Here is a 57,671-nt window from a genome sequence, read left to right on the forward strand (position 1 = left end):
GGCTATCGGCTATCGGCTATCGGCTATCGGCTATCGGCTATCGGCTATCGGCTTGTCGATCGCAATCAGATATGCTATGTTGTCACTGAGCATGAAGGTATCTGCGGGCAGACTATGACATCCGTCACACACCATTTGCCGGTTATCACCAACGACCCTGCGCTGACCAACCACCTCGCAGCGCAGCTTGGGTCAGAGTGGGAACTTGTCGTCGTGATGGAAGTCGCTGAGGCTATGCCCCATCTGATCGATCTGCGCGCGCAGATGCCGGCAAATCTGTCCGCTCTGGCTGAGCAGGCGCCGCTGATTGGTCTCGTCACCGATGTCGCAAGCGCCGTTGCAGCTTTGCAAGCAGGTATTCATGAAACCGTAACCATCGCTGAAGCGCAGCCACTGTGTCTCAACCGCGCGTTTCAATCTGCCCGAATCCGCTGGCAGATCGAGCAGATGCGTCGCCAACAACTGGCCGAAGCGCGCGCGCAAGCACAGTCGCTGGCAGTGCGCTTGCAAAATGAACAGATTCGCGATCCCTTGACCGGCCTGTATACTCGTCGCTACCTCAACGAGACACTCGACCGCGAGCTGCGCCGTGCCGATCGTGAGCAGATTGCGTTGAGCGTGGCCTTGATTGATATTGACCAGCTTGAACAGATCAACTGGCATTTCGGTCGCGCTCTCGGCGATGTAGTTTTGCAACATCTGGCCGGCTTGATCGGTCGGCAGGTGCGCGGCGGCGACATTTTTTGCCGTTATGGTGGTGACGAGCTATTGCTGGTGTTACCACGTGTGACTGGCGAGACAATCTTGTTGCGCGCTGAGCAGTGGCGCGAGATCGTGGCCCAAACGGTGATTCGTCCCGGTACACTCGATTTGCAGGTGACGATCTCGATTGGTGTGGCAACGTTCCCCCAGGATGCGCGCAATGCAGTCGATTTAATGAATCGTGTCGGCGAGGCACTGCGCGCGGCAAAGATGGCTGGTGGCAATTGTGTGCGGTCTCGGCGTGAGCTGGAGAGGTTGTAGTCAATTGCCAGGAGCGCAGTCCTGCGCTAGTTGTGTATTCCCGATCACGACATTCATTCCTCGCGGTAATGGTATGATCGCTGTTCGAGAGCAGTGGATCGCTCGGATTTCCGCCGCTCGTGAAACGGTGATTGTGTTGTTGGGTGCCTGGTACGATACCGGTTCATAAGTTCGGTATGTGACAGGGACGTTACTCGGGGTTCCTGGCGAGAGTGTGCAGTAAGGAGTGACAATGATGCGACTGGCAGGCAAACGCATTGCGGTTCTATTGGCGGAAGGGGTCGAAGATCTCGAGTTTTACGTGCCAATGATGCGCTTGCAGGAGGAAGGCGCCGAGGTAGTGGCAGCCGGACTCGATCTGCGTCCGGTGCGCGGCAAGAATGGTTTGGAGATTACGCCGACGACAACAATTGCCGAACTGCGCGCCGATGACCTGTTTGGGTTAGTGTTGCCCGGCGGATGGGCGCCGGATAAGTTGCGTCGTTACGCGGTTGTCACCGATCTGGTGCGGGCAATGGATGCCGCCGGCAAGGTCATCAGTATCATCTGTCATGGCGGTTCAATTGCAATTTCTGCCGGGATTGTGCGCGGACGACGGGCGACTGGTTCTTCCGGCATTAAAGACGATTTGATCAATGCTGGCGCGACCTGGGTGGATGAAGCTGCTTTCCGTGACGGTCATCTGGTTTGGGGGCGAGTGGTAGCCGATATTCCCGCTTTCTGTCGCGAGCTGGTTGGCGCATTGGTGGAACGGGCATGACGCTGCGTATTGCTTACTGCTCGCCGGTCAATCCGGCGCCGTCAGGTATTTCCGATTACAGCGAAGAGCTACTGCCCTACCTTGCTCAATACGCAGAGATTACGCTGTTTGTTGAAGATGGGTTGCGGCCAACCAATTCGCAGCTTGCCACTCATTTCGCGATTAAGCCGATCAGCAAACTGGAACGTCTGGCCCGGCGCGGCGCATTTGATGCAATTGTGTACCATATGGGCAACAGCCCGGCTCACGCCGGTATCTGGCGAGTTGCTCAGCGCGTGCCGGGCGTGATAGTGTTGCACGATTTTGTGCTACACCATTTTATGCTTTGGTATGCCGCCAATGTGCAACGCGACGCGCGGCGTTACGTGGCAATGATGCGCGACCGCTATGGATCTGATGGCGAACACGTCGCGCAACTGATGATTCGTTCACGTTTCAGCGCTGCGGCGTTTATGTTTCCGTGCAACGAAGATGTGCTGGCGGCAGCGAAAGCTGTGATTGGTCATAGTCGGTATCTGCTCGAGCGAGTAGCGACGATCCGTCCCGAACTTCCCCGCGCCTACGTACCGATGGGAGTGCCGCTACCGCCCCTGATCGATCGGGCCGAAGCGCGCCAGCGTCTTGGCATCCCCCTCGACCGCCCCGTGCTGGCCAGTTTTGGTCATATCAATGCCTGGAAACGGATTGAACCGACCTTGCGGGCATTGTCGATGCTGCGCCGTGAGGGGATTGATGCCCATTGTGTGCTGGTTGGTTCAGTCTCACCCAATTATGACCTCAAGAGCGTCATTCAGCGATTGGGGCTACAAGATGCAGTGACCGTCACCGGTTACGTCGAGCGGGCACAGTTTGAGGATTACGTTGCGGCGAGTGATGTTTGCTTCAATCTACGTTACCCGACTGCGGGCGAGACGAGCGCGAGCCTGTTGCGCCTCCTTGGCGCCGGCAAACCGACTCTGGTGAGCGCAGTTGATGCCTTTTGCGAGTTGCCACCCGATGTAGTGGCTCAGGTTGACGTTGATGACAGCGAGACTGACCTGATCGTTGCGTATTGTCGGCGGTTGCTAACCGATCCGGCTTTGGCAACTGCCCTGGGGAGGCGGGCGCGGGCCTATGTGGCAACCAACCATACGCTGGCTGGCGCAGCTCAGGCAATGATCAATGCGCTTGCTACCGTGTATGGCTGGCCTGCGCCGCAACGTATTCGACCCGAACCGCTCTGGGATCCTGCGCCAGTTCTACCACCGACGGAGAGACCAACAATTCCCGCGCCGCCTGCGCGGGAACCATCGCTTCTTGTACGCGCGGCTGCTCGCGCGGCTGCCGAGCTTGGTCTGTCTGAAGATGATACAGGGGCGCTGCGTTCGGTTGCGACCCGGATTGTAGAACTCGAAAAATCTGATCTGGCCGATCTCCGGCGTCGAAACCATGGCTGAGATGCCGGCAGCCGGTCAATCGGGGAGATGAACAGAGCAAGGGACGATCGGTTACCGCAGACGGCGTACCTTGTGCTACAATCAGCCGTGCCGTTCGATAGACATCTCTCTGTTGATATATTTCAGGAGGTTTACTGTGAGTGACAAGAAGATCGGCATTCTCGTCGGTCGCGAGTGGTCCTGGCCGCCCGCTTTTATCGAAGAGGTGAATCGACGCAATGCCGGCGTGCGGGCAGAGTTTATCAAGCTGGGGGGAACGCGCATGGCCGAGTTGTGCGACTACGACGTGATTGTCGATCGCATCAGCCATGAGATTCCGTATTACCGCACGTTTCTAAAGACAGCGGCGCTCAGCGGCACTCGTATCGTCAACAACCCATTCTGGTGGAGCGCTGATGATAAGTTTTTTGGCGCGTCATTGGCTACAGCATTAGGCATTCCCCACCCGCGCACCGTGGCTCTGCCATCTCACTCTTACATCGAGGGTGTGGTCGAAGAATCGCTGCGCAATTTGCAATATCCGATTCCGTGGAAAGATCACGTTGACTACGTGGGCGGTTTTCCGGTCATTCTCAAGCCGGCGTGGGGCGGCGGCTTCAAGAAGGTGTACAAAGTGCATTCGTATGAGGAGTTGTGGCGGGCTTACAACGAGACCGGTATCGAGTGCATGATGCTGCAAGAGTATATCGCCTGGGAGAAGTATGTGCGCTGCATCGTAATCGGTCGCCGTCACATTATGACGATTAAGTTCGATGCCAATGCGCCGTGGCCGCACCGCTACTTCCGCGACGATAATTATCTCACCCCCGATGAGGGTCGGCAGGTCGTTGACGCGGCGTTGAAGCTGAATCAAGCGCTCGGTTATGACATGAACACAGTCGAGTTCGCCATCCGCGGCGGCGTCGCTTATGCCATCGACTTTACCAACCCCGCGCCCGATTTTGATGTCAATTCGCTTACCCCGTTCTATTTCGACTGGGTAGTGCGCACGATGGCCGATTTCACGATCGAGCTGGCATTGCAAGGCCGGGCCAAACCGGAAGAGTTTGCCTGGCACCGTTTGCTCAACGGGCCGATGACTCCGACCGCGCCAGTTGCGACACCCAATAATGATCCGCCGGCAGCGGAAACCGCTGCGCCCAAGCGCCGCGCGACGCGCAAGAAGAAGGCGGCTGAAGAGGCCTAGTCTCCTGATATGAGGGCGCGAAGCGTATGGTAAACTACCGATAGCTTCGCGCCTTTTCATCAACGTCATACCTTGCTCAAGAGGACGTTTATGACCCTTGCCCAGGCCATCGCTGACTACCATGCTTTGCTCAATCCGGCCATGGCTGTTGCTTCGTGGCAACGGCTTACTGAAGAGATGCGCGCTCGACGGCTCTACTTTGGTGAGCGACCACTGGCAACGGTATTGCGGCCACGTCTGATCACTTCATCACAATACGACTTGCTCCGGCACGGAACGCAACAGGTAGCCGAAGCGGCGCGCGCAATCGTGGCTGCCGCGCTCGATCTCGATGAGACCGGGCGGGCGGTGCGCGAAGTGCTGATGCTCACCCCCCTGGAAGAGCGCTTGATCGCGATGCATCCAGGCTATTTCGAACCAAGTGCCCATTCCCGGATGGATACCTTCCTTACCGTTGATGGTACTTCGTTGCAATTTGTTGAATACAATGCCGAAAGTCCGGCGGCAATTGCCTACGAAGATTTGCTGGCGCAGGCATTTTTGGCCATGCCGGTGATGGAAGAATTTACCAGAAAATATCCGGTGATGCCGTTGCCGGCCCGTCAGTATATGCTGCGCACATTGATGGATTGCTGGCGCGCTGCCGGCAGTCCTGGCGGCGAGCCGCGAGTGGCGATTGTGGATTGGCGCGGCGTGCCAACTGCAACTGAGTTTGTGATGTTCCAGCGCTATTTTGTGGAGCATGGCTTGCCAACCGTCATTTGCGCGCCGCAAGATCTCGCGTTTCGCGATGGTCGGTTGTGGGCGAAAACAGAGGATGGCACTGAGACACTGGTGACAATTGTCTTCAAGCGGGTGTTGACCAGTGAGTTTCTCTCGCATTATGGCGATGATGCGCTCCAGCATCCCCTGGCACTGGCCTATGCTGCCGGCGCTTGTGTCATCGTGAATTCGTTCCGCGCCAAGCTTCTGCATAAAAAGTCACTCTTTGCACTGTTGTCCGATGAGCGTTTTCACGATCCGCTTGGCGTCGCGCAGCGCGCCGCAGTTGCCGCTCATGTGCCCTGGACGCGGGTAGTGCGTCCGGGGCAGACAACCTACCAGGGTGAGACTATCGATCTGCTGGCATTTGCTCGCGCTAATCGAGAGCGGTTGCTGCTTAAGCCAAACGATGAATACGGTGGCAAAGGCATTACCATCGGCTGGGAAGTGAGTGATTCTGAGTGGGATGCCGCGCTCAAAGCGGCGCTCGAGTCGCCGTTTGTCGTGCAAGAGCGGGTGACGATTGCTTACGAGCCTTATCCGGCGCTGGTTGATGGGCAGGTTGTGATCGGTGAACGCCTGGTTGATAGCGATCCGTTCTTGTTCGGCACCGAAGTGAACGGATGTTTGTGCCGTCTCTCGACGGTGACGCTGCTCAATGTGACTGCCGGCGGCGGCAGCACGGTACCGGTCTTTGTGATCGATGGATGAGACTATGACGCAGGTGCGCGACGCGCTCGGTCGGATCATTGAGCTGGCTGCGCCTCCTCAACGCATCGTCTCGCTCGTGCCGAGCATGACCGAATGGCTATTCAGTGTCGGCGCCGGCGAGCGGGTGATTGGTGTCACCAGATTTTGTATTGAACCGGCTGCGGCAATCGCTCATCTGCCACGCCTCGGCGGGACGAAAAACCCCGATCGAGCGGCAATTATTGCCCTGCGTCCCGATCTGGTCATCGCTGAGCAGGAAGAAAATCGTGAACGCGACGTGCAGGCCCTGATCGAAGCCGGAATCAACGTCTATGTGACCGCTATTCGTAGCGTAGCCGATGTGGTGACCCAGTTAACGGCGCTGGCTGCGATTCTTGATGTCAGCGCGGCAGCTACACCAATGATGGCCGAGCTGCGCGCTGCGCTGATCGACCCACCTGCGCCAAATTGGCGCGTGCTCGCTCTGATCTGGCGCGATCCCTGGATGGCTATCGGTCAGGCTACCTACGCCGGTGATCTGTTGCGGTTGAGCGGTGGAATCAATGTAGCTGAAAGGTTGCCGGGACGCTATCCGCGCGCGACGCTTGCTGAGTTTCTTGCCCTCGAACCGGAATTGATCTTACTGCCAAGCGAGCCGTACCCGTTTAGCGAACGTGATTTGCCGGTATTTGCCGCAGTTGACCAACGTTGTCGAATTGAATTTTGTGACGGAATGGCGTTGACGTGGCCCGGCCCTCGTTCGTCAGCAGCATTGACCATGTTCCGCCAGTTATTGCAGCAACCGCTATGAGTCAGTTGGTCTGGTTACGCGAATTCGCGCTGGGTATGATGCTGGGTGAGCGGGCGCAACAAGCGCTCAATACCGGCACGATGCCGGCGCATGCGGTAGACGGGTCGAAGCTAGCGGCCCATCTCAGGCGCGCCGTTAACGAGTTTAAAGCGCTGGCCATGGATGCCGGTGGCACTCAGGTGGCCTATCATCGACTGCGAGACCATCCTGCCTATCTGTCCTTTCGCACCGAATTGACCCCGCAATTGCAGCGATTCGACCCGGCGACGTTGCCAGACCGGGCGGCGCGGCTGGCGTTCTGGATCAATCTCTACAACGTGCTGGTGATCGATGCCGTTATTGCATTCGGTGTCCGGCGCAGTGTTGCTGATGAACTGGCCGGGATCAGCTTCTTTCAAGCGGCGGCTTATCGCATCGGCGGTCAGCGCTGCTCGCTAAATGACATTGAACACGGCATCCTGCGCGCCAATCGTGGACACCCTTTCATTCCCGGCCCGCAGTTTGCCGCTAACGACCCGCGTCTATCCTGGATTATCGACCCGCCCGATCCGCGCATTCATTTTGCCCTTAACTGCGCCAGTCGCTCGTGCCCGCCGATAAGTGTCTACAACGCCGATCAGATCGATGCTCAGCTCGAACTGGCATTGCGTAGCTTTGTGGCGGCTGATGTCACAGTCGATCCCGCGCGCGGCGAGATCCATTTATCGCGGATCTTTGACTGGTACCGCGAAGATTTTGGCGGCCCAAACGGGATTGTGCAACTGTTGCGGCGGGCGTTGCCTGATGACGAGCGCCGGGCCTGGTTGCTTCAGGCCCATCGTGGTCGGCTCGTCTATCGCCAGTACGACTGGTCGTTGAATCTTGCGGCGGACGGTCGCTGAACGCGCTGCGAAACGCCTCATCTCCTGATTGCGGTAAGGGACAGGTTATGACTGATGACTGGCGCAATCGTTCACTGAAAGACCTTTATCGGCTTACCGGCCAGATCTTCTCTCAGATACCGGCCCTGGCTCGTCTGTGGGGGAGCGCATACCGGGCACTCAATTTTGATAGCGTGCCATTTACGCCGCTGCGCAAGCCGCTCAATGAGTGCCGGCTGGCCTTAGTCACAACGGGTGGCGTCCATCGTCGCGACCAACCACCGTTTGACATGGTCGATCCGCGTGGTGATCCAACCTATCGCCGGATACCGGTTGATACCCCGCTTGCTGAACTCACCATCACCCATGACTACTATGACCATACCGATGCCGAAGCCGATCTTAACATCCTCTTTCCGCTTGAACTGGCGCAATCACTGGTACGGCGCGGCCTGATCGGTAGTCTGGCAACCAGCTATAGCTTCATGGGCCATATCGAACCGCCTCACCTGGAGACTTTACTGCGGCAGACTGCGCCGGAAGTGGCGATGTTTCTCAAGCAAGAGCAAGTTGACGCCGTGCTGTTAACTCCGGCTTGAGGGTTGTGCAATCAGTCCGTGGGACTGATCGCGCGCATCATTGAAAGTGCCGGTATCAGCACTGTGTGCATCATCAGCCTGAAGCCAATTGCCGAGCAGGTGCGCCCGCCACGCACATTGTATCTGGCCTGGCCGTTCGGCCATCCACTGGGTGAGCCGGGCCATCGCGCTCAGCAACTTACCGTGCTGCACGCCGCGTTACACAGCCTTTACTTTGCCGAGCCGGGAGAAATCCTCGAACCAGGATGGCGCTGGCGACGTGAAACGTATACAGTTCCGCCGGGATGGGAATAATGCGCTCTGTCAAGCGGTGATCTGGCTCCTATGGCAGCATGAATGCCCGGGTGACATCAATCGGGACAGGTATACCATTACCCCTTCCCGAACAAGCGATAATTCAATACCGGGAAGATGGCATCATGGCTCTCGATCTGCTCAAGAGCGAAGAGGTCGGTCGCGCTGAGCGATTCTTGACGCGCCAGCGCCAGCAACTGTTCGAACCGATCAAGGTGGCGTTGCCAGCCGGAATCTTGTGGCTCTTCGGCCCAATCGTATTGTTCTGCCAGTAACAGTTCACGGGCCGCTTGCGTCAATACCCGCTCGCGCAACCCTTCAGCAGTCAGATAATGAGCAGCCAGATCAACAAACTGATGTTCGGCATCGTGTAGCGCATGCCAGTATCGTTGTGCGCCGACGGATTGCCAGCGGAGTGCGCGCTCTACCGACTGTGCTTCAGGAGATTCGGATTGGATCGTAACTGTCTCGCCTGGGCGCAGGTTCGTGATGATAGTACCCGGATGAGTCAACCGAAGTCGAGTATCGGTCGCGCAGCGAGTCAAGACTGCCTGTAACCAGGTTGGCCCTTCAAACCAATGCGTTCCCCAGCAGCGGGCATTAATCGGCACGACCAGCGTGGCGTCGGCAGGCAACTGATTTAGCTGACACAGGAGTTGTTCAACAAAATGATTGGCGTGCTCTTGCGCTCGCCGCAGCGCTTCATACGGATCGTATGGCTGAGGCGCAAAGGTGCCATTGGCAGTATAACCGCTGGGGTCGGCAGGGTTGCGGTAGAGCGGATCGCCCGGGTAACCGATTTCACTCGACTCAATCTGGCGAGCCAGTTCAGTTTCCACACCGATAGCAGCCAGACGACGCGGAATGATCCAGCCGGGAAGGTGGCCGGTTGCCACACTGACCGGATCAACCAGCACATACCGCAGCTCCAGGTCAAGCGCGATCTGCTCTAAGCCGGGACGCCATGCGTATCCGGGCAGCCAGAGACCCTCTGGACGTTTCAGGTGGCGCGAGATATACAGCAGACCGTGCTCTAGTTGCGCGCGCGCAATATTCTCGTGGCTGAGCAATGGCAAGATCGCATAGCTGGCCGGCGTGCAGAGCGGAACAATCACATCTGTTGAGACCAGCTCTTGCAATCGCCCTACCAGGTTGCGCTGGTAACGAGTGATAAAGGTGCGCAGAGTCTGGCGATCCCAGTCAAGATAAAACCGGGCCAGATACGCTCCGTGCCGGTCACCCTCCGCTTCAAAGCGGTTCAATTCAGCCTGGTGACGAGCGATTCTGGTTTCGAGCCACTGCGTAAAATGTTTGTTCGCGATTGGATCACGCCACTGTTCTAACGCGATTGGCGAACACGCCAGCGTAATCACAATCGGTAACTGATGCCGTTGTAATTCACCAAGCAGATCGAGAAGGGGAATGAGCATCTGGGCTGTGGCAATGTGGAGTTGCTCTTCACCGATAGGATGTCTTCCAGGATGGCGCACATAAAGCGTATGCGCTTCGATTATGAATGCGACCGGCATGACTCCCTCGCTGATAGTTTCCCGTTAGCCGCGCAACCACTACTTATTATAGTTATACACCTACGGATATGGCGCCGGCGTTTCGGTCGATGCAGGCGCAATAGTTGGCGAGACGGTCGGCGCCTCGGTCGGTGTTGGCGAGACGGTCGGCGTAGGCGAGACGGTCGGCGTCTCGGTCGGTGTTGGCGAGACGGTCGGCGTCTCGGTTGGCGTCTCGGTCGGTGTTGGCGAGACGGTCGGCGTTGCGCTTGCAGTTGGTATGGGCGGTGGTGGCGGTGGCGGCGGTGGTGGTGGCGCCGTTGTCGGTGATGGCATCACGGTTGGCGATGGCGTGATGGTGGGGGCGGGAGTGTCTGTAGGCGCAATGGTCGGCACCGGAGTCAAGGTGGCCGTGGCCGTTGGCACGGGCGCAGCCAGGGTGGGCGATGGCGGTAGCGTCGCAGTTGGCGCAGGTGGAGAAGGTGGATTGTCGTTGAAGCTACGAGCGATAAATACGATGAGTGCGACAACCACGATGAGTAAGAGACTGCCAATAATCAAAAATGGTAATAGCTCAGTGCGATCGCTGGCGGGAGGGAGCGCCTTCGTTTGAGCTGGCGTATTGCGACGAGGTGGCGGAGGTGGCTGGTCAGGTGGTAGTGTCGGTGGCGTCGGATTGGAACGTTGAGCGCCTGATGACCTGACAGATGGCTCCGCTGACCGGTTGGGTGTCGCTTTGGGATTTGAGACCGGGGCAGGCGCTGATGGTTCGGCGCGCTTAACCGGTGAACCGGCGGCAGCCGGTAGCGTTAGTTCGGGCTGGTACGAAGCTGGTGGGGCAACGAGCGCTGCCACATCGGCAGGAGCAGCCGGAGCGATTCCGTAACGATCAGCAACGTCACGCAAAGCAGCGACAAACGCAGCGCCGGTTTGAAAGCGGCGCTCCGGACGTTTGGCCAGGGCGCGACTCATCACAAGATCGAGATCAGTTGGCAGATCGGGCGCTACCGATGAGAGCGGTGGTGGTGGCAGTTGGGCGTGAGCGAGTATCAGTTGCGGGGTTGGGCCACTAAAGGGGACACGACCGGTAATTATCTCGTAGGCGACTACTGCCAGTGAATAGAGATCGCTGCGCCCGTCAACGCGACGCGCTTCCGCTTGCTCGGGTGAGATATACTCCGGCGTACCCATGAACACCCCGGTGCGGGTCAGGCGCTGATCGTCGGCTTCCAGCGTTTGGGCAATGCCAAAATCGGTCAACACCACCCGACCGTTGCGATCAACCATGATATTGTGCGGTTTGACATCGCGATGAACGGCGCCGGCTTGATGAGCGTAATCGAGCGCAGCCGCAATTGGTTCGAGCAAGGCGATGGCGTATTCCAACCCGAGTGTGCCGCGCCGTTCGAGGATGGTATGCAATGGCAAGCCATCGATATACTCCATCGCAATGTAGTGCAGACCCTGATCCTCGCCAATATCGTACACGGTAACGATATTGGGATGTCGCAGGTTGGCCGCAGTTCGCGCCTCGCGCTCGAACCGTTTGATAAACTCTGCATCCAGGCTTAACTGAGCAGCAAGAACTTTGAGGGCAACGATTCGTTGAAGCTGAGGATCTCGCGCGCGATATACCCGCGCCATGCCACCGCGGCCAAGTTCTTCGATAACCTCGTAACGGCCAATGCGCCGCCCACTTACACTGCTCACCAGGGTCTCCAATGGCAAGACCACGGCACGACAGCAAGAAACGCCTGCCACAGGCGAAAATGCCATGGTATAATCAGCAAAGTCACTGCGATTGTACCATATCGCATCCGCCTGTTCAAAGCATGTCAAGCTGGAGGCTGGTGAACGATGCAATCCGCTCCCGCCCCGCAGTTAATTGTCAAACGGAGTAACGGTGATTACCGTGAAATCGTCTGGGATCGCCCCATCATAACAGTTGGGCGCGATGGCGCAAATGATATCATTATCGACCATCCCCTGGCATCGCGCCGTCATGCGCGTTTTGAGCAGACCGACGAAGGTTTCTTTGTTCGCGATCTTGAAAGCACCAACGGCACCTTTCTCAATCAGGAACGGTTGGTTGGCGCGCGTAGCCTGCATCATTCCGATCAAATTATGATTGCCGATACCGTTATTATTTTTAACGACCCGGCAGCAACGATGAAGGGAACCCTCGATCCGGCATTGCTACGAGCCGCGCGGGCTGAGATCCGGGTAGACGAACCAACCAAGTCGGTCTACATCCGTGGAGAGTTGCTCACCCCGCCGCTAACCGTGAAAGAATTTCAGTTGCTGGCCCTGCTTTATCGACGGCAAGGCGAAGTCGTGAGCAAAGAAGAGATCGCTAATCACGTGTGGGATTACGCCATCTTTGATTACAATGCGATCGATGCGCTGGTTTATCGGTTGCGCCAGCGGATCGAGCCGGATCCATCACGTCCGCGGTATCTGGTTACCCAGCGTGGGTTTGGGTACAAGCTAATTGTGGCGCCTGAGTCTGAATAGATTTGGGTTATTGTATGGTTCACGTCCATGACAAACATTACCTTGACTGCACCAAAACGATTGCGCGGCGTGATTCACGTGCCGGGCGATAAGTCGATTTCCCATCGGGCAGTATTGTTGAATGCCGTAGCGACTGGCACTGCCCACATCACCAATTTTCTCCCCGGAGCTGATTGCCTTTCCTCAGTCGCGTGCGTGCGGGCGTTGGGCGCGCGCGTAGACCAGACTGGCGAGCGCGAATTGCTTGTCCACGGTGTGGGACTGAATGGTTTTCAGGAACCGGTTGATGTCCTCGATTGTGGTAATTCGGGCACAACGCTACGTTTATTGGCCGGGCTGCTGGCTGGTCAACCCTTCTTTAGTGTATTAACCGGCGATGCCTCGCTGCGTTCGCGACCCCAACGCCGCATTGTGACCCCGTTGCGCGCGATGGGCGCTCAAATTGACGGTCGCGCTGATGGTGATCGCGCGCCGCTGGCAATTCGGGGTAGCTCTCTGCGCGGTGGTCACTACCAGTTACCGATTGCCTCGGCGCAGGTCAAGTCGGCGCTGTTGCTGGCTGCATTGAATGCCAGTGAGCCGCTGGTTCTCACCGGACGGATCGACTCGCGCGATCATACCGAACGGATGCTGGCAGCGATGGGGCTGGATATTACGGTCACGACTGATCAGATTGTGCTGCGTCCGCCGACTGCGGCTACCGCTCCCACTGCTCTTTCCCTGCGCGTGCCCGGCGATCCGTCGTCAGCAGCGTTCTGGTGGGTAGCGGCGGCTATTCATCCTGATGCCGAACTGATGACCCCCGGTGTTTGTCTCAATCCGACTCGCACTGGCGCACTCGATGCCCTGCGCGCCATGGGTGCCACTATCGAGGTAATGAATGAGCGGCTAGAAGGCAGCGAACCGGTTGGCGATGTCCTGGTGCGTTCCTCAATGTTGCGCGGCACTACAATCGCCGGTGAAATGATCCCGCGCTTAATCGACGAAATTCCGGTGCTGGCGGTGGCTGCTGCCTGCGCAGAAGGCGAAACCGTGATCCGTGACGCGCAAGAGTTGCGGGCTAAAGAGACCGATCGAATCGCGACCGTCGCCGCCGGTTTGAGCGCAATGGGTGTGGCTGTTGAACCAACCGTTGACGGGATGATTATTGCAGGTCGTTCTGGCATTCTGCACGGCGCTACACTTGATAGTTATCACGATCATCGACTGGCTATGGCATGGGCGATCGCTGCGTTAGTTGCCCGCGGCGAAACCACCATCCTGGAGCCGGCAGCGGTTGCAGTGAGCTACCCTGGTTTCTGGCAGGCGCTCGCTGCTGTGCAGGAGGACGCATGAACGGCGCATTTACCTTCACGGTCGAGATCTTTACGCCCACCCTGCTCTACACTGGTAGTTATACGTTATCCTTGTATCGCCGGGTGAGCGATGCGCTCAATAATCGCCTGAGCCGTTTTATCAATTTGCACGATGTCAGCATTGCGCCACTCTGGCGACCGCAACAGGCGCAGCGCGTGCCGCAGGCGCTGGTCTCGTGGGGTGACGCGCTGCTGGTCGCTGTCCTGGTCGAGCCGGAACCGCCGCCGGATTATCACGTTCCAATGCTGCCAAGGGCTACACAGCCCGTCATGTTTTTTACCAGTGAATTTGCGCTGCGAGCCGAAATATATCGGCGACCAGATATTGAACTGGAAGAGATGCTGTCTGAGCTGACCGATGATTTTATCCCCTTGCGGAACGTAACGATCTTCCCGATCAACGGCGGCGCGCCGCAACATCGCTCCTTCGTCTGCCTGGCGCAACGCGCAATTCAGGCACTGTATAACGTTCGCATTCCGGCGGTGCCCGAATCGGTGTCAACAACATCAAGGCCGGTAGACGCCGGCGCTGAGTCGACAGAGAACACGGCTGATACGTAGCCGATAGGGAGAACCTGTATATGAAGATTCTGGTTACCGGTGGCGCCGGTTATATTGGCAGTATTACCAGCGCAGAGCTGGCGCGCGCTGGGCACGAAGTGATTGTGGTTGATAATCTGTACCAGGGGCATCGGGCAGCCGTGCCGCCTGAAGCAACGTTCATTGAAGCGGATTTGGCCCATCGCAATGCGTTGCATGAGATCTTCGCCGCTTATCCCGGTATCGATGGCATCATGCATTTCGCTTCGTATACGCTGGTCGGCGAGAGTATGGAGAAGCCGTTTCTCTATCTGCGCGACAATCTCGCCAATGCGGCAAATTTGCTCGAAGCGGCGATTGCCGCCGGGGTTCGCCGTTTCATCCTTTCCTCAACGGCTAACCTGTTTGATCAACCCGAACGCATCCCGATTGCCGAGCACGAACGGATCGTTCCCGGTTCACCATATGGCGAATCGAAATTCTTTATCGAGCGAATGCTGCACTGGATGGCGCGTATCTACGGTATGCGTTACGCCTGTCTGCGTTACTTCAACGCCTGCGGTGACACCCCGGAACGTGGGGAAGATCACGATCCCGAAACCCATCTGATCCCGATCGTGTTGCAGGTGGCGCTTGGTCAGCGTCCCCACGTGACCATCTTCGGCGATGACTATCCGACCCGTGATGGTACCTGCGTCCGTGACTATATTCATGTGCTCGATCTGGCGAGTGCCCACATTCTGGCGATGGAAGCGCTCGACCGATTGGGTGAGCGCCGCTACAATTTAGGGAATGGTCAAGGCTTTACCGTGCGTGAGGTGATCGAGACGGCACGCAAGGTGACCGGGCATCCAATCCCGGCAGTGGTTGGTCCGCGCCGACCCGGTGATCCGGCAGTGTTAGTGGCATCCTCTGAAACGATCCGCGCTGAATTGGGCTGGCAGCCGCAATTCCCTGATCTCGAGTCGATCATCTCATCAGCCTGGGAGTGGCATCGCGCGCATCCACAAGGTTATGACGACTAGTACCTCTTCGCAAGCGAGTCTGCCGCGCATCTTCGGTCAGTACGAGATTGATAAGGAAATTGGTCGCGGCGCGTCGAGTCGGGTTTTTCTGGCTCACCATCGCCTGATCAGTGACCAAAAGGTTGCCCTGAAAGTGCTCTTGAGCCAGGAAGCAAAGCGCGTGAGGCGCTTTGAACAAGAGGCGCGTATCGCCGCGCGCCTTCGCCATCCTCATATTTCGCGCCTGATCAATTATGGGGTGCAAAACCCGTTTCATTACGTGGTCTTTGAGTACATTTCCGGCAATTCACTCCGCGATTTGCTCAATGCGCGCCGACGTGGCGAAAGCCAGAAGGGAGCGAAAGAGCCTGCGCTGCCGTTGCCTCCTGACAAGGTATTGCGCTATTTTCAACAAATTGCCAGCGCGCTTGATTATGCGCATCGCCTCGATATAGTCCATCGCGATTTGGCCCCGGGCAACATTTTGATCGATTTTCAAGCTGAAAAGGCATATCTCATTGATTTTGGTATTGCCCATGATCCCGATCAACAGCTCACCTCGACCTCAGAGGTTATGGGGACTCCCGGCTATGTTGCGCCAGAGTGTATGCTGGCTGCGCAAGATGCTACGCATCTGTCTGACATCTTCAGTCTGGGTGTGGTGCTCTTCACCATGCTGACTGGCGAAGAGCCATGGCATAAAACGCCTGAATTGGGCAAGGCCTATCCAGAACAAATGCGGATCCGCGCGCTGGCCGAGCTGGGCGTAAAACTCCCTGACAGAGTGGATCAAATCATCCGTACAATGCTGGCGCGCGATCCAAGTCATCGATACTCCAGTGCTGGTGAAGCCGCTGCCGATCTTGAAGCTGCATTGAGTCCGTATTTCGTCCAGACCAAAGTCGTCTCGCATCAATCCGGGTCTGCGGCGTCTGATTCCAGGAAAGAGTCATCACCTGGGATTATCGAGCCAAACGACGTGGAGCGCGCCCTGGTTGGCTCGTTATTTCACGAGCCGCTCAAGCGGACACGCATCCGGGCGCGGGAATTGAGTAGTGACGAAATCCGTCGGCTGCTCGATCGGTGGTCTCAAGAGAAACCGTTCCGGCTGCCGCATTTCGGACGCGTGATCGACTTGCGCGATATACAGCACCATAACGTCTTCTTTTTCCGTCTCCAGTTATTAATCGAACAGCGCCGCGATGCCGGCACTGAGGAAGAACCAGATACACTACAGAAGCAAATTCCGTTACAGCGTGAATTGTCACGCTGGCAAATTGAGTTGCCCCCGCCGAAAGAGTTTAGTGTTCAGCAGGGCGGACGTGTGATTGTGCCCGGTTCTGAACAGATCATTACCTGCCAGTCGTGCAATGGGGAAGGCGCTGTCAGATGTCCGGTGTGCAGAGGCACACGGCGCGTGGTGCCGGCAGATCCGAATGTGGCAACCGCGCCAGGCAGCGCAACTTCAGGTGATGGTCACGAGGCGTCTGTTGCTCCCAAGCGGGCTATTCCTTGCCCAGAGTGCCAGGGACGTGGTTTGTTGACCTGTAAACGCTGCGCAGGCTTTGGCCGGTTGATGCAACGCAAATTGATTGAATGGTCGCGCTGGCCGGTGAGCGATAAGGCGCATAACGATTTGCCTGATGTAGATGAGAATTGGCTGTATCGCGCCTGCAAGGTGGAAATAGTATATCGGCGGCGCGTGCAGCAGGAAGGAATCAATCGCCTGATCCTGCCTCCAGAGTGGCTCCAAATCGCAGAAGTTAAGACCATGATTGAAAAGGCGCAGCGCGAGATAGATCAGGATAGCCGCATCGTCATGGCGGAATTGCAGATCGGAGTTATTCCGCTGACGTTGATCGAGTTTCATCTGGGTCGATCAGAAGAGAGCTATCAACTGGGCATCTACGGCTTTGAAAATCTGATTCCTCCGGACTGGCGATTTTTACACTGGGAGCGAATTCTCTTTTCTACCGGCATTGGTCTGCTCTCGCTTTTGTTGCTGATCAGTCTGGCGTTTTTAACAATGTGAAGCAATGGGAATAGCAGCAGTCATTCCATTCATTGGTAGCGACGTTGCCGAGCAGCGTCGCTACATTTCTGATCCTTTTCGTGGTACCATGCTTATAACGCTGGAGCAATTCTATGCAAACTGCGCAACTGGCAGCATCCCTGTTGACCGAAGCCCGCAAAACGCTGGTTGGACAAGAAGAACCTTTGACCTTGCTTCTAACTGCGCTGCTGAGCGGTGGTCACGTGCTCCTTGAAGGCCCTCCCGGCACGGCCAAGACGTTGATGGCCAAGACGCTGGCCCACCTGATCCAGGCCGATTTTCGCCGCATTCAGTTCACACCCGATCTGATGCCGGCTGATATTGTGGGAACACAGGTCTTTGATCTGAGTAGCGGTCAGTTTCGCCTGCGTCAAGGCCCGATCTTTACCCAGATATTGCTGGGAGATGAGATCAACCGCGCTCCGGCCAAGACCCAGAGCGCGTTACTTGAGGCAATGGAAGAGCATCAGGTGACGATTGAAGGGCAGCGCTTGCCTCTGCCTGAGCCGTTTTTTGTTATTGCGACGCAGAACCCCATCGAATACGAAGGTACCTATCCCTTGCCGGAAGCCCAGCTTGACCGGTTTTTGTTCAAGGTACTGATCGATTACGCTCCTCGCGAGGTGGAGACTGAGGTATTGCGTCGTTATCATCTCGGTTTTGATGCTCACCACCTTGCCGCTGCCGGTTTGCGTCCGACCGTAACCACTGAGGCGCTGGCTGCCTGTCGCGCTGAAATTGCTCAGGTGCAGGTCGAGCAGGGCATTCTCGACTATATCGTTTCGATCGTGCAGGCGACCCGCGTCAGCCCCGAATTGCTGGTCGGCGCTTCCCTGCGGGCCGGTGTGGCGTTGCTGCTGGCGGCTAAAGCAATGGCAGCAATCAATGATCGAAACTATGTGACGCCTGATGAGGTGAAGACGCTGGCCCGGCCAGTGTTGCGCCACCGTATTGTCTTGCGACCAGAAGCTGAGATTGAGGGTCTCAATGCCGATATGGTGATTGGAAGACTGCTCAATCGGGTGGAAGTGCCACGCTAGTCGGTTAACGTAAGGTTAAGAAGGGTTGGGTGAGGTGGGGGTGCGCTGCGGTAGTCGTGGCGCATAGTGGTCTTTTGCGCGCATCGATGGCGCTATTGTTGATTGTTGCGCCCTAGATTCGAGAGATTATGCTCGTTCGCAGTTCGCTTCGCTGGATCTTGCGCCATCCATGGCAGATGTTGCTCTGTGTGCTGGGGGTAGCATTAGGCGTCGCCGTTGTGGTTGCCATCGATCTGGCCAATGCCAGCGCGCGACGCGCGTTTCAACTTGCCGGCGATACCGTTGCCGGTCAGGCGACTCACTTCGTTGTTGGTGGTCCGACCGGGTTACCCGAAACAGTGTATGCCGATCTCCGTCGCCGCTTCCCTGCTCTGGCCGCTGCGCCGGTTGTCGAAGGGTACGTGACAGTTCCCGCTCTCGGCCCTGGTGTGTATCAGCTCTTCGGGATTGATCCATTCGCTGAGAGGCCGTTTCGTCCTTATCTCGCCGGTGACGGAACGGTTGACCTGGCTACGTTGCTGATTGAGCCGGGAGCTGCTTTGCTATCGAGCGACAATGCGGAACGAGCCGGATTGCAGCTCGGTGATCAGTTGCCGATCCAGATTGGCGCTCGCACTGCTCTGCTCCAGATCGCTGGCATACTTAATCCGGCTGATGATCTGAGCCGGCGGGCGCTGGCCGGTATGATCGTGGTGGATATTGCCAGCGCGCAGGAGTTGTTGCAGAGCGCGGGCCGGCTTAATCGGATCGATCTCATTGTGCCAGAAGGCTTCGATCTGACTGTGCTGACCACGCTGTTGCCGGCAGGAGCAACGGTGCAGCCGGTGGCAGCGCGCGCCGGCGCACTCCAACAGATGACTGCCGCCTTCGAGCTGAATCTTACCGCGCTCAGTCTGCTGGCGTTGATTGTTGGTATGTTCCTGATTTACAACACGATGACCTTCAGCGTGGTACAGCGGCGAACGTTGCTGGGCACGTTACGCTGCGTCGGTGTGAGCCGAGAGCAACTTGCCGCACTGGTACTGACAGAGGCGCTGATCATCAGTCTACTCGGTGTTGCCGGTGGCCTGGCGTTGGGAGTTGTGTTGGGGCGCGGGCTGGTGGGGCTGGTTACCCAAACGATTAATGATCTCTATTTTGTGGTGACAGTGCGCGATCTCAGTATCGAGCCAACGGTGCTGCTCAAAGGCGCGGCACTCGGCGTGATCGCGACCTTGCTGGCAGCGTTGGCGCCGGCGTTAGAGGCCATGTATACCCCGCCGCGCGCGGTGTTGCGCCGTTCGAGCATCGAAGATCGGGTACGCTGGGCAACGCCGCGGTTAGCCGGTGGCGGAATTGCTTTGCTCGCGCTAGGAGGAGCGCTGCTTGCCCTACCCGCTCAGGCCGGCGCTCCCGGTTTGTATATCGCCTTTGGTGGTCTCTTTGCCATCGTGATTGGCGCGGCATTCCTTACTCCACTGGCATTAGTTTCGCTTATGCGTCTTTTGCAGCCGGGGTTGGGGCGCGCATTGGGCATTCTGGGGCGGATGGCTGCCCGTGATGTGGTCGCCAGCCTGTCACGCACTGCAGTGGCAGTGGCAGCGTTGATGGTGGCGGTCTCGGTCACGATTGGCGTCGGTATCATGATTGGCAGCTTCCGGCAGACGGTCATCAACTGGCTGGAACAGAGCCTGATTGCCGACATCTATCTTTCACCACCGAGTAACGTTGCTAACCGGATTGATACTACTCTTGATTCGACATTGGCAGTTGCGCTGGCGGCATTGCCTGAAGTTGAGTCGATTACCACCTTTCGTAGTGTTCAGATCGATTTGCCAGTTGGCCCGACCACGCTGGTTGCGATTGGTGGCGCGACCGAACGTGGTCGGCGGGCTTTGCGTTTCCAGCAAGGTGGTGATGCTGCAACCTGGACGGCATGGGAACGGGGGGCCGTGTTGATTTCTGAGCCGCTTGCCTTCCGCAGTGGTTTAGGTGTGGGCGATACGTTGACCGTGCGTACCGATCGCGGTCTGCGCGAATTGCCGATTGCCGGCGTCTACTACGATTACACCTCTGACCGGGGCGTAGTGCGGATTAACGACACAACCTACCGTGAACTGTGGGACGATCCCGCAATCTCATCGCTGGCGATTTACGCGCGCGCTGGCTACGATGTTGATGCAGTTATTGAGCGAGTGCGTGCCGTTAGTTCAGCCTACGGCGCAGTGTTAGTCAATTCAAGTCGGGCCTTGCGTGAAGGAACCCTGATCGTCTTTGATCGCACATTTGCCATCACCTCGGTGTTGCAACTCCTGGCAACGATTGTTGCTTTCATCGGGATCTTGAGCGCGTTGATGGCGTTGCAGCTCGAACGCGCGCGGGAACTGGGAGTGTTGCGCGCGACCGGCCTTACTCCCGGTCAACTATGGGGCGCCGTGCTCAGTCAGACTGGCCTGATGGGGCTATCTGCCGGTCTGCTGGCGGCGCCGCTAGGGTTTGCATTGGCACTGGTGCTGACCTACGTGATCAACAAGCGTTCATTTGGCTGGACGCTAGAGTTGGCGGTTGATCCTGCTGTATTTGGGCAGGCACTGGCAGTTGCGATCGGCGCGGCCCTGCTGGCCGGTATCTGGCCGGCGTTGCGCATGAGTCGGATCAGTCCGGCACTGGCGTTGCGCGACGAGTAATCCGGCATTGCGTTGCCCGCGCAAATAATGTTTCTTGCGCTGTACCTCAATTGCGGGTGCGTGAGACTGACAGCTTATTGCCGCGCAGTGTCAGCATAACGCAGTGCGTTTACAGGAACAGAGCAGCAGGCAGGCGAAGCAAGGAAAAGTATGGTACGATACGACCATCATTCGCGCAGAGTGAGGAGTACAATATGAGCGATCTCCAATCGGCCTTCGAGCGTGCAGCGCAAGAAGTACAGCAATTACCGCGTCGACCGGATAATGAAACGCTGTTGCAGTTGTACGCCCTGTACAAACAAGCAACCGTTGGCGATGTGCAGGGATCGCGTCCTGGCGTGCTCGATATGACAGGGCGACTCAAGTATGATGCCTGGGCCAAATTGAAAGGCCTCCCGGCTGCTGAGGCAATGAATCGTTACATCGAGCTGGTTGAGCGCCTCAAGCAGACGATCAGGTAGATGGCAGAGATCATCTATCTGTTACTATTTGTCCGAAGAAATTGATTGACTTCATTACAAAGTGTGTAGAAAATGTATCCGGTAGCGGTCGATTATTCGACCAGAACCGACGCGGCAAAAGCTAAAGACCGGCGAACACAAGTGTTTGCCGGTCTTTCCATGTTGTGTGAGCGATGACCTGCGCAACCACCTGAACTGATCAGGCATATGCGCAGATTTATCAGACTCTAATAGCGACGGCTAAAATTGCCACGTGGCGCATTGCGAGGCTTATCTTCGGCCTCATTCACCCGCAAATTGCGGCCACCCACTTCAAGACCGTCGGTTGCGCGAATCAGTGCGGCAACGTTATTAGTCTCGACCTCAACAAACCCGAAGCCGCGCGAGCGACCGGTATCACGGTCATTGATCACGCGCGCACTCTGCACTTCGCCGTGCGGTTCGAAGATCGCACCCAGCTCAGCGTCACCCACACTCCACGGCAAATTCCCGACGAACAGTTTCACCAACATTGCATACACTCCACAGAGACTTGGTTTGACACACATTCGTGGCATGTCAAAAACCGGCTATCAAAGACCTCTCGTACAGCCGCCGCCGATGATAACTTCATCGGGCGTTCGCCCCGGCGATCGACAACGTTCTTGCTTCGAGCGATGAAGCTTTGCCGATCGACCAGGAGCGAGAGAACTCTGATGCCGGTCTCGCAGCACACGACGTTGACTGACTTCCTAAGTATAACACACTTTAACCAGATTGCAAGAGGTGCGAAGGAAAATTGGCGAATCTTCCACATGCGCAGACCGATCCGTCGCGTGAATGATCCGTTTTGGCAATGAGAGTGCTACGATGCCGTTGGAGTTGGGCAACTATCAGTGACGAATGGCAGGAAAACTTTTATGACCACGATGTCAGAAACGGTGTTGGCTCGCTATGCCCGGCGTAATTTCTGGCTGAATGTGCTGGATGGAAGTATTTTCACGTTTGGCGTCAGTCTTGTTTCGCGTTTTACAGTATTGCCGCTCATCGTTGAACGGCTGACCGATGCCCCTTGGGCGCAGGGACTGATACCGGCGATCTTCTTTGCCGGCTGGTTGTTACCAGGTCTTTTTACCGCGCCACTGGTAGCAGCGCAGCCCCGGCGTAAACCGTGGGTCTTACTAGCGACGATTGGCGAGCGCTTACCGTTTCTGGTACTAGGTATCATTTTGCTCACTCTTCCAGGTTTGCCGGCGAGCATGTTGCTGGTCATTGTGCTGGGCCTGTATGCAATCTTCGCAACCAGCGCCGGGCTAACTTCAATTGCGTGGCAAGACCTGATTGCGCGGGTCATTCCGGCGCAGCGTTGGGGTGTCTTTTTTGGATTGCAGGCTGGCCTGGGTGGGCTATTGGGGATCGGCGGCGGCGCCCTGGCGGCAACCATTTTGGCGCAGCAACCCTTTCCACAGAGTGTTGGTATTCTGTCCCTGATCTGTTTTGCGGCCATGGTGGTTTCATACATCTTCCTCGCATTGACCATTGAACCGGCTCAGGCACCGGTGCCGGCTCGTCCATTTCATGTTTTTATGCGAGGATTGCGGCCACTCTTGCGGCGCGATGTGGCGTTTCGGCGCTACCTGTTCTGCCGGGCAGCAATTGCGCTGGGATTAACCGGTCACAGCTTTCTCACTGCGGCGGCGCTTGAGCGATTTCATCTGCCTGCCGCTGAGATTGGTCTGCTTACCGGCATGATGCTGGCGGCGCAGGCGGCAGGCAATATCGGGCTTGGCGCGCTGGCGGATCGATGGGGACACAAGCAGGTGTTGGTCGTGTCGGCAGGTATGGGTATTGCTGCCCTGGTATTAGCGATACTGGCGCCAACAAGCGCGTGGTTTTACCTCATCTTCGCGCTGGTTGGAGCATCTCAGGCAGGGTATCAGCTTTCTGGCTTCACGCTGGTATTCGCATTCAGCCCTCCGGCTGAACGCACAACCTACATCGGTGTCGCCAACCTGGCATTAGCGCCGGTAGCGGCGTTAGGCCCGATTGTGGTAGGTGTTCTGGCAACGTTGACCGGCTACAGCGCCATGTTTGTGGTGTTGGCCCTGGTTGGATTGCTGGGAATGGCATCGCTGCACTGGCGTGTAGCTGCGCCGGCGCCGGTCAGTCAGACTTCACAGGCGACGTAGCGCTGTAGACATCAAGGTAAATGACAGGAGATCAGGAAGCTGCGGTCTGATGTCAAAGGGGTGGTAGCAGGAAAGGCGGGGGTGGCGGGTACTTCTGGGGGCGGCGCTGGGATCGACCCCCAGCGCCGGGCGACGGCTGATGTTTTGGTTTGCCGGGGTGTGGGGAGCCGTAGGGACGTTGGAGGCAATGTCTCTACGGTCTTCACCGGGCAGTTTAGGAAATTTCTTAAACATCCTCCGTCCTCGCAGCGAGGCGAGGTCGCTACTCGCGTTTGCGCGCTGTAGCAACGCGGGGGCGGTGTGCCGCAGCAGGTCACGCCCGGCATTGGGAAGCCGGGCGTTGGCTTCTTCTCGCGCGCTGTGGTAGCGCGGGGGCAGCAGGGCACCGCAAGTCGCGCCCGGCATCAGGTGGAGACGGCGCGCTGTGGGATAACGGTCGTTCTATCTGGATGGTCACCAAATAACCGTCTACATCGCTTCTATGGCACGTTGTTGTCTTATGAAATGCCGATCTATCCCTGAACTGCGTTTAGGCGGAGGGACTGATGAAAGTGTCTCGCCTCTATGGCACGTTGTTGTCTGGTGAAATGTCGATCTATCCCTGAACTGCGTTTAGGCGGAGGGACTGATGAAAGTGTCTCGCCTGATCCTGGTAGCCTGACCTGCGATGATGTGATCACGCGCCGGTGATAAACTGCATTGAATTGCGTGGAGGTTGTGGTGGCGTGACCGGTAGCGGTAACTCTGGCCCGCAGTAGTAGATGCGGTCGTCGTGCCAGTAAGCTAAACCTATCTCGGTCAACCAGGAAGTGATAGTAGCTGCCCTGCGCATTGCCGTTGAAACGGCCAATGGGGCGAGTTGTTGCAGGATGCGGGCAATATCGCGCCGCTCAAGCCCTTCGGGTGCGGCGCGTAGCGCGGCGATGACCGATTTGGTTGGCTCGTAGCGGAGCAGTTGTCGCCGGAGCGCCGCGCGCTGATCGGCGCGGTTGTAGCGGGTAAAGGCTAACCCAAATTTGGTGAGCCGAGCTGAGTCGGTCTGTTCGCTCAGTTCGATCAGGCCAATGATCCGCGCCGCCTGCATATAGTAGAGGCCCTGACGCTGACCTTTGGCGCCGATGTATTCGCCAATCTCTTCCGCCGTCATGCGTCCGCGCGTGATAGCTTCTGGAACGCGCGCTACATCCCAAATCACATCGGCCTGGGGAATGTCTGCTGTGGTCAGCATCGCGGTACCTCCTCTTCCTTGCGCGTAGATCCTCGTAAATTTCTGCTACTACCATACCATACTCGAACGTTTGTGTCAATAGACAATTTTGCGTGCCGGTTCACAGCTTATCTGGTCATTCTTCGGATTGACGGTAGATCGATGGTAGAGCGCGATGATTTGTGTCTTTTGCGGGTATGATACAAATGGCGATCAGAAAGTGACACTGGAGGGATACGTTCATGACAACCACTAGCCTGCCTATAACCTCGGCACACGACGTGGCGATTATCGGTGCGGGGCCGATCGGTCTTGAAGTGGCTGTCTGTCTCAAGCAGGCAGGCATCGATTATATTCACTTCGATGCTCATCAGGTCGGTTACACCATGACGTGGTGGCCGCGGAATACCAATTTCTTCAGCACGACCGAGCGGCTGGCGATTGCCGGGGTACCGATTCCCAATAATCATCAGCAGCGGATTACCGGTGAAGAGTATCTGGCCTATTTGCGTTCGGTGGTGGAGCTATTCGATCTGCACGTGCAGACGTATGAACCGGTGATCGAGTTGATGCGTGATCAAGAGGGTTTTACGCTGATCACCCAACCCCTCAGCGGGCTGCGTCGCTATCGCGCCCGGCGGGTGGTGCTGGCAATCGGTGATATGCACTTCCCGCACCGACTCAATATTCCCGGCGAAGATTTGCCGCACGTGAGTCACTATTTTCGCGATCCGCACGACTACTTTCGTCGTCGTTTACTCATCATTGGCGGTAAGAATTCGGCAGTTGAAGCGGCGCTGCGTTGCTGGCGCGCCGGCGCGCAGGTGACCCTCTCGTATCGGCGGGCGCAGCTTGATGCTCAGCGAGTCAAGCACTGGCTGTTGCCTGATTTTGCTGCTCAGGTCGAGGCCGGCACGATCCGGTTTCTGCCCCAAACCACGCCAGTGGCGATTGACGCCGGTGGGGTGTGGCTGGCGCACACCAACAAAGAAGGACTGCCAACTGCCGAACAGTTTTACCATCCAACCGATTTTGTTTTGCTAGCTACCGGTTTTCGAGGTGACCAACGGTTGCTTGAACAGGCCGGTGTGATCTTGCAGGGGCCGAATCGGGTGCCGGTGTACGATCCGAATACGATGGAGACGAATGTTCCCGGTCTCTATCTCGCCGGTACGGTGGCTGCCGGTATCCAGCAGCGTTATACCCTGTTCATTGAAAATTGTCACGAGCATGCCGGCAAGATTGCGCAGGCGCTGACCGGTCGGTGGCCGGCGCGACTAGGTGATGTCGCCGCGCGCAACTACCAGCTCAGTTTTGAACAGATTGCGGCAAATTGAGTAATGTCGTGATCCGCCGTTCACGATCTGCCGTCCGCTGGTCAGCGTGAAGCGCCGCTCTGCGCGCCTGATCCGATGGGTGGCCATCAGTCAGATACTCTTGCCAGAATCGGGTACTTTGCAGTATAGTAATGGGCGCGCGGGGCTGTAGCTCAATGGATAGAGCACCGACCTTCTAAGTCGATGGTTGCGCGTTCGAGTCGCGCCAGCCCCGCCACTCCTCGCCCGTCTGAACTCTGTATCTACTGTTCTCTGGCTGGGAATGAGTGTTCTCCGGTCGGCCTGGACAGAATGGCTAATAATTGTTCAATCCGTTCCAGCCGTTGATTGATTTGGGCTAGCTCGCTCTGAGTGCGGTCGTCCGCATCTTCTTCAACAAAAAATGCGGCGATGTTAGCCGTTAATAAGCCGAAGAGTGAAATTCCCGCCAGCATGAGAAAGACTGCTACGCCCCGCCCCATCGCTGTGACCGGATAGGTGTCGCCATAGCCGACTGTGGTAATGGTGGTGATTGCCCACCATACTGCATCGGCAAATGAGTTGATTGGACCGTCGCTACCTCGTTCGGCGACAAACATCAATGTGGCGGCGGTCAGCACGATGATCAAACTGGCGATGCCTATCAATGCCGGCATACGCTGGCGTAATGCGCGGCGCGATTGGCGCCAAAGCCGGGCGAGGATGACAGGCAACCATAGGAGTCGTAGCGGACGCAGAAACGGCAAGGCGATGATCAGGACTTCAATCCAATGCGAGCGCAGATATTGCCGGCGATCCGGGGCGAGATAAAACTTGATGACTAATTCGATCCCGAACATTCCCCAGATCAACCAGAGTAGCCCTTCCAGGATCGAGATCATTTCGGCGCTACCAATACCGCTCTCAATCGCAAACAAGATCACAAGAAAGCCAATTGAAAGCAAGAGAAGCGGAATTTCGGTTGCGCGTTCAAAGCGATCTAACAGGATTTGGCGTCGTTCTCTGCTCATGGACGGCTCCATCTTAGCGCGAGGTTGCTACTATTAGCTATACGTGAGGTTGCGTTGGCGCATGCATTGTAACAAGGCCTGTCATGAATTGCATGGCATCTGCGAATGTTAAACAGGTTTATAATACCTGCGAGCCTCAATCGTACCGCAGGAGATGATTGCAATGGTGGCAATTCGGGAACGCAGCGAAATACCTGATCAGTACAAGTGGGATCCGTACAGTATCTTTCCGTCAAAGGCTGCGTGGGAGGCAGCAATTGATGAAACTGACTCAATGATCGCGCAAGTAGCTCAGTTTCGGGGCCGGCTAGGCGAGGGGCCACAGGCAATTGCCGGATTTCTGGAATTGAGTGAGGCAATTGTGCGTAATACCGGTCAGATTACGGTCTTTGCCACAATGTTTTACACAGTCGATACAGGCGACCGTGAGGCAAGCGCGATGCGTGATCGGGCGCTGGGTTTGCAGGCGCGGGCCAGCGCTGCGCTGGCGTTTGGTGAGCCGGAGTTGCTGACAATCGGCGGTGATCAATTGCTGGCATGGGCTGATAGTAACGAACACCTGGCAACCTATCGCCACTACTTCGAGCGCCTGATCGCGCGCGCAGCGCATGTTCGTTCAGCCGAAGTGGAAGAGTTGTTGGGGCAGGTGCGCGATCCGTTTGCGGCTGCAAGCGCCGTGCACGGGGTGTTAGCCAACGCTGAGCTGCGCTTTCCGCCGGCTTACGATAGCGAGGGTCAGGCCCACGAGATTACCCAGGGCACAATCAACGCGCTCATTACCCATCCCGACCGCGTACTGCGCAAACACGCATGGGAAGGATATGCCGACGCCCACATCGCTGTCGAGAATACCATGGCTCAGTGTCTGGCTGCCGGCGTCAAGCAGAATGTCTTTATCGCCCGCGCCCGTCGTTATGCCTCGGCGCTGGAAGGGGCATTGAAACCGAACTTCATCCCGCTTGAGGTGTTCCACAACCTGATCGCGACCTTCGAGCGTCACCTGCCGGTCTGGCATCGCTACTGGCGGGTGCGTCGGGCTGCGCTTGGGTTGGATGAACTGCACGTCTACGATACCAAAGCTCCTCTGGCTACGCCGTTAGTTGTGCCTTACGAGCAGGCAGTTGACTGGATTTGTGAGGGAATGGCGCCGCTCGGCAGCGACTATGTGCAGATCATGCGGCGTGGCTTGCGCGAGCAACGCTGGGTTGATGTGTATCCCAATCGGGGGAAGCGAGCCGGCGCCTTTTCAACCGGGGCTCCTGGCACTCATCCGTTCATTATGATGTCATACAATGATGACATCTTCGGCTTGAGCACGCTTGCCCACGAATTGGGCCACTCGATGCATTCGTACTACACTCGCCGCGCGCAGCCGGTCATTTATTCGAATTATGGCCTCTTCCTGGCTGAAGTGGCCTCGAATTTTAATCAGGCATTGGTGCGCGATTATCTCTTCAAGACGCTGACCGATCGAAATGCGCAGATTGCTCTGATCGAAGAGGCAATGTCCAATTTCCACCGCTATTTCTTTATTATGCCAACGCTGGCGCGATTTGAATTGGCCATTCATCAGCGGGCCGAGCGTGGTCAGCCACTGACGGCATCTATCTTCAATGAGCTGATGGCCGATCTGTTTGCCGAAGGCTACGGATCGGAGGTAGTTGTTGATCGGGCGCGCGTTGGCAATACCTGGGCGCAGTTCTCGACCCATCTCTATGCCAATTTCTACGTCTACCAGTACGCAACCGGTATCGCCGGCGCGCACGCTCTGGCGGCGCCGATCATTGCCGGTGAGGAAGGCGCTGCTGAACGTTACATCAACGAGTTTCTCAAAGCCGGCGGTTCGCGCTTCCCGCTCGAAACGCTCCGGCGAGCTGGCGTCGATCTTGCCTCGCCTGAACCGGTGGAGCGCGCGTTTGCCGTGATGGCATCGTATATTGATCGGCTAGAGCAACTGATGGGGGCGTCTGCTACGGGTTGAGACGATTTGATCGGCCACAGTCAACCGGGTAGCAATGGCGGCCCACCTGACATTGGTCTGGCCGTTTGGTGTCGAAGAGGGGAACGTGGCGCGAGGTGAAGCGTGATGCGCATCCATTCAGGCTGGCTGCTATTGCTACTCTGGCTGATGGCGACTTTGACGAGTGTTGCCGCTCAGCCACCGTATCAGGTCTACGTGCCGCTCATCACCCGACCAGCTCAAAATCCACTGTTAAGCGGAGAGGCAACATACTACCATGAAGCCGATGGCAGCGGCGCGTGCCTGTTCGATCCTGTTCCCGGTGATCGGATGGTGGCGGCGATCAGCTATCTCAACTACGGCAATGCCGATTATTGCGGCGCTTATGTTGAAGTCTTCGGTCCGCAGGGGAGTGTCGTGGTGCGCATCGTTGATATGTGCCCGGATAATCCCGGCTGCGGGTTGAACCATCTCGATCTTAGTCCTGAAGCATTTGACCGCATTGCGCCACGTAACTGGGGGAGAGTGTCGATCACGTGGCGCATCATCAGTCCGCCGTTGCATAGTCCGGTGCAGTTTCATCTCAAGGATGGGAGTAATCCCTGGTGGCTGGCCTTTCAGGTACGCAATCACCGGAATCCGATCACCAGACTTGAATATCTTACCCCACAAGGGCAGTGGGTGCAATTGAGCCGCGCGACGTACAACTATTTCATTCGCGAGTGTCGTTGCGCCGATGGCGAATCAGGCCCATTTACGCTTCGAATCACCGATCTGTACGGCAATGTGTTGACCGAGACAGTACAGTTTAGAACTCTCTCACCTACCGGCCTCTCTCCGGGTGAGCTGGTTCAGGGGAGTGGCCAGTTTCCCTACGGGCCATAAGATCATTCGGGTGCGACGCTGGCTGGCGAACTCTGGCGATCTGCCAGATTAATCCGGGAAGAGTTCATCAGCCTCTTTTTGGGCAGTTTCCATATCACTGGCGCGCCGGATGCGTTGTTCGATGAAACAGTAGAACGTTTCGTCATAGGGGCGGGTCTGCACTACAACCGGCATCGGGACGGCATGCCCAAGCACCAGCGCCTGCTGTCGTGTGTCGAGATTGGCCAACACAGTGCGCAGTCGCGCGCTCCCGCCCACACCGGTGAAAACGGCATCGATATCCTGTTCATCGCTTAGTAGCGCCGTAATCCGCGTGCCAAGCTGGCTGAGCACTTCGCTGTCGATCGATGAAGGTCGCTGGTCAACGACCAGCAACGTGACGCTGTATTTGCGCATCTCGCGGGCGATGGTGCCGAAGATGGTTTGGCGGGCCAGTCGCGGATTTAAAAACTTGTGCGCCTCTTCGATCGTGATCATCAGTGGTCGGGGTCGATCGGCTTCATTTTTGTTCAACAAATACCGCTCGGTCTGTTCGCGCCAGCGTTGATGGATGCGACGAGTCAGAATGTTAGCTACCAGCATATAGGCCAGCGGATCGTCGTAGCGGCCAAAACTCAGCACGACATGGCGTCCTGCCATAAGGGCATTGATCAGATGATCGACGGCTGAAATGTCGGCCTGCTCGCGGACGAAACCGAGCCGTTTGAGCTGTAAAGTCTTTCGTTTCAACGCATTCAGCGACGCAATACTGGCGCTCTTTTCATCGGCAAACGCGCGCAAATCCTCGCTATCCATCGACCAGAGTCTGGCCAGCCAGTGTTGTCCAAACGAATCTACCAATAATTCGGCAGTTTCGGCGGCGGTTGGATTCAGATTCAGCTCTTCGCTGAGAAGTAATACATCTTCAGGCTCGATCTGGTCGTATCCGATTACGATGGTTCCATCTGAAGTTCTTTCGTTGGCGCGGATCGGCTCGCCATCGCTGCCGGCCAGTGTATAGATCAATACTTTGCTGCCGAAAAGCTGACGCAACCCTTTGACAAACCTGGCTCCTTCCGAACGCGCCGACCAGCCATATTCATTGTGCATATCGAAGATCAGGTTCGAAGCCACATCGCTGAGGATGACGCCACAGACCAGCAAGCGGGTAAGAAAGCTCTTGCCGGTGCCGCTCTTGCCAAAAACGCCGTTGGAACGCTCTACCAGGCGGTTGAGATCGATACAAACCGGCACGTTCATATCTAGCGGCGTACCGATCATGAAACGACTGCCCTCCTCTTGTCCGAATACCTGACGGAAATCGTCATCGCTGGCTTCGAAAAGCGGCGCAAAATGGTGTGGCACCGTTTTCACCGGCAGCAATTCGGCGCTACCATCGTGGGGAAGCATCAGCCGAAGATCAAGGCGCAATTCGCCGTAGGTGGTCGTGCCGGTAAGCACGCTGGCGAAGAATTCATCCGCTGGCGGCGGATCGAGCATCACCTTGGGTGTCGCCATCCCCAACCGCACATCGGTCACCATCGAGAAGAAGGTCAACCGCTGCCCTTTTACAACCACAAACTTACCCACTCGCACATCCTCGACCGAGGTGCCGGCATCGAGTCGAACGGTTAACCCTTCCAGCAGCGATCCACCGGTCACCACGCCGAGTCGCTGTCGTTGTTGCATAGTTGCCTCCTCAAGCCATTAGCGCCTCTTGTGATCGTAGCACATCCTGTCAAAAGCGGATTAAGAGAGTGTCATAGAAACTGTGCGGAAATTTGTTTCTACCCCTCGTTTCATGATGTGATATTTGTTGATTGCATTCAGCGAGACGACTATGCGAATTCTCATCGTAGAAGACGACGCAAATGTGCGCTCATTTCTGCAACAAGCTATGAAAGTTGTGCGGCGTGGCGTGAAGGTCGATACGGCCAACCATGGCGCTGATGGCCTGAAACAGGCCCGCCGTCAATGGTATGATTTGATCATCACCGATTACCATATGCCCAAAGTGGATGGCGGTAATATGATCTGGACACTCCGCCAGGAGGGATATACGATGCCGATCGTGATGATCTCAGCCGATCCAGGCGTGGAAACGGATTCGTTCGCTGCGGGCGCGTCTTATTTTCTGCTCAAACCAGTTTCGCTCAATGATCTACGCGATATGCTCTCTTACCTCGGGCTGTAGTTGTCAGGTTTATAGATTGATCGAGGAATGGCGCGAGCGCTGTTCCTCTTATTTTATGGCATTGAGCGACGTGTAAAGGTGTCCGGCTCCAGCTTTCTCCGTGCCGTTCTCATATCCTTGCGCGCGATGTGATGCCATCTCTGTCGTAAGCGAGCGCAACCCGCTACTCGCCTGAGGTTCCTGAGCGCGATGCGCCGCAATCAGCGCGCGCTGATGACGTTTCGGCGCCGCCCTGCGCAGGCAGGCTTGTGATATGATACTGTTCCTGATTGTCGCCGGGCAGACATTTATCGCGGCAAACAATCCTGCCATATTGATCCGGCGCTCTTGTGTTTATCGTCATATGTTTGGAGCTGGTATGCAACCCATTCCGCGCTACGACGGTTATATCTTTGACCTTGACGGCACCATCTACCTTGGAGACATTCTCTTGCCTGGCGCTGCCGAAATGCTGGCAACGTTGCGTCGGGAAGGCCGCCGAATAGCCTTTCTTTCAAACAATCCAACCAAAACACGCCAGCAGTATGCCGAACGCCTGCAACGGCTCGGCATTGCCGCCAGCCCCGACGAGATCATCAATAGCTCGGCAGTGATGGTGGAATGGCTGCTGGCGAATGCTCCCGGCGCGCCGCTCTTTGTGGTCGGTGAAGCGCCGCTGATCGGCGAACTTGAAGCTGCCGGGTTTCCGCTCAGCGAACGACCAGGTGAAATCGCTTTTGTGGTAGCTTCGTTCGATCGCACCTTCACCTACCGTAAATTGCAGATTGCGTTTGATGCTATTCGGGCCGGAGCGCGGTTGGTTGCTACCAACCCTGACCGCTTCTGTCCGGTGCCCGGCGGCGGCGAGCCGGACGCAGCAGCGATTATTGCCGCTATCGAAGCCTGTACCGATACCCGTTGTGAGGTGATCGTTGGCAAACCGTCACCGATTATGGCGCGTACCGTAAGTAATCTGATCGGCTTGCCGCCAGAACGGTGTCTGATCGTTGGTGACCGATTGATGACCGATATTGCAATGGGGATGACTGCCGGTATGGATACGGCGCTCGTTTTGACCGGTGATAGTCAGCGTTCCGATCTCGAACGCTCGCCCTATCAACCGACGTATGTGCTGGAACGAATTGACGAATTGATCGCCGAAACCGCTTGACGAGCGGCAGGCTTCCGGCTACACTACCTGTATGACAGATAGAGAGGAGAATCCATGACTGCCGCTCATCGCACTTCCCCTGCTTCACACCAACCTCTGCTTACCGGCGATCAGTCGTTTCTACCGTCTCCCGAATCGGCTGATGCAACCTGGCCGCTCGCGTTGCGCGCATTGCTGCTCTTGCACGGCGCAACGCTGCCACACGATCCGTCGTTGTCTGCTCTGTCAGAAGCCGATCAGATTGCGTTGCGCGAGAGCTTGTTACTGCTTCAGCGCGATGAGCCAACCAATATCGCATAAAGAGCTGGTTTTCCTGATAGCGGCGACCAGGACGGGTATCTTGCCCGTCCTTTAACTTTTTCGTACATCCGCTCCGTCAGACGACTCGTAGCTTCAGGTAGGGAATTGTCATCTATGTTCAGGACTGCGTGGTATACTAACCATGCTGCGCAATGAAATTAAAGGTGTATTGGCGATGTTTCACCATCTCCCCCTGTTACCGATCCGGATCTGGCGTAGAGTAAGCTGGCGACAGGTGCCACCGGCGCGACGATTGCCCTGGTTGTTGGGCACAGCGCTGATGCTGCTCGGCGCCGGTTTATTGCTCTATGTCCTGTTGTCCACGTTGCAGATCGAGTACTATCGCTGGGCTGCGCGCGGTGACTCGCCATTGCCGGCTCCGCAACTGACTACCAGCGGTTTTCGTCCCGCTGATGCGCGTCCGTTACCGCTGGTGCCCGAAGTTTCCTGGTCAAGCCCGACATCGCCGGCTGCCACCAATGCGTTTGATCCTGCCGCATTCGTCGGCGGCGCTCAGGCCGATGCGCCTTCGTCAGTTACCGGCGCATTGCCATCGGTTGACAGCGGTTTACTGATTTCTGAGCCACCAGAACCGGTGCGTACTGAGTGGGTGGCCGCAGTCGAACGACTGGTGATCCCCGCTATCAAGCTCGATTCTAAAGTGATCGAAGTGGGTTGGGAGACTATCGAAGAAAACGGTCAGTTGATTTCGGTCTGGCAGGTGGCGGAATATGCTGTCGGCCAGCATCGCGGTTCAGCCAATCCCGGCGAAGGTGATAATATCGTTCTCGCCGGTCATGTGGGTGGCTATGGTCGTGTCTTCAAAGATCTCTTCTATCTCAAACCGGGCGATGAAGTAATCGTTTACAGTCGCGGCCAGCCGTATCGCTATATCGTGAGCGAACGGATTATCGTCGATGAAGAAGGAGTTCCACCCGAACAGCGGCTGGCGAATGCGCGTTATATTGCTCCTACCGGCTACGAAGTAGTGACGATGGTAACCTGCTGGCCGCCAAGCGGTCCCGATAAGTTTAAGCAACGGGTGATTGTGCGCGCCTTGCCGGTTGCGGCTCCTGACGATGAAACAGGAGATCGAGATCTATCACGTTAACGCGCTGACTGGCTATCGATTGCCGGTAGCATTCACGATGAAGCCTGTTGCTCGCCGCCGATCCGGGTTGTTTCCAGCATTGCCAGAATGCTGGCGCCGCGAATAAAGACCCGACGCAGGCCGGCGGGTCGGCTGGCTTCCAGTTGCCCACTGCTAATCAATCGTTTGACGGTGCTCAGACTTACCCCTAACAGGCGCGCAACTTCTTCACGTGAATAGACGGCGTCGGGATTGATTCCCTCGCGGCGAGCCATAGTAGTCTTCTCCGTTCCTGCGCAATTTTCCTGATTGAAAGAGCTGGTATTGTTGCCGCTGATATGCAGATATGCCGTGAGCATGATACAAAGAAGGAAATTCCTCACCACTTACGCTTTGCAATCAGATTGCATCGCCTTCAACTCGCTGCTCTCGGGCAGAGCAGTAGCTGTGAGGATGAACAACAACAATACCGGTAAAGAACAGTGATGCGTTAGCTGCGCACCGGATGGCAGGCAGGTTTGGTTGAAGGCAATGACATCGAATGTCGATTGGAGACCGCCTTCCTCAAATCAACCTGAACGCCCGAAACACTCCCAGGACACACACCACCGCCAGACTCATACCGGCAACAACCTGCATCAATGTGTGGTTGCGGGTGCGCAGTCGCGCCCATCCCAGCACGACTGCCGCGACCCAACAGACACCACCGAGCGCCGGCAGGTAGATACTGGCCAGTGTTGCGCACGAACCGATACTGGCCGAGTGAATGCTGATTTTCCAGAATAAATTGATGATGAACGAGAGCAGATTCATAACCGCAACCGATACCAGCATTGCCAGCAACGGTAGCGGAGCATTCAATGCCCAGAGCAGAGCGATTCCTGCCAGTACATTTGCCATGCCGAACAGGTATAGTTCATTGCGTTGCGCGCGCACGGAAATATCATCATCGCTATATGCGCCTTGACGCAGCCGAATGTTGAAAAAGACTGTCGGTGGCACGACCTGGAGCAGCGAGCAGAACAGCGACCACCATAATCCATTAACGCGGTTGTCGCTGCCGAGCACGCCAACGATAAAAATGCTGACGACCCCCAAAGGTACCGGGTGCAGGATTTGCGAAATACGCCGGGCAATCGCGTAGCCGCGCCCGGGTAATGCGCCGCGGCTCAGCGCTTCAGCAGTGAGATCGTTCGGTTGCATCATGCTCTTCGTTCCTTACGTGGCAGCGGTTGTTGCCGCCAGCTCACGGTAGATCGTCACAAGCGCCTGTCCGGTCTGTTCCCAACGAAAGGTGGCGGCCTGTGGCGGACCGGCTGCGCGCAATGGCGTCGGATCGGTCAGTGCGGCGCGGATCCCGGCGGCAATGTCCTCTGTGTCAAGTGGATCGACCATAATGGCAGCCGATCCGGCTACTTCTGGCAAACTGGCGACTCTGCTTGTCACGACCGGCGTTCCACAGGCTAGCGCTTCGAGTACCGGAAAGCCAAATCCTTCGTACAACGATGGATAAACGAAGGCTTCTGCTAGATTATACAATGCCGGCAGATCATCGTCGGCAACAAAATCAAGAAAGTGTACCCGATCGCCCAACCGATGTTGTTCAACGGTGGTGAAAATCTCATCGTACAACCAGCCGCGCCGACCGGCAATTAGCAGGTACAGATCGGGATAATCGTCGCGTAGCGTGGCAAAAGCGTGCAGCAGACGCACCAGATTTTTGCGCGGTTCGAGCGTTCCGACGAAGAGCAGGTAATGATCAGGTAAGCGCAGCCGTTCACGCACCATGAGCAATTCGGCAGGGCTGATAGGCCGGAAACGTTCATCGACTGCCGGGTAGAGCAGGCGTATCCGTTGGTTGGGAATGCCATACAGCCGACCCAGATCGCCGGCAGTGGCTTTCGAGTCGACCAGAATGAGATCGGCGCGCCGGAGCGAGCGCGGAACTGCTTCGCTCAGATAACGACGCAGGTTTGGTTCGGCGCAACCTGGCTCAACCAGAAAGGTTAGATCGTGAATGGTCAGCAGCGCGCGCGCGTGGGTAGGCGGTAAAACGAAGTCGGGCGCATGCACAACATCGAGTGACCCGATGAACCACTCAATGCGCAGCGGCAGTCGTAACCGCTGCCAGATAATGGTGAGTAAGCGGGGATTGATCGGCAAAGGGCGCAACGTAATGTGTGGGTAGCTGGCTGCCAGATCATGGGCATAGCGAACAAAAGGACTGGTGGGATCGAGACCGCCAGCCGCATAGAACAGGTGAAATGACAAATCTGGCCCGGCCTGCGCAGCAGCTCGCACCAACTCGCGCGTGTAGCGCCCGATACCGGCGCCCTGCCAGATCCCTGCGGTAAAGTCGATCCCAATCCGCATGACTACTTCCGCTGGCTGAACAGGTAAAGGATGAATCCGAAAACGACGATGCTCCAAAAGTTGATCAATCGGTCGAGTAGCGTTACTGCTCCACCCAGACTGGCGGCGATACCGAACAGAGTCAGCACAACGGTGATCGTGCCTTCGACCACTCCCAACCCGGCTGGGGTAATTGGCAATGCCGTGAGCAGTGATGAAGCCAGGGCAACAAAGATAATCGCTGCCAGGCTCAGGTTCAGACCGGTGTGGTTGAGCGACTCGATCACAAACCAGAGCCGAAAGCCTTCGAGTAGCCAGATCGCTCCGGTGAAAACAAAGAGACGAGGCAGGATCTTCGGCTGAAACGATTTCAAGGCCGATTGCTCAAAATTGCCGTACACGCGGTGCAACCGGCGCGGAATAAACCAGCGGATCTGCGGCCCAAGCCAGCGCATACCAGCCAGACCACTCACGATCACGACGACAAGCAATCCGCCGAAGAAAAAGACGATCTGCGTGCCCTCTGGCATATGCGCTCCGAAGGTCAGGTAGCCGGAGAGGACAAGCAGGCTGAACAGTCCGATCATATCAAGCAGCCGTTCGGCAAAGATTGTGCCAAACGTGGCCGAGAATGACACATTGCCGTTATGTTTGAGCAGATAGCCACGGTAGGCATCGCCGAGCTTCGCCGGCACAATACAGTTAGCAAACCACGACAGGTAGATATATTCGATCAATGCCGGCAGTGATGCCCAACTGTGTCGGCCTTCGGCAATTGGCACGTCAGCATTAGCCAGCAGTAAACGCCAGCGTAGCGCGCGCAAGGGAAAGGTCGTGTAAAAGACTATCAGCCCTAACCCCAGCAGCCACGGATTGGCCGATCGCATATATTGCCACGTCGTCGCCAGATCGATATCGAGGCTGCGTGTGACAAATACGATGATCGCAATCGCTAACCCAAACGAGATTAACGTCCGTGGCTGGCGCAAACGTTGACCGAGTGAGAAGGTCGCGCGCGTTTCTCCATTGCTTTCACGATCGCCGGTTGGTGTTTCAACCACCGGTGGTTGATCGGTCATAGATGTGTGAGCCTTCCTGTAAGTAGTCGCAGATGAAGGTTCGATGTTTGCCATGATCCTACCTGAGCCGCGCAACGCATGCGTAAATGACTGTGACTATCGATTAATTTCGGCTCGATACCATGCCCAGAATCGTTCCAGCCCTTCTTCAATCGCGACAGTCGGCACAAAATCGAGCAACTGAGCAGCTTTTGTGGTATCGGCATACGTGATCGGTGGTTCGGTAGCCGGTAACGGCCTGGTTTCGATCTGCGCCCGATAGCCGGTGATCTGTTCCAGCAAGCTCACGAACCGCCGCAATTCAACCGGTTGCGAATGGCCAAGGTTGAAAATTTCGTAAGCGCGCGGTCGGTCAAGCGCGTTGATCACGCCGGCAATGATGTCATCAATATAAGTATAATCACGAAACAGATTTTCCCCGCCGTTGAACAGGGTGATCGGTTGGCCGCGTACCATGCGCTCCACGAAGAGATAGGGTGTCATGTCGGGCCGACCGCGCGGGCCATAGACGGTAAAGAAACGCGCGACGCTGATCGGTGTGCCGTACAGACTGTGAAAGGTATACGCCAGTACCTCCGCCGCCTTTTTAGTTGCAGCGTATGGCGACAATGGTCGGTCGGTATTGTCGTCTTCGCGGAAGGGAACGCGATTGGTTTTGCCGTAAACTGAAGATGTTGAGGCCAGCACGAGATGTTCAACGTCGGCGCGACGCGCCTGTTCGAGTATCACCAGAGTTCCGCCAACATTCACCGATTCGTAGAGCTGCGGGTTGGCGATTGAAGGTCGCGGGCCGGGCATCGCGGCCAGATGGGCAACGAAACGGGGTCGAAAACGCTCAAATAGAGTTACTATCGTCTCGGTATCGCGAATATCACCCTCAACCAGGGTAAAACCCCGATGCTGCAATGCCTGGGCCAGATTGCGCCGTTTACGAAGCGGATTGTAGTAGTCAACAAAATTATCAAGGCCGATCACCTGTTCGCCGCGCGCCAGCAGGTGATCGACCAGATGACTGCCGATAAAACCGGCTGCACCGGTAACAAGATAGGTCATATATCCTCATTCAGGTTCAGGTCGGAGGAGGCGACCGGCATTGATGGTTGCCAGCAAAGCAATCACGACGCCGAATTGCACCCCCATGTTCAACACGTGCAGGTTCTCAAACAGATTGTGACCGCTCAATGCCCCCACTACGCCGAGACCACCGATCGCGATCCCGCGTGTCATCCAGTCCTGAGCATGCCGCACAGCTCGAATTGCAGTATACCAGACACTGCCCAGGAAGATCAGATATGCAGTCGCGCCGATCAACCCGCTCTCGGCGGCAATATGCAGGTAGTAGTTATGCGCATGACCACGTGAATCATACCACGGTTTGATCCAGGTTGCTGTCTCCCCACTGTAGACGAGCCGTTCATACGCGACGCTGAAATTACCCGGCCCAACCCCAAACAATGGCCGTTCTTCGATCATGTGCAGCGCTGCTTGCAGATGAGCCATTCGTTCAACGATCGCGAAATTGGCCGGCGTGATCTCGACACCGCGGGCGTCAAAGGGACGCAGATTTTCGATGATCGAGGTAAGACGATTGCTGAGTGAGGCCGGCAACAATCCGCTGTTCAGCAGAATGAGACCGCTTAGACCTGTCATCAGCGTGACGGTAATGACATTCCCAATCATTGACCGACCGTAGCGTCCCGCAAAAGTAACACCGATTGCCAAGACGCCAACGGCTGCCCCTAGCCAGCCACCGCGCGAAAAACTGGCCAGCAATCCGCCAATGAGGCTGATGCCTGCCATCCCAATGATACACAGCGTCCCCCAGAAACGAGCTGTTCGCCACTGTCTGGTCTCCAGCAGAGCCAGCGCCATTCCGACGGCCAGCGGCCATGCCTGATTGAGATAGCCGGCAAATGAGTTGGGTTGACCGATCGTGCCGTAGGCGCGCACTCGACCATTGCCGATCGCGAAACTTTCCGGGCCGATACCGGTGAGAAATTGACCGATACCGATCAGCGCAGTGACTGCCGGGGCAACCAGCAGGCAGGTGATCAACACTGCGCGTCGCCAGGCAACGCGCGATGGATCGCGCAGCGCCCAATCAGCCGCGAGATAGATCAGCAGCACCGTTCCCCAGCGCAAGGTTTCTTTGATCGCCTCAATCCGGCTCAGCGGAGTCAATACTGCCGCCAGGCCTAATGTCCAGATCAGGCCGAAGAGCGCAATTCCCGGCAGGCCGGGGCGAGGCCACGATTGGCGAACTACCTGCCAGAGCAGCCGCAACGCCACCAGCCCAAAACAGAACTGAGTCACGCTGAGTCCGCCGGGAAGTTCAACCAGTTGCTGAAAGGGCACTGAGAGAATGGCCAGCGCAACCGGCCAGACTGGATCGGCAAGGGCGAGGCCGAGGGCAACGAGACCGAGCAACCACCACACTGTCGTGAGTGGTGGGGCGATTGCCAGCCCGACACCGATGGTAACCGCTCCGGCCAGCCACCACCACTGAGACCAGTTTTGCCAGTTTGCCGGGGAGAATCGCATCACCACGCGCCACGACCGGACAGGATCGCCGGTATCACCATCATCAGAATCCGCAGATCGAGGCTCAAAGACCAGTTCTCGGCATAGTAAATATCGAGCCGAACCTGCTCATCAAACGAAATCTCACTTCGCCCTAGCGCCTGCGGCAAACCGGCCAATCCCGGCTGCACCTCGAGTCGTCGGTGATGCCACGGCTCATAACGGGCCACTTCTTCGGGTAACGCAGGTCGCGGGCCGATCAGGCTCATATCGCCCCGCAAGATATTCCACAACTGTGGCAGTTCGTCGAGACTGGTACGGCGCAACCAGCGCCCGAACCGCGTGATGCGAGGGTCATCACGAATTTTGAAAAGTGGCCCATCGGCTTCATTGCGTTGCAACAACTCGTTCCGGCGCTGTTCGGCGTCAGGTACCATGGTGCGGAATTTGTAGCAGGTAAACAACCGTCCGTGTTTGCCTACCCGCTGCTGGCGAAAGATGATTGGCCGGCCTGAGTCGAGCCAGATAAAGAGTGCAATCACAGCAGCTAAAAAGAGTGTCACCGGTAGAGTGAGCAGCACCATCGCTAAATCAAAGGTGCGCTTGAGCGCCAGATTGAGACCATGCAGTTGAATCTCTTTCGGTTGCAGCAGTGGCACGCCGCTCAAGTGCATAATATCAATCCGGTCGAAACTCAACTGATAGATGTCAGGCGCTATCTGATATTCTACCCCCAGGCGCTGGCAGCGCGCAGCCAGTTCTGGCAGGCGATCGTACTCCCAGAACGGCAGGGCAATGAGTACCTGTTGGATCTGTTGTTGTTCGACTACCTGTTCAAGATCATCGAGATGACCGAGGTGTTGAAATACCCGCGCCCGTCGGCTGGCGATAATCGGTTCCTCGCTCAGATAGCCAACCAGCGTATAGCCGGCTCCCGGTGAGACGGTGATCGCCTGCATCACCAGTTGTCCCAGGCCGGTGCCACCCACGACCAGAACCCGTTCACGTCCGAGACCGCGTGCCCAAAACCAGTGGCGAATCCCGATCACGAACAGGCGCCAGCTCAGCAGGAGCAAGCTGATCGTTACCGCTGCAAAAGCGAAGATCAGGCGCGAATAGAAAAATGGACGGTACAGAAAGACGATGACCATCACCAGCGCGATCATCGTGATGACGCTACCGGTAATCACCTCTGCCTCATCGAGAAAGGTCATCCGCCGGCTGGAACGGTAGAAACCGCGCGTGACAAAGCGCAATCCGAGCAAGACTTGCAGCATGAGTACGATCGGTAAAAATGCGCTGAACAGCACCTGATTCTCAATTGCCACTTCAGCGATAATCCGATCAAATGGCGCAGGCCAGATGACCTGATAACGCAACACATACGCCAGCGCAAACCCGAGGAAGATGAGCGCCTGATCGACGCAAAAGAGAACAACCATCGTCCACCGTCGTCGCCGATTCAAGCGCTGACGATTGGTCGGCACAGTACGTTCTGGTCTTGGTAAATTTTCAATCATGCGCAAGTCGGTTTGCATAACCGGCAGTAGCAAAGGAGGGATGGTTAGCAGCCGGCTTATGGTGTATCACGGTAAACGTGAGCGTCGCCGGTTTGCTCGAAATGGCCAACGTTAGACTGCCGGTGTTCAACGTAGAGCATGATCCCCGGTGAGGCGGCAATGAGGAGCATCAGTGCAATCAGGCTGATCCAGAGCATACGCGGCTCTTCTCCTGGTTGTTCAAACAAATTTCACCACGTTATCAGCAACAGGGATGACAACCTGCGTCAATCTGGTTGTCATCATGGCGCTTTATCTTACCACGAACTGACCCATCTGCAAGCTGATAAAAAGCTGACAGACGGGATAGAAACTCTATCCCGTCTGCCATTATTCGGCAAGGATCTACGCTGCATGGGCTTTGACCGGCTCTTCAGTGCCTTCGGCAGCGGCTTCAATCTGAGCCACTGCATCGCGTGGCCGCGCGACCAGGAAAAGATTGCGGTAGCGATCCCAGCGGGCCAAGATCTCACTCCCACGCGGACTCTTGGTCAATTCTACATGGCGACGGATCAGTTCGCGCACTCGCAGCTCATCGCGTTCGCTGAGCGGGCGTAGCTCAATCAGTTGCGGATTGTAGCGCTGAGCCAGCGTCGCGTATTCGTCAAGGACATACGCAATACCACCGGTCATGCCGGCGCCGAAGTTGCGTCCGGTCGAACCGAGTACGACTACGGTGCCACCGGTCATGTATTCGCAACCGTGATCGCCAATTCCTTCCACCACTGCTGTCGCGCCCGAATTACGCACTGCAAATCTCTCACCAACCCGACCAGCCGCGTACAATTCGCCACCGGTTGCTCCGTAGAGCAGGGTGTTGCCGGCAATGACGTTCTCGTGCCAGACGTACTGCGCGTCGGGTGGGGGCGCAATCGTGATGATCCCGCCGGCCATGCCTTTGCCCACGTAGTCGTTGGCATCGCCTATCAGACGCAGTGTGACCCCCGGCGCATTAAAGGCGCCAAAGCTCTGGCCAGCGTGACCATAGAAGGTAATCACGATGGTATTGGCAGGCAACCCCTTGTCGCCGTAGAGCTGTCCAATCGCGCCAGCCAGGCGCGCGCCAACCGAACGGTCGCAGTTGTTGATCGGGTACTGCAACTGTACCGGCCCGCTGGCTTCCAGCGCGCTGGCCGTATCGCGCATAATCCGGTCGTTCAGGCTCTCTTCAGGCGGAAGAGCGTTCGGTTTGCCGCCATGTCGGATCGGGCCTTGTCCGATCAATGTTGCCGCGCCCAATACCGGCGTCATATCGAGCAGATCGGCGCTTTCCACCCCGGTCTGGCGTTGGCGTAGCAGATCGGTGCGCCCAACCGCTTCCTCAATTGACCGCAAGCCCAGACTGGCCAGGATCTCACGCACTTCTTGCGCGAGGTAGCGGAAGAAAGCCATGACCATTTCCGGCTTGCCGGGGAATTTGGCCCGCAAGTCACCACGTTGGGTAGCGATCCCAACCGGACAGGTATTGTTGTGGCAGGCGCGAGCCATAATACAGCCCTCGGCAACTAGCGCTGCCGTGCCAAACGAGAATTCATCGGCGCCGAGCAGCGCAGCCATGACCACATCACGCCCCGTCTTCAGGCCGCCGTCAGCGCGCAGCCGCACTCGCTCACGCAAACCGTTTAAGATCAATGTCTGTTGGGTTTCAGCCAGGCCCAATTCCCACGGTATACCGGCATTCTTGATGCTGCTGAGCGGCGAGGCGCCGGTGCCGCCAGAATGACCGCTGATCAGGATCGTATCGGCATACCCCTTCGCTACGCCCGCGGCCACCGTGCCGACGCCGGTCGTCGCGACCAGTTTGACCGAGACGCGCGCATTCGGGTTGACCTGTTTGAGGTCGTAGATCAATTGCGCCAGATCCTCAATGCTATAGATGTCGTGATGCGGTGGTGGGCTAATCAATGCCACGCCGGGCACCGTGTGTCGGATACGCGCAATTTCTTCATTCACCTTGTGACCGGGCAACTGCCCGCCTTCACCCGGTTTTGCGCCTTGCGCCATCTTGATCTGCAACTCGCTGGCGCTGGCGAGATAGGCTGGCGTCACGCCAAACCGCCCCGATGCCACCTGCTTGATCCGTGAATTGCGCTCGTCGTGATACCGTTCAGGCGCTTCGCCACCCTCGCCGCTGTTTGCCATCGCGCCCAGCCGATTCATGGCGATTGAAAGTGTCTCATGCGCTTCTGAACTGGTCGAGCCATGGCTCATCGCCGCCGTCGAAAACCGCTTCACGATCGACTCGATGGGTTCGACCTCATCGATTGGCACTGGTGGGCCGGCTGGCACAAACTCCAGCAAGTCGCGTGGCTCAACCGGAGGTCGGTTATTAACCAGGTCGGCGTAGGCGCGATAAACCGCATACCCTTCGCTGCTCAGTGATGGCCCGGTGCTATCGCCATTGAGCGCGTGTGGATTCCGCACAGCCTTGTGCAGGGCATGCACCACTGCCGGACTGAAGGCGTGATATTCGCCATCCTTTTTAAACTTGTAGAAACCAGGATGGGGCAGCGACACTCGCTCGGTCTGAAACGCGCGCCGGTGGCGGATGTCCAGATCGCGGGCAATACGGCTAAACGAGAGACCGCCAACGCGCGAAGGGGTACCGACAAAGCAACGATCGATCACCTCTTGGGCCAAACCGATCGCCTCGAAAATCTGCGCGCCGCAGTAGCTGTCGAGGGTCGAGATGCCCATTTTCGACATAATCTTCAACAACCCCTTTTCGAGCGCATGAATGAAGTGCTGTTCCGCTTCGTCGGCCAGGTGATGAGCGTGCAGCTTGGCTGGATCGCGGCTCATCCCGTGTTCGGCGCGCTGACGCGCGGCATCGCGCTCAAGTGTGATTCGGCGCACGCTGGCTATGGCCAGATACGGATTAATCGCTTCGGCGCCGTAGCCGATAAGGGTCGCCATATGGTGAACTTCGCGCGCTTCACCGGTTTCAACCACCAGGCTCACCCGTGACCGCAGCCCGGTTCGGATCAAGTGGTGGTGAACAGCGCCGGTTGCCAGCAACATCGGCAACGCGGCATGATCGGCATCGATACCGCGATCACTCAAGATTACGATTGCTGCGCCGCTCTGAACTGCGGCAGCCGCTTCGGCGCTCACCCGCTCGAGCGCCTTGATCAGACTCTCGGCAGTAATATGCCGCGCCGGGAAGAGCGCACTGATCGTTGCCGGGCGGAGCAGCGGATCGGTCTGATTACGGATCGCCTGTAGTTGGGCATTAGTCAAAAAGGGCGAAGTCAATTGCAGCAGATGGGCGTGCTCTGGCGTTTCGAGCAAGATCGAGCGGCGGCGTCCGATCCCGATACTGATCGACATCACCAGCTCTTCGCGCAAGGGATCAATAGGTGGATTGGTCACTTCGGCAAAGCGTTGTTTGAAGAAGTGGAACAGCGGGCGACCTGATTCCCATTGGGAGAGTGGAGGAATGGGGGTGTCATCACCCATCGAACCGACCGGTTCGTGGCCGGTCATACCCATCGGTTTGATGATGACATTCAGCTCTTCGGAGGTATAGCCGAACGCCATCTGCAACGGTTGAAGATCCTCTTCTTCCTCTGCTGGAACGGCGGGCAACTCAGTGGGGAGATAACACAAACGTTCATTCAACCACTCAGAATAGGGGCGGCGGGAAGCCAGCAGCGATTTGACTTCGCTATCGGTATAGATTCGACCGGCAGCGGTATCAACTGCCAGCATCTGACCGGGGCCAAGTTTGCCTTTACAGACGATCCGTGTTTCGGCGATCGGCACGGCGCCAACTTCTGAACCGGATACAACCAGACCGTCATCGGTGATGATGTAACGAGCCGGTCGCAGGCCGTTGCGATCGAGAGAAGTGCCGACGATAACGCCATCGGAGAAGGCCAATGCCGCCGGGCCGTCCCATGGTTCGATCAAACAGGAATGGTACTGATAGAAAGCGCGCAGCGCCGGATCGATATCAGGCACCTTTTCCCAGGCTTCTGGCACAAGCATTGCGGCTGCGTGGCGAATATCGCGCCCTGCCATAACCAGCAGCTCAAGGGTATTATCGAGCATTGCCGAGTCGGATCCGTTTTCGTCAATCACCGGCAACAAATCGCTCATCGGTGGCGCGCCGCCAGGCAGGAAGTCATCAGGCAACGTAATCGCCAGTTCGCGAGCGCGCATCCAGTTCACATTACCCTGTAGCGTATTGATCTCGCCATTGTGCGAGAGCATGCGGAACGGCTGCGCGCGATCCCAGGTTGGGAAGGTATTGGTGCTGTAGCGTTGATGATAAACGGCGATCGCCGTGGTGAAATCGGGGTCGCGCAGATCGAGGTAGAAATCGGCCAGATGCGAGCCGAGCAAGAGACCTTTATAGACGACAGTGCGAGTCGAAAATGAAGGGATGTAAGCAGGTAGACCGTCGCGGCGGAATCCCTGCTCCATAGCTTTGCGCGCCAGGAAAATCACACGTTCGAAGGCGCGATCATCGAGGTCCTGGGGACGGCCAACGATTACCTGCCGGATGGTGGGCATTGCGCTACGCGCTCGATCGCCAAGCGCATCAGGATTGATCGGCACCTCGCGCCAGCGCAGCAGCGGCAATTGATAGCGCGCCAGCGCCTGTTCGATCAGCGCGCAAGCCGCAGCGCATTGGGTCGGATCGGCGGGAAGGAAGAGCATCCCCAGCGCGAGATCGGTATCGGCCACAGTGATGCCGGCAGCGGCCAGCTCGCGGCGTAGCAGACGCCGCGGTAATTGCGTCAACACGCCGGCGCCATCACCGGTGCGGGCATCATCAGCTACCGCGCCACGATGCTCAAGTCGGCTCAGGGCAGTCAGGGCCAGCTCGAGAATATCATGGCCTTCCCGACCATTAACGCGGGCTACGAAGCCAATGCCGCAGGCATCACGCTCAAAGCGCGGATCGTAAAGGCGGGCTGAGTCTCGCGCAGGAAGGTACATCGCTCGTTCCTTGTTCTTCACTAATTGGAGACGGATCCAGATACAGACAAAATAAAAACACGCTCACCACTCCTCATCAGTGAGGATAAACGGCGAGCGCGCTCTCGCATTTCCGCTTACATCAAAGATGACAATATGGCTGCGTTGCAGCAGTCGCCTCCTGGCAACGAAGCCTGTCACATTTACTTGAACTGAATAATACGAATGGAAGATACAGGCGAACGCCACACTCACTCTTCGAGTGTGACCACTGTACCACCCGGTACGGTTAAACAGCTTTGTTTTCGTGGATTATTTCCAAATAATATACTGCAAATTGGGCAAGCGTGTCAAGCTGTGTTGTGCGAAAGTGCCAAATGATGGTTTGAGAATGAAGGCGGCCCACCTGTCAGCCAGGTGTTTCCGTCAAGCGCCGTAACTCTTCAATCAACTGCCTGGCCTGAGGTGAGAGGTTGGTAGGTAACACTGCGCTGACAGTCACGTAAAGATCACCGTAGTGGTTGCTATGCATGAGCGGCATGCCATGGCCACTGATCCGAAAGACACGTCCATTCTGCGTTTGAGGCGGAATATTGAGGTTCAGCGTTTTACCAGACAGCAGCCGAATCTGCGTCTGCCCGCCGAGCAGTAAGGTATACATACTGACCGGTACCGTAACGTACAGATCGTTGCCCTTGCGCTCGAATTGGGCATGCGGCTTAACTGTCACCACAAGATAAAGATCGCCGCGGCGACCGCCGTTGAGACCGGGTGCGCCTTCACCAGGGACGCGCACTCGTTTACCGGTATCGATACCGGCAGGTATCTTAACCGTGATCACGCGCGGAGTGCCGTTGGGATTGGAAAATTGCAGCGTGCGTTGAGTGCCGTTATAGGCCTCTTCGAGCGTCAATTCAACCGCTTGCTCAACATCTTGACCATCGAGACTAACATTGAACCCGCCGCCGGTAGCGTGGCGCGTGCCAAACAGCGTTTCAAACAGGTCGGCGAAATCGACCTGGCTGCCATAGTCAAACCCGCCGAAGCCGGCTTGCTCATAGCGGCGAAAATCGCTGCCGAAACGATCGTACTTGGCGCGCTGCTCCTGGTCAGACAACACCTGATACGCTTCGTTGATCTCTTTAAACCGCGCCTCGGCCTGTGGATCGCCGCGATTTATATCAGGATGGTACTTGCGCGCCAGCCGCCGGTAGGCCTGTTTGATCTCATCAGCGCTGGCCGAGCGGCTGACACCTAACACCTGATAGTAATCCTTCATGCTTTTCGCCTCATCCCACAGAATGAAAGCGCAATACGGCGCTATAGTGCGTGTGTTTTCGATTGTAGAGAGCGTTTTCCTGTGAGTCAAGCCAGCCGGTGTTAGATTTGTGTTAGCATAACAACAGCGCGGGGAATATTCCCCGCGCCGACTCAATCGGGTTACCGCAACGAATCGTCAGGCGAACTCGAACCGTTCCAGTTCGCTCCGTCGGAAGGATGCGAAGGCAGCCAGATCACGAATCGCGCGCTGTATCATATCCCGTTCAAGCGGATCATTATAGCTGCGCACCAACCGCCGAATTGCTTCGTGCCATTCTGGTGGTGGCATATAACGATAGACTGGCTGCCCGCCAACGGTATTGGTAACCGAGAGGAAACCGGCAAGTGTTAATTCGTCAAGCGCATGTTGTACACTCCAAATATCACGGAAGAGCCGCTCGGCAATTGCCGCTGCCGTTAACTCAGAGCGTGGATGTTCGTGAAACATCAGGAGTAAGTGCAGCTTGGTTGGCGTGTCGAGCACGTGCTCTAACAAGCGTTTGACGTGCGGGTCGATCATAGGGCTGCTCCTTCCTGCGTGATCGTCAGTGATCACATAGACAATCGGGGCAAAATAACGACTCCTGCGTCGTGGGAGGAGCACAGTATCGAGGTCGAAGATGAAAAATGTTTCAGATCTCACGTAGATTATACAACATCGCAGGGAGAAATGCCATACTTTTCCCGGCTTTTTTCGCAACAAATGTTGTCAAATAATAACCACAGGTAGTTGTTTATGCAATCGTTCGTGCTTGGGTATAATGTAGACGATTGTGTTCAATCGACAGGAGGTCTCAGATGACTGTGATTCCGGTTGCAGTATTAGGCGCCACCGGCGCAGTGGGCCAGCGTTTTATTCAATTGCTCGCCGACCATCCACTCTTCAAGGTTGTGGCGCTGACCGGCAGCGAGCGCAGCGCTGGCAAGAAATATCGTGACGTATGCCGCTGGGTGCTCGATACACCGATGCCGGCAGCGGTGGCCGATCTGACCGTGCTCGATGAAGAAGCCGATCTGCCCGCGCAACTGGTCTTCTCGGCGTTGCCGAGCAATGTAGCCGGCCCCATCGAACAACGGTTGGCCACTGCCGGTCATATCGTCTGCTCCAATGCTTCCAACCATCGCATGGAGCCAGATGTGCCGCTGGTCATCCCCGAAGTGAATCCCGATCATTTGCAGTTGATCCCGGTGCAACGCCGCAAGCGTGGCTGGTCAGGCGCAATTGTTACCAATCCCAACTGCACATCGACGCCGGCTACGATGGTGCTGCGTCCGCTCCTCGACCACTTCGGGGTGCGTCGCATGGCGCTGGTCAGTATGCAGGCGTTGTCAGGCGCCGGCTATCCGGGTGTGCCTGGCTACGATGCCATTGATAATGTGATCCCGTACATCGGAGGTGAAGAGCCGAAACTCGAAGTGGAACCACAAAAGATGCTGGGTCAGTTGCGTGACGAGACGATTGTGCCGGCCAGCTTTACCACTTCGGCCCACTGCAATCGGGTACCGGTGCTCGAAGGTCATCTGGTCTGTCTGTCGATCGAGCTTGAGCGCAAGGCAAGTCCTGATGAAGTTGCAGCAGTATTGCGCAATTTCCGCAGTCTACCGCAGGAGCTACGTCTGCCTACCGCGCCTGAGCAGCCGATCATTGTGCGCGATGAGCCTGACCGTCCTCAGCCGCGTCGTGATCGTGATGCCGGTCGCGGCATGGCAACGGTAGTGGGGAGGATCCGGCCTTGCTCATTGTTTGACATCAAGCTTATTGCCCTGAGCCACAATACGATTCGCGGCGCAGCCGGAGCGTCAATCTTGAATGCTGAGTTGATGCATGCGCAGGGGTGGTTATGAATGCGCGGGCGACAATTGCCGATCTGACCGATGATCGGGTGATCTATCGCGATCTGCAACCGTGTGATCCAGCTTTGCCCGGTATCGCCACATTGCGCACTGTGCTCGGCTTGCCGGCCAATGTCACCCCACGCAAACGCGACATGGCCTATGCCCATGTGATCCTGGCTCTGGCGCGAGCAGCGCAGGCGTTGCGCAATGGGTTGCCGCTGACAACCGTTGTGGTCATTGGCGATACTGACAATGATCGCTTGCTAACAGTTCATTTGCAGCGCGTTGGCGAGGTAGCTGCATACGGTTTTATCGGGGTTGATCGCCCGGTAGCGCCGGCCACGCTCGAATGGGTCGATGGCGTTGCCTCGGCTACCCGCTGGGCGCTGGCGCACCAATGGGCAGCCGAACTCACTGCACAAGGGGTGGATTGGTCTCGCACTGCCGTGTTGATCGATATCGACAAGACGTTGCTGGGGCCGCGTGGTCGTTCCGACGGGGCGATCGATGATGCCCGCGCTGAGGCTGCCGTTATCGTCGCTACTGAATTGCTGGGCAATCGATTTGATCGCAGTCTATTTCGACGGAATTACGCTGAATTGTGTCGGCGTGAGTGGCATCCGATTACGCTCGATAATCAAGACTACACGGTAGCAATGACCATCTTTGCCACTATTGACGTGTTTGATTTGCCGGCTATCGAGGTGCAACTTGCCGCCGGTTTGACGCCGACACTCCTGGAATTGCTGATCGCCGCTCAGCAGGTTCCTGCTGAATTAGAGGCGCTGCGCCGGCAGTTAATTGAGCGGATAGAAGCCGGTGATCCGACGCCGTTTACGCAGTTTCGCCGTGTCGAACTGGTTACGACGGCAGCGCGTATGGCTGATGGTCGGCTAACCTTGAGCGGTGAACTATTCACTCTGGGACAGCAGTTGCAGGCGCAAGGTGCATTGTTGCTGGCTGCTTCGGATAAACCGGCTGAGTCAGCATTGCCAACACCAGAGCAGGTCGCTGCCGGCCTGCTACCCCTCCACCGCACTCCAGCCCTGTTAGATTGATCGGCAAGGCGACGCAGATCCATTCGCTGCGTCGCCTTTAGCTATTGATCGCGCGTTCGCGGACAATGTAGGCCGTGGGCAGAAGCTGCTTGATCCGCTCGATCAATTCATCGATGAAGAAGGGCTTGGTCATATAGGAATCTACTTCCGCTTCAGCGGCAGCTCGCCGCACTTCCGCCGAGTCGTAAGCAGTAACGATGAGTGTCGGTGGATAGTAGCCACGTTCGTGCAAGGTTTTGATCAATCGCACCCCATTCATGCCCCGCAGATTGTAATCGGTAATCAGCAGGTCGAAGGGTTGCATTTCCCAACGCTCAAGCCCCTCTTCGGCGCTCAGTACCGAAACAAACTCGTAGGGAATGCCAAGGCTCCGCATGGCCAGCTCAATAATGCGCCCGATGTTGTTGTCATCCTCAACCAGAAGGATGCGCACAGGCTGACCTTCTGAAATTGTTGCCCTCATGGTTCACCCCTCCCCAGATCTTGCGCCCTGGCAATGATGGGTGGTAGAGGTGGCGCCAGTGCCTATAGTACTTTTTTCCTATTTTTAGTGTAGCACAGATTGCGTGCAATCACAATAACAGTTTTGTCAATGAAGGGATTTCTTCTCGGTCGGCCCCAGGAAAATGACCAGCTTTGACAGGCCATGAAAGCGAATCTATAATCAACTACAGGGGCTACCGAATGGTATGACCCGTTTGCCAGGAATACATTACACTATGCTTTCTGATCAGTCTTTACTACTTCAGCTTCGCCGTAGCGTGGTTGCTCTCCTCGCGATTTATCTCTTTATCTATCCATTTGCAATCGTTCTGGTGGCTCTCGACAAGGTTCCCGTATGGGGAACCTGGATGGGTGGCGCCCTGTTGATCCTGCAAGGGGCGCTGATGGGGGTCTGGCTGACCGCGCGCTATCGGGGATGGGGGGCGCTGGCTGCCGGATTGATCCTGGTCATTTCGTGGGCTGTCGAACATATCGGCGCCACGACCGGTTTTCCCTTCGGCTTCTATTCCTATACCGATGTGTTGCAGCCCCAGATCTTCGGGGTTGTGCCGCTGGCAATCCCGTTTGCCTGGCTGCTGATTGTCGTCGCTGCGGTGGGCGTTGCTGAGCGGATCCTTAATCGTGATGGACGCCCACTTGATGACCGCCTGATGAGTCCAACCCGGGTTTTGACGGCGGCTTCGTTTGCGTTATTGCTTGACGTAACCATTGAACCGTTTGCCGTCTATATCAATCGCTATTGGGTCTGGATGAGCGACGAAACCGGGTTCTATTATGGCATTCCGGTCTCTAATTTTGTTGCCTGGTGGGTGACAAGTCTGATCTTGTCCTGGGTGTTGTTGACGCTGCGACGTCAGGCGGCATTGCGCCAGCATCCTTCTCACCACTATATGCCATGGCTGCCACCGGCACTCTATTTGACAAACCTTACCATGTTTGTGGTTGTCAATCTGGCTCGTGGGCAGGCACTGCCGGCTTTGATTGGCGGACTGATCATGCTCGTGCTCGCAGGCGATTGGCTGCTTCCGCGGCTGGCCCGTCGTTTGCGCCGCGTCGCTGAAACCAACCCTTGATCGTATCCCACGCGCGGTCGATGCCCCAGCGTCCGGCAAGCAGCGGCTGAAAACGGCCAAGCCGCTGCTCGATTACGTCTGCGCGCAGCGTGTCAACCGCTTCGGTGAGTCGCCTGGCGACATCTGTCCTGATCGCTTCGATGTCGTCCTGGCTGGCCGGTGGATGCGATGGCCCGATCTGCACGAAGGCGTGCGGCCATTGTTGTCCCAGAAATTCGTAGCGCAATGCAATCGGACAAAGGGTGACTTCGCCAACCAGGGCAGCGATGCGGGCAATGCCGGGGTAGATGGTGAGTGGCCGGTAGTCGTTGGCCTCGATGCGGCCCTGAGGAAAGATGTAGAGCGCCCGATCGCGTCGTTCGCGCAACAGATTGGCGGCATAGATTTGCGACCGTTGCGCGTCATCGGGATCGCGCCGCTCAACCGAAAATGCGCCACACCAGGTAAAGAAGCGGTAGGCGCGCAATTGCCGCTCTTCCATCATCAGGTAACTGTCGAATGACCGCCGCATAATGGCGCGGTGGATGAGCATCATCATGTAGCCATCCCACCACGCTGAATGGTTGAGATAGAAGATGTATGGCCCACATCGTGGATCGGGCCGCGGGCCATACTGCGCAAACCAGATGTGATCGAAGCTGCGTTTGAGGGCCGGGCGAGCCAGCAGGTAGTAGATCGCTTCATCGGCAAGCCAGATTTTGTTGGCGGGAATGCGCGGGGTAATCATATGACGGTTAATGTTGCAAGGCTTCACGTACTGAGAATGAGACCGGGCGATGGTGTGAGTTTATCTTTCCAGACGACGGACGGTGATGTTTGATTCAGCCTGCGCGCAGCGACTCTTATGGCAAAGCGTCAGGCGCGAGCGTTGCGCGCGCGATTGCATAAGCGGCGCGCACTTCTTCCAGCGGTGGTGGCTGGTTATCGGTCATGGCGTGAGCGCCGGCAACAATCAGGCCGCAGGCAGTGGCAGCGGTATGGATCTGGCGCAAGATCGCGCCGGCATGCTGGCCGATGGCAGCGATGAAGGCGTAGCGGCCATTGATTCGAGCGGCAGTCGCAGCGCATAAGAGCGTATTGAGACGGGTCGGTAGTTGTGGCGTGGTAGCCGGCGCCACGATCACGATCAGCTCGGCATCGGTCATATCGGCGATGATGTCGGTGAGCAGAGGATCGGGCTGCTCGAACGGCAACACACCGAGAAATGCGGCGCGCTTGACCGGTGGCAATGCGCCGAGTAACGCGCTGAGCAGCTCTGGCGCCGGATCATCTTCGTCTGCGCTACCGCAAATTCCCAGTGTGAAGAGATAGCCGTCGTGCATAGTGTGTTATCGTTGCGCCGCTGTGTCTGCCTGAGCGCGGTTGTCGATCCTCCTCTCACCGCATTGCCTGATTCGCAGCCATTGTTGTCGGCGTCGTGACTATCATTTCAAGATAGGGCGCGAAGAAGCGCTCAATTGCGTCACGCGCCGCGTCGAGACGGGTGGCGGTATGCACAGCGACACGCAGATGATTGCTGCCGGGTAGCCCAATGTAAAACTGCCCGATCAATTGCTTGATCTTATTGAGCGCCAGTCGTTCTGGCAATTCTTCGGCGCAGATGTCCATGTATTCCAGCAGCAGATTGCACTTGTCAGCCGGAGTTGGCTCAAACGGCGCAACGCCGCGGCGCAGATCGGCAATCTGGCGAAAGATCCACGGATTGGCAATCGCGCCTCGCCCGATCATGACACCATCGACGCCATAGTCGCGTAATCGGATCAGTGCATCGCTGGCACTGGTCACATCGCCGCTCCCGATGACCGGAATGGAGACGGCGCGTTTAACTTCAGCAACCCGTGACCAATCGGCCTGCCCTTTGTACCCTTGCTCGCGCGTGCGCGGATGGAGGGCTAAGGCCGACACGCCGGCGGCTTCGGCCCGTTGCGCCGCTTCGATGTAGTTGAGACTCTGCTCGTCCCATCCGGCACGAAACTTGAGCGTCACCGGAATCTGCACGGCGGCCCGCACGGCGCGCAAAAGCCGCTCCATCTTCGGGAGATCGCGCAGGAGCGCCGAACCATGGCCGCCACCGGTGACTTTGGGTGAGGGGCAGCCGCAGTTGATGTCGATGATGTCTGCGCCAAGCTGCTCGACCACGCGAGCGGCGTTGGCTACCAGATCGGGATCGTTACCCGAAATCTGCATCGTCAGTGGGCGCTCTTCGGGCAAGTAGTCAAGCAGGCGATGACGACGAAGCGCTTTCGGGCTGACACTGGCCGCATTGGTCATTTCGGTGCTGACCAGACCGCAACCGCCAAGGCGCAGAATCATCCGGCGAAAGATGCTATCGGTGACCCCAGCCATCGGGGCGAGAATGATATTTGGTTCAATACGAATGTGCGCGACGTTGTAAGAAGTGGGTAGCCGCGCAATCTCGGCAAAGGTAATCGTTTCGCTCATACTTTCCATTATACCAGAGAGCGGAGCAAACCCGGCAGTGGGGCGTTTTACTCACCTGGATGGAAGCATTGTCAGGGGTAATGCGGCGAACAGGTTGTGGCTGGCGAGCGCGGCGGTTGCAACCAATCAGCCGTGTTGCCGCGCCCAGCCTCGCATAAGGGTTGGTTACCGGTCAGTAGCGCAAAATGGCAGCGATGCACTGATGCGCAGAAAGAGAACCATCGGCAAGAAAGACCACCTTGCCGCCGCGATCGATCACTGTCGCAATGATCTCATCAACCGCATCGTCGAGCGCCTCGGGTGTGGTTGGTTCATCAATGAGGGTTAGCCGAAATCCGCTCTCATCAACCAGTGCCGGCTGATGGTAGTTCTCTTCTACCAGCAAGCTCATCACGCGACCCTCGCGGGCAAACCGCCAGACCTCGCCAATCGTGGAGGCGTATCGTTGTCCGCCAATGGCTGCCTCTAGCTCACGCAAGACTTGTTGGCGTCGGTGTTGCAGATTACTTTCAACAATCGGCCAGATCAGTTGTCCCAGATCATGCGCGCTGGCATTGTCGTAGTTGCCGGTCAGGGTGGCGATAATTGCATCGCTATGCTTGCTGACTTCGCGGAAAAAGGCCAGGTAGCGATCAACGCCGGCTAATGCCAGTGGGAGGGGGTCGTCGGCCATAAACGGCGCCAACGCTTCATCGACCTGGCGAAAGAAGATCCGGTGATGCTCATCGCGGTAGGCAGACTGATTGATCGCCGGATCGTTGGGAATGCCGCGCGCGCCACCTGGCCCAAGATGAGCCATGGGAAAGCCTCCGGTTTCGACCTCTTGCAACGTTTCGCGAGTGCCTTCAAACAGGCGAGTTGGCTTCTCGCTCAAGGCCAGCACCCAGTAACGTGGCGCGCGATTCATAGCGTAGACCAGATCGCGGGTGTAGAAGGTTTCATCAACGATGACACGCTCTTTCAGGGGGAAGGGTGTCATGTACCACAACGCGGTATCTCGATTAACAAAGATTGCCATGCCGTCGAGGGTGTAACGATAGTCGATGTCGTTGACTAATAGCTCCAACCGGCGCAAGATCGGTTCCACTGCGCGTTTGTCGTAGGTGTCGATGAGCCGGTTGGTGGCAGTAGTGACCAGATTCTTCACCCGGATCGGATCTTGTTTGTTGGCGGGAGAGGTGCGATGCGTCGGCAGGGTAATGGTCAGCGAAGGGTGGCTTCGCAGTGATTGGAGTAATTTCAGATCGGTGATATTCATTTCAGTCACCTCCTTGTGATATTGCCGGCAGCGCAAACACCTGCGCAGCCAGACTCGCTTGCGGGCAGCATACCATGAAAACGGTTTAGATTGACGCCGAAACGGGTATCAGCGCTTGCCGGCCGGGGTTTATTTTAGTGGTTGACACCGATGAGTGACCTTGCGCTGCCATCATGCGTTCACAACCCCGCCAGGCGTAACTGCCGTAGCAATGCGCGCACTGCGGGCAAAGTATGATGCGCGCTTACTTCAAACCGGCACATCCGTTCGCCGATGCGAGCTTGAATAGTGTAGACATAACTGTCCGGGCCCGATTCGATGCAGTGAGGAAGGCGAAAAGGGCGGGTCTGCAACAGAGTGTGATACAGGCGGGTGAATGCGAGCGAAGCCAGGAAACGCGGACGACGCGCCCGCTTATCGCTGATGACCAGACCATTGCGGTAGATCGTGATCGTATGCGATTGAAACCGCAGGCCGCCGCTGCGGCTTACCCTGAGCAAGGCCGCGCGTGGCAGCTCTGGTTCAGGCAGCGGCGCAGCGCTGTCAGCAGGATCGCCGGGTTTCCAGCTCTGTCGGGCAAGGGGATCGACCGGATCGTTCATGGTGCCTCCACCGAAGCAATAATGCGCGCGAACGTGTCGGTAAGTCGATCAAATTCATCGGCTGGCGCGGCCAGGGTAAGGTAGAACGAGTGATTGGCTGTGACGAAAATGTATTCGCGCGCCCTCACCACGACCGGTAGCGCCGGACGGCGCGGCTCGTCAATCGGTTGCACGACATAGGCAAAATCGCTGACAATTGCCCGTGTTCCTGCCACTGTCGTCTCGGTTTCACTCAAGAAGTGGTACGCCGTGAGCAGGCTGCGCTCTTCAACCCGGCGGTCAAGCAATGCCTGCAAGGTGGGGGGATTGTTTGGATCAATG

The 57,671-nt window shown here is 56.9% G+C and carries 52 protein-coding genes and 1 tRNA gene (1 of these 53 running past the window's edge); 29 read left to right on the forward strand and 24 right to left on the reverse strand.

The genetic code is table 11. From position 1 onward, the window contains the following. The first annotated feature begins 114 nt into the window (after positions 1-114). The 9 genes from Q0650_RS04930 to Q0650_RS04970 all read left to right on the forward strand — a co-directional run bounded on the left by Q0650_RS04930 (position 115) and on the right by Q0650_RS04970 (position 8,421). Entirely contained in the window at positions 115-1,023 is a 909-nt protein-coding gene (locus tag Q0650_RS04930) for a GGDEF domain-containing protein (RefSeq protein ID WP_298816686.1), read from the forward strand. Positions 1,024-1,258: 235 nt separating this feature from the next. Beyond that, on the forward strand, positions 1,259-1,783 hold the full coding sequence (locus tag Q0650_RS04935; RefSeq protein WP_367280793.1) for a type 1 glutamine amidotransferase domain-containing protein: 525 nt from the start codon (positions 1,259-1,261) through the stop codon (positions 1,781-1,783). Beyond that, entirely contained in the window at positions 1,780-3,219 is a 1,440-nt protein-coding gene (locus Q0650_RS04940; protein ID WP_298816513.1) for a glycosyltransferase family 4 protein, read from the forward strand. The genes Q0650_RS04935 and Q0650_RS04940 overlap by 4 nt, the downstream gene beginning before the upstream one ends. Before the next feature lie 136 nt (positions 3,220-3,355). Continuing rightward, positions 3,356-4,405, forward strand: a complete 1,050-nt coding sequence (locus Q0650_RS04945; RefSeq protein ID WP_298816515.1) for a RimK family alpha-L-glutamate ligase — start codon at positions 3,356-3,358, stop codon at positions 4,403-4,405. A 90-nt stretch (positions 4,406-4,495) separates the two neighbouring features. Continuing rightward, a complete protein-coding gene (locus Q0650_RS04950; protein ID WP_298816517.1) occupies positions 4,496-5,878 on the forward strand; it encodes a hypothetical protein in 1,383 nt (460 codons plus the stop codon). Positions 5,879-5,882: 4 nt separating this feature from the next. Next, complete coding sequence (locus tag Q0650_RS04955) at positions 5,883-6,668, forward strand: helical backbone metal receptor (protein WP_298816519.1); 786 nt, start codon at positions 5,883-5,885, stop codon at positions 6,666-6,668. Continuing rightward, positions 6,665-7,549 (forward strand): DUF547 domain-containing protein, encoded by an 885-nt coding sequence (locus Q0650_RS04960; RefSeq protein WP_298816521.1) that lies wholly within the window; start codon positions 6,665-6,667, stop codon positions 7,547-7,549. The genes Q0650_RS04955 and Q0650_RS04960 overlap by 4 nt, the downstream gene beginning before the upstream one ends. 47 nt (positions 7,550-7,596) lie before the next feature. After that, positions 7,597-8,127: a glycine/sarcosine/betaine reductase selenoprotein B family protein gene (locus tag Q0650_RS04965; protein ID WP_298816523.1), complete on the forward strand. Its 531-nt coding sequence runs from the start codon at positions 7,597-7,599 to the stop codon at positions 8,125-8,127. A gap of 18 nt (positions 8,128-8,145) precedes the next feature. Continuing rightward, on the forward strand, positions 8,146-8,421 hold the full coding sequence (locus tag Q0650_RS04970; protein ID WP_298816524.1) for a hypothetical protein: 276 nt from the start codon (positions 8,146-8,148) through the stop codon (positions 8,419-8,421). Positions 8,422-8,498: 77 nt separating this feature from the next. Here Q0650_RS04970 and Q0650_RS04975 read toward each other — a convergent pair whose 3' ends face one another. Further along, positions 8,499-9,950, reverse strand: coding sequence for a 1,4-alpha-glucan branching protein domain-containing protein (locus Q0650_RS04975; RefSeq protein WP_298816526.1), 1,452 nt, complete (start codon positions 9,948-9,950; stop codon positions 8,499-8,501). Between the two features lie 60 nt (positions 9,951-10,010). Further along, a complete protein-coding gene (locus Q0650_RS04980) occupies positions 10,011-11,639 on the reverse strand; it encodes a serine/threonine-protein kinase (protein WP_298816528.1) in 1,629 nt (542 codons plus the stop codon). A 147-nt stretch (positions 11,640-11,786) separates the two neighbouring features. Here Q0650_RS04980 and Q0650_RS04985 point away from each other — a divergent pair, with 147 nt between their 5' ends. The 8 genes from Q0650_RS04985 to Q0650_RS05020 all read left to right on the forward strand — a co-directional run bounded on the left by Q0650_RS04985 (position 11,787) and on the right by Q0650_RS05020 (position 21,562). Beyond that, positions 11,787-12,443, forward strand: a complete 657-nt coding sequence (locus Q0650_RS04985; protein ID WP_298816530.1) for a winged helix-turn-helix domain-containing protein — start codon at positions 11,787-11,789, stop codon at positions 12,441-12,443. A 27-nt stretch (positions 12,444-12,470) separates the two neighbouring features. Then, complete coding sequence (aroA, locus tag Q0650_RS04990; RefSeq protein WP_298816532.1) at positions 12,471-13,778, forward strand: 3-phosphoshikimate 1-carboxyvinyltransferase; 1,308 nt, start codon at positions 12,471-12,473, stop codon at positions 13,776-13,778. Then, positions 13,775-14,359 (forward strand): hypothetical protein, encoded by a 585-nt coding sequence (locus tag Q0650_RS04995; RefSeq protein ID WP_298816534.1) that lies wholly within the window; start codon positions 13,775-13,777, stop codon positions 14,357-14,359. Before aroA ends, Q0650_RS04995 begins: the two co-directional genes overlap by 4 nt. Positions 14,360-14,379: 20 nt before the next feature. Further along, positions 14,380-15,363 carry a UDP-glucose 4-epimerase GalE gene (gene galE / locus Q0650_RS05000; protein ID WP_298816536.1) on the forward strand — a complete coding sequence of 328 codons (984 nt, stop codon included), beginning with the start codon at positions 14,380-14,382 and terminating at the stop codon, positions 15,361-15,363. After that, positions 15,353-17,374, forward strand: coding sequence for a protein kinase domain-containing protein (locus Q0650_RS05005; protein WP_298816538.1), 2,022 nt, complete (start codon positions 15,353-15,355; stop codon positions 17,372-17,374). The genes galE and Q0650_RS05005 overlap by 11 nt, the downstream gene beginning before the upstream one ends. Positions 17,375-17,487: 113 nt before the next feature. Then, positions 17,488-18,435 (forward strand): MoxR family ATPase, encoded by a 948-nt coding sequence (locus tag Q0650_RS05010; protein WP_298816540.1) that lies wholly within the window; start codon positions 17,488-17,490, stop codon positions 18,433-18,435. Positions 18,436-18,563: 128 nt separating this feature from the next. Next, entirely contained in the window at positions 18,564-21,101 is a 2,538-nt protein-coding gene (locus tag Q0650_RS05015) for an FtsX-like permease family protein (RefSeq protein WP_298816542.1), read from the forward strand. A 194-nt stretch (positions 21,102-21,295) separates the two neighbouring features. Continuing rightward, positions 21,296-21,562 carry an acyl-CoA-binding protein gene (locus Q0650_RS05020; protein WP_298816544.1) on the forward strand — a complete coding sequence of 89 codons (267 nt, stop codon included), beginning with the start codon at positions 21,296-21,298 and terminating at the stop codon, positions 21,560-21,562. A gap of 227 nt (positions 21,563-21,789) precedes the next feature. Here Q0650_RS05020 and Q0650_RS05025 read toward each other — a convergent pair whose 3' ends face one another. Then, positions 21,790-22,074 carry an RNA-binding protein gene (locus Q0650_RS05025; RefSeq protein ID WP_298816547.1) on the reverse strand — a complete coding sequence of 95 codons (285 nt, stop codon included), beginning with the start codon at positions 22,072-22,074 and terminating at the stop codon, positions 21,790-21,792. 387 nt (positions 22,075-22,461) lie between these two features. Here Q0650_RS05025 and Q0650_RS05030 point away from each other — a divergent pair, with 387 nt between their 5' ends. Next, entirely contained in the window at positions 22,462-23,730 is a 1,269-nt protein-coding gene (locus Q0650_RS05030) for an MFS transporter (RefSeq protein ID WP_298816549.1), read from the forward strand. A 676-nt stretch (positions 23,731-24,406) separates the two neighbouring features. Here Q0650_RS05030 and Q0650_RS05035 read toward each other — a convergent pair. Further along, complete coding sequence (locus Q0650_RS05035; protein ID WP_298816552.1) at positions 24,407-24,958, reverse strand: AAA-associated domain-containing protein; 552 nt, start codon at positions 24,956-24,958, stop codon at positions 24,407-24,409. 221 nt (positions 24,959-25,179) lie between these two features. Here Q0650_RS05035 and Q0650_RS05040 point away from each other — a divergent pair, with 221 nt between their 5' ends. Together Q0650_RS05040 and Q0650_RS05045 are read left to right on the forward strand one after the other, a co-directional pair. Beyond that, the gene (locus tag Q0650_RS05040; RefSeq protein ID WP_298816554.1) at positions 25,180-26,274 is read left to right on the forward strand and encodes an NAD(P)-binding domain-containing protein; all 1,095 of its coding nucleotides are present in this window, start codon (positions 25,180-25,182) and stop codon (positions 26,272-26,274) included. A gap of 141 nt (positions 26,275-26,415) precedes the next feature. After that, a tRNA-Arg gene (locus Q0650_RS05045) sits at positions 26,416-26,491 on the forward strand. 25 nt (positions 26,492-26,516) lie between these two features. Here the strand turns inward: Q0650_RS05045 and Q0650_RS05050 are convergent. Then, entirely contained in the window at positions 26,517-27,263 is a 747-nt protein-coding gene (locus Q0650_RS05050; protein WP_298816556.1) for a potassium channel family protein, read from the reverse strand. A 163-nt stretch (positions 27,264-27,426) separates the two neighbouring features. Here Q0650_RS05050 and pepF point away from each other — a divergent pair, with 163 nt between their 5' ends. Together pepF and Q0650_RS05060 are read left to right on the forward strand one after the other, a co-directional pair. Beyond that, the gene (gene pepF / locus Q0650_RS05055) at positions 27,427-29,244 is read left to right on the forward strand and encodes an oligoendopeptidase F (protein ID WP_298816558.1); all 1,818 of its coding nucleotides are present in this window, start codon (positions 27,427-27,429) and stop codon (positions 29,242-29,244) included. A 105-nt stretch (positions 29,245-29,349) separates the two neighbouring features. Then, the gene (locus Q0650_RS05060) at positions 29,350-30,108 is read left to right on the forward strand and encodes an expansin EXLX1 family cellulose-binding protein (protein ID WP_298816559.1); all 759 of its coding nucleotides are present in this window, start codon (positions 29,350-29,352) and stop codon (positions 30,106-30,108) included. Positions 30,109-30,156: 48 nt separating this feature from the next. Here Q0650_RS05060 and Q0650_RS05065 read toward each other — a convergent pair whose 3' ends face one another. Continuing rightward, positions 30,157-31,776 carry a helicase HerA domain-containing protein gene (locus tag Q0650_RS05065; RefSeq protein WP_298816561.1) on the reverse strand — a complete coding sequence of 540 codons (1,620 nt, stop codon included), beginning with the start codon at positions 31,774-31,776 and terminating at the stop codon, positions 30,157-30,159. Positions 31,777-31,927: 151 nt separating this feature from the next. Between Q0650_RS05065 and Q0650_RS05070 the strand changes: the two genes are divergently transcribed. From Q0650_RS05070 to Q0650_RS05085, 4 genes are all read left to right on the forward strand, one after another. After that, positions 31,928-32,281 (forward strand): response regulator, encoded by a 354-nt coding sequence (locus tag Q0650_RS05070; RefSeq protein ID WP_298816564.1) that lies wholly within the window; start codon positions 31,928-31,930, stop codon positions 32,279-32,281. A gap of 358 nt (positions 32,282-32,639) precedes the next feature. Continuing rightward, on the forward strand, positions 32,640-33,431 hold the full coding sequence (locus tag Q0650_RS05075; protein ID WP_298816566.1) for an HAD-IIA family hydrolase: 792 nt from the start codon (positions 32,640-32,642) through the stop codon (positions 33,429-33,431). Between the two features lie 54 nt (positions 33,432-33,485). Beyond that, positions 33,486-33,731 carry a hypothetical protein gene (locus Q0650_RS05080; protein ID WP_298816568.1) on the forward strand — a complete coding sequence of 82 codons (246 nt, stop codon included), beginning with the start codon at positions 33,486-33,488 and terminating at the stop codon, positions 33,729-33,731. A gap of 142 nt (positions 33,732-33,873) precedes the next feature. Continuing rightward, positions 33,874-34,842, forward strand: a complete 969-nt coding sequence (locus Q0650_RS05085) for a sortase (protein ID WP_298816570.1) — start codon at positions 33,874-33,876, stop codon at positions 34,840-34,842. A 32-nt stretch (positions 34,843-34,874) separates the two neighbouring features. On the opposite strand, the gene Q0650_RS05090 is transcribed toward Q0650_RS05085, so the two are convergent. The 11 genes from Q0650_RS05090 to Q0650_RS05140 form a co-directional block, all read right to left on the reverse strand. Further along, positions 34,875-35,096, reverse strand: coding sequence for a helix-turn-helix domain-containing protein (locus Q0650_RS05090; protein WP_298816572.1), 222 nt, complete (start codon positions 35,094-35,096; stop codon positions 34,875-34,877). 289 nt (positions 35,097-35,385) lie between these two features. Continuing rightward, positions 35,386-36,027 (reverse strand): phosphatase PAP2 family protein, encoded by a 642-nt coding sequence (locus Q0650_RS05095; RefSeq protein ID WP_298816574.1) that lies wholly within the window; start codon positions 36,025-36,027, stop codon positions 35,386-35,388. Positions 36,028-36,039: 12 nt separating this feature from the next. Continuing rightward, complete coding sequence (locus tag Q0650_RS05100) at positions 36,040-37,194, reverse strand: glycosyltransferase family 1 protein (protein ID WP_298816576.1); 1,155 nt, start codon at positions 37,192-37,194, stop codon at positions 36,040-36,042. Between the two features lie 2 nt (positions 37,195-37,196). Next, positions 37,197-38,252: a lysylphosphatidylglycerol synthase transmembrane domain-containing protein gene (locus Q0650_RS05105; RefSeq protein ID WP_298816578.1), complete on the reverse strand. Its 1,056-nt coding sequence runs from the start codon at positions 38,250-38,252 to the stop codon at positions 37,197-37,199. A 96-nt stretch (positions 38,253-38,348) separates the two neighbouring features. Then, positions 38,349-39,305 (reverse strand): GDP-mannose 4,6-dehydratase, encoded by a 957-nt coding sequence (locus Q0650_RS05110; protein ID WP_298816580.1) that lies wholly within the window; start codon positions 39,303-39,305, stop codon positions 38,349-38,351. Between the two features lie 6 nt (positions 39,306-39,311). Next, entirely contained in the window at positions 39,312-40,793 is a 1,482-nt protein-coding gene (locus tag Q0650_RS05115; RefSeq protein WP_298816582.1) for an O-antigen ligase, read from the reverse strand. Beyond that, entirely contained in the window at positions 40,793-42,259 is a 1,467-nt protein-coding gene (locus tag Q0650_RS05120; protein WP_298816583.1) for a sugar transferase, read from the reverse strand. Before Q0650_RS05120 ends, Q0650_RS05115 begins: the two co-directional genes overlap by 1 nt. A gap of 89 nt (positions 42,260-42,348) precedes the next feature. Further along, positions 42,349-42,489 carry a hypothetical protein gene (locus Q0650_RS05125; RefSeq protein WP_298816584.1) on the reverse strand — a complete coding sequence of 47 codons (141 nt, stop codon included), beginning with the start codon at positions 42,487-42,489 and terminating at the stop codon, positions 42,349-42,351. A gap of 187 nt (positions 42,490-42,676) precedes the next feature. Next, on the reverse strand, positions 42,677-47,278 hold the full coding sequence (gltB, locus tag Q0650_RS05130) for a glutamate synthase large subunit (protein ID WP_298816585.1): 4,602 nt from the start codon (positions 47,276-47,278) through the stop codon (positions 42,677-42,679). 388 nt (positions 47,279-47,666) lie between these two features. Then, the gene (locus Q0650_RS05135; protein WP_298816586.1) at positions 47,667-48,536 is read right to left on the reverse strand and encodes a J domain-containing protein; all 870 of its coding nucleotides are present in this window, start codon (positions 48,534-48,536) and stop codon (positions 47,667-47,669) included. 177 nt (positions 48,537-48,713) lie between these two features. Beyond that, a complete protein-coding gene (locus Q0650_RS05140) occupies positions 48,714-49,097 on the reverse strand; it encodes a hypothetical protein (RefSeq protein WP_298816587.1) in 384 nt (127 codons plus the stop codon). Positions 49,098-49,375: 278 nt separating this feature from the next. Here Q0650_RS05140 and asd point away from each other — a divergent pair, with 278 nt between their 5' ends. Both asd and Q0650_RS05150 read left to right on the forward strand, forming a co-directional pair. Further along, positions 49,376-50,422 carry an aspartate-semialdehyde dehydrogenase gene (asd, locus tag Q0650_RS05145; protein WP_298816589.1) on the forward strand — a complete coding sequence of 349 codons (1,047 nt, stop codon included), beginning with the start codon at positions 49,376-49,378 and terminating at the stop codon, positions 50,420-50,422. Then, a complete protein-coding gene (locus Q0650_RS05150; RefSeq protein ID WP_298816590.1) occupies positions 50,419-51,471 on the forward strand; it encodes a hypothetical protein in 1,053 nt (350 codons plus the stop codon). The genes asd and Q0650_RS05150 overlap by 4 nt, the downstream gene beginning before the upstream one ends. Before the next feature lie 37 nt (positions 51,472-51,508). Here the strand turns inward: Q0650_RS05150 and Q0650_RS05155 are convergent, their stop codons facing one another. Then, positions 51,509-51,904: a response regulator gene (locus Q0650_RS05155; RefSeq protein ID WP_298816591.1), complete on the reverse strand. Its 396-nt coding sequence runs from the start codon at positions 51,902-51,904 to the stop codon at positions 51,509-51,511. A 286-nt stretch (positions 51,905-52,190) separates the two neighbouring features. On the opposite strand from Q0650_RS05155, the gene Q0650_RS05160 reads away from it, so the two are divergent. Beyond that, on the forward strand, positions 52,191-53,048 hold the full coding sequence (locus Q0650_RS05160) for a carotenoid biosynthesis protein (RefSeq protein WP_298816593.1): 858 nt from the start codon (positions 52,191-52,193) through the stop codon (positions 53,046-53,048). On the opposite strand, the gene Q0650_RS05165 is transcribed toward Q0650_RS05160, so the two are convergent. The 6 genes from Q0650_RS05165 to Q0650_RS05190 all read right to left on the reverse strand — a co-directional run. After that, entirely contained in the window at positions 52,969-53,775 is an 807-nt protein-coding gene (locus Q0650_RS05165) for a lysophospholipid acyltransferase family protein (RefSeq protein ID WP_298816595.1), read from the reverse strand. The two genes, Q0650_RS05160 and Q0650_RS05165, sit on opposite strands and share 80 nt — an antisense overlap. A gap of 115 nt (positions 53,776-53,890) precedes the next feature. Beyond that, positions 53,891-54,370 (reverse strand): hypothetical protein, encoded by a 480-nt coding sequence (locus Q0650_RS05170; RefSeq protein ID WP_298816597.1) that lies wholly within the window; start codon positions 54,368-54,370, stop codon positions 53,891-53,893. 55 nt (positions 54,371-54,425) lie between these two features. After that, positions 54,426-55,490 (reverse strand): tRNA dihydrouridine synthase DusB, encoded by a 1,065-nt coding sequence (gene dusB, locus Q0650_RS05175; RefSeq protein WP_298816598.1) that lies wholly within the window; start codon positions 55,488-55,490, stop codon positions 54,426-54,428. A 172-nt stretch (positions 55,491-55,662) separates the two neighbouring features. Further along, positions 55,663-56,748 (reverse strand): hypothetical protein, encoded by a 1,086-nt coding sequence (locus tag Q0650_RS05180; RefSeq protein ID WP_298816601.1) that lies wholly within the window; start codon positions 56,746-56,748, stop codon positions 55,663-55,665. A gap of 179 nt (positions 56,749-56,927) precedes the next feature. Further along, positions 56,928-57,350, reverse strand: a complete 423-nt coding sequence (locus Q0650_RS05185) for a hypothetical protein (protein WP_298816603.1) — start codon at positions 57,348-57,350, stop codon at positions 56,928-56,930. Further along, on the reverse strand, positions 57,347-57,671 hold the 3' portion of the coding sequence (locus Q0650_RS05190) for a hypothetical protein (protein WP_298816605.1). 281 nt of this gene lie beyond the right edge of the window; only the last 325 of its 606 coding nucleotides appear in the window; its start codon lies beyond the right edge, outside the window — the gene reads right to left on this strand; its stop codon occupies positions 57,347-57,349. Before Q0650_RS05190 ends, Q0650_RS05185 begins: the two co-directional genes overlap by 4 nt.

This window comes from uncultured Chloroflexus sp. (assembly GCF_937129525.1).
Lineage (GTDB): Bacteria > Chloroflexota > Chloroflexia > Chloroflexales > Chloroflexaceae > Chloroflexus.

Bases quoted from the DNA above. Each gene is read 5' to 3' on its own strand.
- Q0650_RS04930 (WP_298816686.1), top strand. From the start codon at position 115: ATGACATCCGTCACACACCATTTGCCGGTTATCACCAACGACCCTGCG.
- Q0650_RS04935 (WP_367280793.1), top strand. From the start codon at position 1,259: ATGCGACTGGCAGGCAAACGCATTGCGGTTCTATTGGCGGAAGGGGTC.
- Q0650_RS04940 (WP_298816513.1), top strand. From the start codon at position 1,780: ATGACGCTGCGTATTGCTTACTGCTCGCCGGTCAATCCGGCGCCGTCA.
- Q0650_RS04950 (WP_298816517.1), top strand. From the start codon at position 4,496: ATGACCCTTGCCCAGGCCATCGCTGACTACCATGCTTTGCTCAATCCG.
- Q0650_RS04955 (WP_298816519.1), top strand. From the start codon at position 5,883: ATGACGCAGGTGCGCGACGCGCTCGGTCGGATCATTGAGCTGGCTGCG.
- Q0650_RS04960 (WP_298816521.1), top strand. From the start codon at position 6,665: ATGAGTCAGTTGGTCTGGTTACGCGAATTCGCGCTGGGTATGATGCTG.
- Q0650_RS04965 (WP_298816523.1), top strand. From the start codon at position 7,597: ATGACTGATGACTGGCGCAATCGTTCACTGAAAGACCTTTATCGGCTT.
- Q0650_RS04975 (WP_298816526.1), bottom strand. From the start codon at position 9,950: ATGCCGGTCGCATTCATAATCGAAGCGCATACGCTTTATGTGCGCCAT.
- Q0650_RS04985 (WP_298816530.1), top strand. From the start codon at position 11,787: ATGCAATCCGCTCCCGCCCCGCAGTTAATTGTCAAACGGAGTAACGGT.
- aroA (WP_298816532.1), top strand. From the start codon at position 12,471: ATGACAAACATTACCTTGACTGCACCAAAACGATTGCGCGGCGTGATT.
- Q0650_RS04995 (WP_298816534.1), top strand. From the start codon at position 13,775: ATGAACGGCGCATTTACCTTCACGGTCGAGATCTTTACGCCCACCCTG.
- galE (WP_298816536.1), top strand. From the start codon at position 14,380: ATGAAGATTCTGGTTACCGGTGGCGCCGGTTATATTGGCAGTATTACC.
- Q0650_RS05005 (WP_298816538.1), top strand. From the start codon at position 15,353: ATGACGACTAGTACCTCTTCGCAAGCGAGTCTGCCGCGCATCTTCGGT.
- Q0650_RS05010 (WP_298816540.1), top strand. From the start codon at position 17,488: ATGCAAACTGCGCAACTGGCAGCATCCCTGTTGACCGAAGCCCGCAAA.
- Q0650_RS05015 (WP_298816542.1), top strand. From the start codon at position 18,564: ATGCTCGTTCGCAGTTCGCTTCGCTGGATCTTGCGCCATCCATGGCAG.
- Q0650_RS05020 (WP_298816544.1), top strand. From the start codon at position 21,296: ATGAGCGATCTCCAATCGGCCTTCGAGCGTGCAGCGCAAGAAGTACAG.
- Q0650_RS05025 (WP_298816547.1), bottom strand. From the start codon at position 22,074: ATGTTGGTGAAACTGTTCGTCGGGAATTTGCCGTGGAGTGTGGGTGAC.
- Q0650_RS05030 (WP_298816549.1), top strand. From the start codon at position 22,462: ATGACCACGATGTCAGAAACGGTGTTGGCTCGCTATGCCCGGCGTAAT.
- Q0650_RS05035 (WP_298816552.1), bottom strand. From the start codon at position 24,958: ATGCTGACCACAGCAGACATTCCCCAGGCCGATGTGATTTGGGATGTA.
- Q0650_RS05040 (WP_298816554.1), top strand. From the start codon at position 25,180: ATGACAACCACTAGCCTGCCTATAACCTCGGCACACGACGTGGCGATT.
- Q0650_RS05050 (WP_298816556.1), bottom strand. From the start codon at position 27,263: ATGAGCAGAGAACGACGCCAAATCCTGTTAGATCGCTTTGAACGCGCA.
- pepF (WP_298816558.1), top strand. From the start codon at position 27,427: ATGGTGGCAATTCGGGAACGCAGCGAAATACCTGATCAGTACAAGTGG.
- Q0650_RS05060 (WP_298816559.1), top strand. From the start codon at position 29,350: ATGCGCATCCATTCAGGCTGGCTGCTATTGCTACTCTGGCTGATGGCG.
- Q0650_RS05065 (WP_298816561.1), bottom strand. From the start codon at position 31,776: ATGCAACAACGACAGCGACTCGGCGTGGTGACCGGTGGATCGCTGCTG.
- Q0650_RS05070 (WP_298816564.1), top strand. From the start codon at position 31,928: ATGCGAATTCTCATCGTAGAAGACGACGCAAATGTGCGCTCATTTCTG.
- Q0650_RS05075 (WP_298816566.1), top strand. From the start codon at position 32,640: ATGCAACCCATTCCGCGCTACGACGGTTATATCTTTGACCTTGACGGC.
- Q0650_RS05080 (WP_298816568.1), top strand. From the start codon at position 33,486: ATGACTGCCGCTCATCGCACTTCCCCTGCTTCACACCAACCTCTGCTT.
- Q0650_RS05085 (WP_298816570.1), top strand. From the start codon at position 33,874: ATGCTGCGCAATGAAATTAAAGGTGTATTGGCGATGTTTCACCATCTC.
- Q0650_RS05090 (WP_298816572.1), bottom strand. From the start codon at position 35,096: ATGGCTCGCCGCGAGGGAATCAATCCCGACGCCGTCTATTCACGTGAA.
- Q0650_RS05095 (WP_298816574.1), bottom strand. From the start codon at position 36,027: ATGATGCAACCGAACGATCTCACTGCTGAAGCGCTGAGCCGCGGCGCA.
- Q0650_RS05100 (WP_298816576.1), bottom strand. From the start codon at position 37,194: ATGCGGATTGGGATCGACTTTACCGCAGGGATCTGGCAGGGCGCCGGT.
- Q0650_RS05105 (WP_298816578.1), bottom strand. From the start codon at position 38,252: ATGACCGATCAACCACCGGTGGTTGAAACACCAACCGGCGATCGTGAA.
- Q0650_RS05110 (WP_298816580.1), bottom strand. From the start codon at position 39,305: ATGACCTATCTTGTTACCGGTGCAGCCGGTTTTATCGGCAGTCATCTG.
- Q0650_RS05115 (WP_298816582.1), bottom strand. From the start codon at position 40,793: ATGCGATTCTCCCCGGCAAACTGGCAAAACTGGTCTCAGTGGTGGTGG.
- Q0650_RS05125 (WP_298816584.1), bottom strand. From the start codon at position 42,489: ATGCTCTGGATCAGCCTGATTGCACTGATGCTCCTCATTGCCGCCTCA.
- gltB (WP_298816585.1), bottom strand. From the start codon at position 47,278: ATGTACCTTCCTGCGCGAGACTCAGCCCGCCTTTACGATCCGCGCTTT.
- Q0650_RS05135 (WP_298816586.1), bottom strand. From the start codon at position 48,536: ATGAAGGATTACTATCAGGTGTTAGGTGTCAGCCGCTCGGCCAGCGCT.
- Q0650_RS05140 (WP_298816587.1), bottom strand. From the start codon at position 49,097: ATGATCGACCCGCACGTCAAACGCTTGTTAGAGCACGTGCTCGACACG.
- asd (WP_298816589.1), top strand. From the start codon at position 49,376: ATGACTGTGATTCCGGTTGCAGTATTAGGCGCCACCGGCGCAGTGGGC.
- Q0650_RS05150 (WP_298816590.1), top strand. From the start codon at position 50,419: ATGAATGCGCGGGCGACAATTGCCGATCTGACCGATGATCGGGTGATC.
- Q0650_RS05160 (WP_298816593.1), top strand. From the start codon at position 52,191: ATGCTTTCTGATCAGTCTTTACTACTTCAGCTTCGCCGTAGCGTGGTT.
- Q0650_RS05165 (WP_298816595.1), bottom strand. From the start codon at position 53,775: ATGATTACCCCGCGCATTCCCGCCAACAAAATCTGGCTTGCCGATGAA.
- Q0650_RS05170 (WP_298816597.1), bottom strand. From the start codon at position 54,370: ATGCACGACGGCTATCTCTTCACACTGGGAATTTGCGGTAGCGCAGAC.
- dusB (WP_298816598.1), bottom strand. From the start codon at position 55,490: ATGAGCGAAACGATTACCTTTGCCGAGATTGCGCGGCTACCCACTTCT.
- Q0650_RS05180 (WP_298816601.1), bottom strand. From the start codon at position 56,748: ATGAATATCACCGATCTGAAATTACTCCAATCACTGCGAAGCCACCCT.
- Q0650_RS05185 (WP_298816603.1), bottom strand. From the start codon at position 57,350: ATGAACGATCCGGTCGATCCCCTTGCCCGACAGAGCTGGAAACCCGGC.